The 55974-nt window shown below is 49.6% G+C and carries 58 protein-coding genes (2 of these 58 running past the window's edge); 31 read left to right on the plus strand and 27 right to left on the minus strand.

Annotated features, from left to right (window positions below; translation table 11 throughout):
* The 10 genes from ACFQ2T_RS13510 to ACFQ2T_RS13555 form a co-directional block, all read left to right on the plus strand.
* Window positions 1-344, plus strand: the 3' end of a protein-coding gene (locus ACFQ2T_RS13510; RefSeq protein WP_379035313.1) for a vWA domain-containing protein. 691 nt of this gene lie to the left of the window's left edge; only the last 344 of its 1035 coding nucleotides appear in the window; the start codon falls outside the window, past its left edge; the stop codon is at window positions 342-344.
* On the plus strand, window positions 341-943 hold the full coding sequence (locus tag ACFQ2T_RS13515) for a hypothetical protein (RefSeq protein WP_379035315.1): 603 nt from the start codon (window positions 341-343) through the stop codon (window positions 941-943). The genes ACFQ2T_RS13510 and ACFQ2T_RS13515 overlap by 4 nt, the downstream gene beginning before the upstream one ends.
* Before the next feature lie 119 nt (window positions 944-1062).
* Window positions 1063-2055: a vWA domain-containing protein gene (locus ACFQ2T_RS13520; protein WP_379035317.1), complete on the plus strand. Its 993-nt coding sequence runs from the start codon at window positions 1063-1065 to the stop codon at window positions 2053-2055.
* Between the two features lie 21 nt (window positions 2056-2076).
* Window positions 2077-2673: an SRPBCC family protein gene (locus tag ACFQ2T_RS13525; RefSeq protein ID WP_379035319.1), complete on the plus strand. Its 597-nt coding sequence runs from the start codon at window positions 2077-2079 to the stop codon at window positions 2671-2673.
* Between the two features lie 9 nt (window positions 2674-2682).
* Window positions 2683-3057: a hypothetical protein gene (locus tag ACFQ2T_RS13530; RefSeq protein WP_379035321.1), complete on the plus strand. Its 375-nt coding sequence runs from the start codon at window positions 2683-2685 to the stop codon at window positions 3055-3057.
* Window positions 3054-3446 (plus strand): thioredoxin family protein, encoded by a 393-nt coding sequence (locus tag ACFQ2T_RS13535; RefSeq protein WP_379035322.1) that lies wholly within the window; start codon window positions 3054-3056, stop codon window positions 3444-3446. The genes ACFQ2T_RS13530 and ACFQ2T_RS13535 overlap by 4 nt, the downstream gene beginning before the upstream one ends.
* 138 nt (window positions 3447-3584) lie before the next feature.
* Window positions 3585-4538: a YVTN family beta-propeller repeat protein gene (locus ACFQ2T_RS13540; RefSeq protein WP_379035323.1), complete on the plus strand. Its 954-nt coding sequence runs from the start codon at window positions 3585-3587 to the stop codon at window positions 4536-4538.
* Window positions 4539-4776: 238 nt separating this feature from the next.
* Complete coding sequence (locus ACFQ2T_RS13545; RefSeq protein ID WP_379035324.1) at window positions 4777-5739, plus strand: beta-propeller fold lactonase family protein; 963 nt, start codon at window positions 4777-4779, stop codon at window positions 5737-5739.
* A gap of 181 nt (window positions 5740-5920) precedes the next feature.
* Window positions 5921-7315 carry an ATP-binding protein gene (locus ACFQ2T_RS13550; protein ID WP_379035326.1) on the plus strand — a complete coding sequence of 465 codons (1395 nt, stop codon included), beginning with the start codon at window positions 5921-5923 and terminating at the stop codon, window positions 7313-7315.
* Window positions 7312-7950, plus strand: a complete 639-nt coding sequence (locus tag ACFQ2T_RS13555) for a response regulator (protein WP_379035328.1) — start codon at window positions 7312-7314, stop codon at window positions 7948-7950. Before ACFQ2T_RS13550 ends, ACFQ2T_RS13555 begins: the two co-directional genes overlap by 4 nt.
* A gap of 25 nt (window positions 7951-7975) precedes the next feature.
* Here the strand turns inward: ACFQ2T_RS13555 and ACFQ2T_RS13560 are convergent, their stop codons facing one another.
* Complete coding sequence (locus tag ACFQ2T_RS13560; protein ID WP_379035330.1) at window positions 7976-8872, minus strand: LysR substrate-binding domain-containing protein; 897 nt, start codon at window positions 8870-8872, stop codon at window positions 7976-7978.
* A 124-nt stretch (window positions 8873-8996) separates the two neighbouring features.
* On the opposite strand from ACFQ2T_RS13560, the gene ACFQ2T_RS13565 reads away from it, so the two are divergent.
* On the plus strand, window positions 8997-9689 hold the full coding sequence (locus tag ACFQ2T_RS13565) for a type 1 glutamine amidotransferase domain-containing protein (RefSeq protein WP_379035332.1): 693 nt from the start codon (window positions 8997-8999) through the stop codon (window positions 9687-9689).
* Window positions 9686-9979, plus strand: coding sequence for a DUF1330 domain-containing protein (locus ACFQ2T_RS13570; protein WP_379035334.1), 294 nt, complete (start codon window positions 9686-9688; stop codon window positions 9977-9979). Before ACFQ2T_RS13565 ends, ACFQ2T_RS13570 begins: the two co-directional genes overlap by 4 nt.
* 55 nt (window positions 9980-10034) lie before the next feature.
* Here the strand turns inward: ACFQ2T_RS13570 and ACFQ2T_RS13575 are convergent, their stop codons facing one another.
* Window positions 10035-11402 carry a Y-family DNA polymerase gene (locus ACFQ2T_RS13575; protein ID WP_379035337.1) on the minus strand — a complete coding sequence of 456 codons (1368 nt, stop codon included), beginning with the start codon at window positions 11400-11402 and terminating at the stop codon, window positions 10035-10037.
* 117 nt (window positions 11403-11519) lie between these two features.
* Here ACFQ2T_RS13575 and pqqA (ACFQ2T_RS13580) point away from each other — a divergent pair, with 117 nt between their 5' ends.
* Window positions 11520-11591, plus strand: a complete 72-nt coding sequence (gene pqqA / locus ACFQ2T_RS13580) for a pyrroloquinoline quinone precursor peptide PqqA (RefSeq protein ID WP_012777389.1) — start codon at window positions 11520-11522, stop codon at window positions 11589-11591.
* 56 nt (window positions 11592-11647) lie between these two features.
* Here pqqA (ACFQ2T_RS13580) and ACFQ2T_RS13585 read toward each other — a convergent pair whose 3' ends face one another.
* The gene (locus ACFQ2T_RS13585; protein ID WP_379035340.1) at window positions 11648-12277 is read right to left on the minus strand and encodes a LexA family protein; all 630 of its coding nucleotides are present in this window, start codon (window positions 12275-12277) and stop codon (window positions 11648-11650) included.
* A 168-nt stretch (window positions 12278-12445) separates the two neighbouring features.
* Between ACFQ2T_RS13585 and ACFQ2T_RS13590 the strand changes: the two genes are divergently transcribed.
* Entirely contained in the window at window positions 12446-13261 is an 816-nt protein-coding gene (locus tag ACFQ2T_RS13590) for a sulfite exporter TauE/SafE family protein (RefSeq protein ID WP_379035342.1), read from the plus strand.
* A 99-nt stretch (window positions 13262-13360) separates the two neighbouring features.
* On the opposite strand, the gene pqqA (ACFQ2T_RS13595) is transcribed toward ACFQ2T_RS13590, so the two are convergent.
* Window positions 13361-13432 (minus strand): pyrroloquinoline quinone precursor peptide PqqA, encoded by a 72-nt coding sequence (pqqA, locus tag ACFQ2T_RS13595; RefSeq protein ID WP_081624291.1) that lies wholly within the window; start codon window positions 13430-13432, stop codon window positions 13361-13363.
* 241 nt (window positions 13433-13673) lie between these two features.
* Between pqqA (ACFQ2T_RS13595) and ACFQ2T_RS13600 the strand changes: the two genes are divergently transcribed.
* The 3 genes from ACFQ2T_RS13600 (at window position 13674) to ACFQ2T_RS13610 (ending at window position 17436) form a co-directional block, all read left to right on the plus strand.
* The gene (locus ACFQ2T_RS13600) at window positions 13674-15308 is read left to right on the plus strand and encodes an alpha-D-glucose phosphate-specific phosphoglucomutase (protein ID WP_379035344.1); all 1635 of its coding nucleotides are present in this window, start codon (window positions 13674-13676) and stop codon (window positions 15306-15308) included.
* Window positions 15309-15491: 183 nt separating this feature from the next.
* Window positions 15492-17045: a M48 family metalloprotease gene (locus ACFQ2T_RS13605; protein ID WP_379035346.1), complete on the plus strand. Its 1554-nt coding sequence runs from the start codon at window positions 15492-15494 to the stop codon at window positions 17043-17045.
* A gap of 25 nt (window positions 17046-17070) precedes the next feature.
* Window positions 17071-17436, plus strand: coding sequence for a putative quinol monooxygenase (locus ACFQ2T_RS13610; protein WP_379035348.1), 366 nt, complete (start codon window positions 17071-17073; stop codon window positions 17434-17436).
* On the opposite strand, the gene ACFQ2T_RS13615 is transcribed toward ACFQ2T_RS13610, so the two are convergent.
* From ACFQ2T_RS13615 to iscX, 3 genes are read right to left on the minus strand one after another with little or no spacing between them, the layout of a single operon-like run.
* Window positions 17433-17963: a retropepsin-like aspartic protease family protein gene (locus tag ACFQ2T_RS13615; protein WP_379035350.1), complete on the minus strand. Its 531-nt coding sequence runs from the start codon at window positions 17961-17963 to the stop codon at window positions 17433-17435. The two genes, ACFQ2T_RS13610 and ACFQ2T_RS13615, sit on opposite strands and share 4 nt — an antisense overlap.
* 35 nt (window positions 17964-17998) lie before the next feature.
* Entirely contained in the window at window positions 17999-19408 is a 1410-nt protein-coding gene (locus ACFQ2T_RS13620) for a phosphomannomutase/phosphoglucomutase (RefSeq protein WP_379035352.1), read from the minus strand.
* Window positions 19409-19603, minus strand: a complete 195-nt coding sequence (iscX, locus tag ACFQ2T_RS13625; RefSeq protein ID WP_379035354.1) for a Fe-S cluster assembly protein IscX — start codon at window positions 19601-19603, stop codon at window positions 19409-19411. It abuts the gene before it with no gap.
* A 153-nt stretch (window positions 19604-19756) separates the two neighbouring features.
* On the opposite strand from iscX, the gene ACFQ2T_RS13630 reads away from it, so the two are divergent.
* The 4 genes from ACFQ2T_RS13630 (at window position 19757) to ACFQ2T_RS13645 (ending at window position 24380) form a co-directional block, all read left to right on the plus strand.
* Window positions 19757-21835 carry an AsmA family protein gene (locus ACFQ2T_RS13630; protein WP_379035356.1) on the plus strand — a complete coding sequence of 693 codons (2079 nt, stop codon included), beginning with the start codon at window positions 19757-19759 and terminating at the stop codon, window positions 21833-21835.
* 417 nt (window positions 21836-22252) lie between these two features.
* Entirely contained in the window at window positions 22253-23500 is a 1248-nt protein-coding gene (gene glyA, locus ACFQ2T_RS13635) for a serine hydroxymethyltransferase (RefSeq protein ID WP_379035358.1), read from the plus strand.
* 21 nt (window positions 23501-23521) lie between these two features.
* Window positions 23522-23971, plus strand: coding sequence for a transcriptional regulator NrdR (gene nrdR / locus ACFQ2T_RS13640; RefSeq protein WP_055870676.1), 450 nt, complete (start codon window positions 23522-23524; stop codon window positions 23969-23971).
* Window positions 23972-24002: 31 nt separating this feature from the next.
* Window positions 24003-24380 carry a hypothetical protein gene (locus ACFQ2T_RS13645; RefSeq protein WP_379035361.1) on the plus strand — a complete coding sequence of 126 codons (378 nt, stop codon included), beginning with the start codon at window positions 24003-24005 and terminating at the stop codon, window positions 24378-24380.
* Between the two features lie 280 nt (window positions 24381-24660).
* On the opposite strand, the gene ACFQ2T_RS13650 is transcribed toward ACFQ2T_RS13645, so the two are convergent.
* Window positions 24661-24819 carry a hypothetical protein gene (locus ACFQ2T_RS13650; RefSeq protein WP_379035362.1) on the minus strand — a complete coding sequence of 53 codons (159 nt, stop codon included), beginning with the start codon at window positions 24817-24819 and terminating at the stop codon, window positions 24661-24663.
* Between the two features lie 693 nt (window positions 24820-25512).
* Between ACFQ2T_RS13650 and ribD the strand changes: the two genes are divergently transcribed.
* The 4 genes from ribD (at window position 25513) to ACFQ2T_RS13670 (ending at window position 29415) form a co-directional block, all read left to right on the plus strand.
* Window positions 25513-26613 carry a bifunctional diaminohydroxyphosphoribosylaminopyrimidine deaminase/5-amino-6-(5-phosphoribosylamino)uracil reductase RibD gene (ribD, locus tag ACFQ2T_RS13655; RefSeq protein WP_379035364.1) on the plus strand — a complete coding sequence of 367 codons (1101 nt, stop codon included), beginning with the start codon at window positions 25513-25515 and terminating at the stop codon, window positions 26611-26613.
* Between the two features lie 16 nt (window positions 26614-26629).
* A complete protein-coding gene (locus ACFQ2T_RS13660) occupies window positions 26630-27430 on the plus strand; it encodes a TatD family hydrolase (RefSeq protein WP_379035754.1) in 801 nt (266 codons plus the stop codon).
* Between the two features lie 273 nt (window positions 27431-27703).
* Window positions 27704-28777, plus strand: a complete 1074-nt coding sequence (gene mtnA / locus ACFQ2T_RS13665; RefSeq protein ID WP_379035366.1) for an S-methyl-5-thioribose-1-phosphate isomerase — start codon at window positions 27704-27706, stop codon at window positions 28775-28777.
* Window positions 28774-29415: a class II aldolase/adducin family protein gene (locus ACFQ2T_RS13670; protein ID WP_379035368.1), complete on the plus strand. Its 642-nt coding sequence runs from the start codon at window positions 28774-28776 to the stop codon at window positions 29413-29415. Before mtnA ends, ACFQ2T_RS13670 begins: the two co-directional genes overlap by 4 nt.
* Window positions 29416-29433: 18 nt before the next feature.
* Here ACFQ2T_RS13670 and ACFQ2T_RS13675 read toward each other — a convergent pair whose 3' ends face one another.
* From ACFQ2T_RS13675 to ACFQ2T_RS13695, 5 genes are all read right to left on the minus strand, one after another.
* Window positions 29434-29943: a hypothetical protein gene (locus ACFQ2T_RS13675; protein ID WP_379035370.1), complete on the minus strand. Its 510-nt coding sequence runs from the start codon at window positions 29941-29943 to the stop codon at window positions 29434-29436.
* A 120-nt stretch (window positions 29944-30063) separates the two neighbouring features.
* On the minus strand, window positions 30064-30627 hold the full coding sequence (locus ACFQ2T_RS13680) for a GNAT family N-acetyltransferase (RefSeq protein ID WP_379035371.1): 564 nt from the start codon (window positions 30625-30627) through the stop codon (window positions 30064-30066).
* Complete coding sequence (locus ACFQ2T_RS13685; RefSeq protein ID WP_379035372.1) at window positions 30612-31343, minus strand: arginyltransferase; 732 nt, start codon at window positions 31341-31343, stop codon at window positions 30612-30614. Before ACFQ2T_RS13685 ends, ACFQ2T_RS13680 begins: the two co-directional genes overlap by 16 nt.
* Window positions 31340-32071: a leucyl/phenylalanyl-tRNA--protein transferase gene (gene aat, locus ACFQ2T_RS13690; protein WP_379035373.1), complete on the minus strand. Its 732-nt coding sequence runs from the start codon at window positions 32069-32071 to the stop codon at window positions 31340-31342. Before aat ends, ACFQ2T_RS13685 begins: the two co-directional genes overlap by 4 nt.
* 5 nt (window positions 32072-32076) lie before the next feature.
* Window positions 32077-34860: a bifunctional diguanylate cyclase/phosphodiesterase gene (locus tag ACFQ2T_RS13695; protein WP_379035374.1), complete on the minus strand. Its 2784-nt coding sequence runs from the start codon at window positions 34858-34860 to the stop codon at window positions 32077-32079.
* 208 nt (window positions 34861-35068) lie between these two features.
* Between ACFQ2T_RS13695 and ACFQ2T_RS13700 the strand changes: the two genes are divergently transcribed.
* The gene (locus tag ACFQ2T_RS13700; RefSeq protein ID WP_379035375.1) at window positions 35069-37300 is read left to right on the plus strand and encodes a YgiQ family radical SAM protein; all 2232 of its coding nucleotides are present in this window, start codon (window positions 35069-35071) and stop codon (window positions 37298-37300) included.
* Between the two features lie 126 nt (window positions 37301-37426).
* On the opposite strand, the gene ACFQ2T_RS13705 is transcribed toward ACFQ2T_RS13700, so the two are convergent.
* From ACFQ2T_RS13705 to ACFQ2T_RS13730, 6 genes are all read right to left on the minus strand, one after another.
* Complete coding sequence (locus ACFQ2T_RS13705; protein WP_379035376.1) at window positions 37427-38236, minus strand: N-acetylmuramidase domain-containing protein; 810 nt, start codon at window positions 38234-38236, stop codon at window positions 37427-37429.
* A gap of 149 nt (window positions 38237-38385) precedes the next feature.
* The gene (locus tag ACFQ2T_RS13710) at window positions 38386-39273 is read right to left on the minus strand and encodes an SGNH/GDSL hydrolase family protein (RefSeq protein WP_379035378.1); all 888 of its coding nucleotides are present in this window, start codon (window positions 39271-39273) and stop codon (window positions 38386-38388) included.
* A 16-nt stretch (window positions 39274-39289) separates the two neighbouring features.
* The gene (locus ACFQ2T_RS13715) at window positions 39290-41104 is read right to left on the minus strand and encodes a di-heme-cytochrome C peroxidase (RefSeq protein ID WP_379035381.1); all 1815 of its coding nucleotides are present in this window, start codon (window positions 41102-41104) and stop codon (window positions 39290-39292) included.
* Entirely contained in the window at window positions 41079-43229 is a 2151-nt protein-coding gene (locus tag ACFQ2T_RS13720; protein WP_379035383.1) for a patatin-like phospholipase family protein, read from the minus strand. Before ACFQ2T_RS13720 ends, ACFQ2T_RS13715 begins: the two co-directional genes overlap by 26 nt.
* Before the next feature lie 45 nt (window positions 43230-43274).
* On the minus strand, window positions 43275-45134 hold the full coding sequence (locus tag ACFQ2T_RS13725) for a GMC family oxidoreductase (protein WP_379035386.1): 1860 nt from the start codon (window positions 45132-45134) through the stop codon (window positions 43275-43277).
* 22 nt (window positions 45135-45156) lie between these two features.
* Window positions 45157-47307, minus strand: a complete 2151-nt coding sequence (locus ACFQ2T_RS13730; protein ID WP_379035388.1) for a hypothetical protein — start codon at window positions 47305-47307, stop codon at window positions 45157-45159.
* Window positions 47308-47772: 465 nt separating this feature from the next.
* Here ACFQ2T_RS13730 and ACFQ2T_RS13735 point away from each other — a divergent pair, with 465 nt between their 5' ends.
* Window positions 47773-48621, plus strand: a complete 849-nt coding sequence (locus ACFQ2T_RS13735) for a TraB/GumN family protein (protein ID WP_379035390.1) — start codon at window positions 47773-47775, stop codon at window positions 48619-48621.
* Here ACFQ2T_RS13735 and ACFQ2T_RS13740 read toward each other — a convergent pair whose 3' ends face one another.
* From ACFQ2T_RS13740 to ACFQ2T_RS13760, 5 genes are all read right to left on the minus strand, one after another.
* A complete protein-coding gene (locus ACFQ2T_RS13740) occupies window positions 48622-49116 on the minus strand; it encodes a hypothetical protein (RefSeq protein WP_379035392.1) in 495 nt (164 codons plus the stop codon).
* 47 nt (window positions 49117-49163) lie between these two features.
* Window positions 49164-49544, minus strand: coding sequence for a response regulator (locus ACFQ2T_RS13745; RefSeq protein WP_379035394.1), 381 nt, complete (start codon window positions 49542-49544; stop codon window positions 49164-49166).
* Window positions 49545-49661: 117 nt separating this feature from the next.
* The gene (locus tag ACFQ2T_RS13750; RefSeq protein ID WP_325238889.1) at window positions 49662-50294 is read right to left on the minus strand and encodes a response regulator transcription factor; all 633 of its coding nucleotides are present in this window, start codon (window positions 50292-50294) and stop codon (window positions 49662-49664) included.
* A gap of 13 nt (window positions 50295-50307) precedes the next feature.
* Window positions 50308-50739 carry a hypothetical protein gene (locus tag ACFQ2T_RS13755; RefSeq protein WP_379035396.1) on the minus strand — a complete coding sequence of 144 codons (432 nt, stop codon included), beginning with the start codon at window positions 50737-50739 and terminating at the stop codon, window positions 50308-50310.
* A 75-nt stretch (window positions 50740-50814) separates the two neighbouring features.
* Window positions 50815-51231, minus strand: coding sequence for a glycine zipper domain-containing protein (locus ACFQ2T_RS13760; RefSeq protein ID WP_379035398.1), 417 nt, complete (start codon window positions 51229-51231; stop codon window positions 50815-50817).
* Between the two features lie 381 nt (window positions 51232-51612).
* Between ACFQ2T_RS13760 and ACFQ2T_RS13765 the strand changes: the two genes are divergently transcribed.
* The 3 genes from ACFQ2T_RS13765 to ACFQ2T_RS13775 all read left to right on the plus strand — a co-directional run bounded on the left by ACFQ2T_RS13765 (window position 51613) and on the right by ACFQ2T_RS13775 (window position 54246).
* Window positions 51613-53040 (plus strand): CHASE3 domain-containing protein, encoded by a 1428-nt coding sequence (locus tag ACFQ2T_RS13765; protein ID WP_379035400.1) that lies wholly within the window; start codon window positions 51613-51615, stop codon window positions 53038-53040.
* Between the two features lie 151 nt (window positions 53041-53191).
* Window positions 53192-53707, plus strand: a complete 516-nt coding sequence (locus tag ACFQ2T_RS13770; RefSeq protein WP_379035401.1) for a BON domain-containing protein — start codon at window positions 53192-53194, stop codon at window positions 53705-53707.
* Window positions 53708-53847: 140 nt separating this feature from the next.
* Window positions 53848-54246: a BON domain-containing protein gene (locus tag ACFQ2T_RS13775; RefSeq protein ID WP_379035402.1), complete on the plus strand. Its 399-nt coding sequence runs from the start codon at window positions 53848-53850 to the stop codon at window positions 54244-54246.
* A gap of 54 nt (window positions 54247-54300) precedes the next feature.
* Here ACFQ2T_RS13775 and ACFQ2T_RS13780 read toward each other — a convergent pair whose 3' ends face one another.
* On the minus strand, window positions 54301-54819 hold the full coding sequence (locus ACFQ2T_RS13780; RefSeq protein WP_379035756.1) for a lipocalin family protein: 519 nt from the start codon (window positions 54817-54819) through the stop codon (window positions 54301-54303).
* 148 nt (window positions 54820-54967) lie between these two features.
* On the opposite strand from ACFQ2T_RS13780, the gene ACFQ2T_RS13785 reads away from it, so the two are divergent.
* Entirely contained in the window at window positions 54968-55408 is a 441-nt protein-coding gene (locus ACFQ2T_RS13785) for a glycine zipper domain-containing protein (protein WP_379035403.1), read from the plus strand.
* A gap of 55 nt (window positions 55409-55463) precedes the next feature.
* Here the strand turns inward: ACFQ2T_RS13785 and sugE are convergent, their stop codons facing one another.
* Together sugE and ACFQ2T_RS13795 are read right to left on the minus strand one after the other, a co-directional pair.
* Complete coding sequence (sugE, locus tag ACFQ2T_RS13790; protein ID WP_379035405.1) at window positions 55464-55778, minus strand: quaternary ammonium compound efflux SMR transporter SugE; 315 nt, start codon at window positions 55776-55778, stop codon at window positions 55464-55466.
* A gap of 45 nt (window positions 55779-55823) precedes the next feature.
* A protein-coding gene (locus ACFQ2T_RS13795; RefSeq protein ID WP_379035407.1) for a pseudouridine synthase crosses the window boundary here: on the minus strand, window positions 55824-55974 show its 3' portion. It continues 563 nt past the right edge of the window; the window shows 151 of its 714 coding nt (coding positions 564-714); the start codon falls outside the window, past its right edge; its stop codon occupies window positions 55824-55826.

Consider the following 55974-nt stretch of genomic DNA (forward strand, 5'->3'; position numbering starts at 1 on the left):
TGCGCCAGAAGGCGTCTCTGTACTGGATTTACCTGCGCTCTGAAAGCGGTGTCAGCCTCAAGGAAAGCCTGGCTGAAGGTGAAAATATCGATGTATACCCTGAGTATGCCCTGCATGAATATTTCCAGACCCTGAATGTGCCATACCGCGTGTATGAAGCTGAAAACCCGGAGGCGGTGATGGCGGCGGTGCGCGATATCTCCACACTGAAAAATAAACCGACCAGATACCTGGAGCCCGTGTCGCGGCAGGATCTGAGCCAGTATGCCTATGCCCTGGCCTGGCTGGCGGTTGTGTGTTTGATGTGTTTGTATGCATTGGAATTGAAACGGTGGCAGGCATGAATAAAAAACTGGCGGGCATCCTACGGCGTGGCGTGTTATGGGCCGGGCTATTGATATTGATTTCAGTGGTGATGCTGATCAGGCAAGCGATAGATATCTATCAGGCTGAAGTCTACCGTCGCAGCCTGCAACCGCATGTATTGATTGAAAACATGTTGCTTGGTGCTAACCAGACGCCGCAGGCCTTGTTTGCCAATGCCGTGTTTTACGATAACCAGCTTCAGCCCGAGCAGGCATTATCAGCCTATGCCGACCTGATCAGCAAGCTGCCTGAGGGAGATTTACTACGGCAACAAGCCTATTTTAATTCCGGCAATATTTACCTGCGCACAGCGATCCGCTTGCTGGAACAACGCGGCTTGCCGGCCTGGGACGAAGCGGGCCCACTGGTGGCCCTGGCCAAGGAAAGTTACCAGAAAGCACTACGGGCGGAGCCGGACTGGTCTGAGGTGAAATATAACTATCACCTGGCTTTGCGCCTGGCACCCACCACGCACGGCATGTCCGGCCCACAGCAATATGAGGACGAGCAGATCAAGGCCGAAGAAGAGCCCAGTGGCTGGCCAGCCATGCCGGGTAACCCGAGAGGCATGCCCTGATGCGTCTGCGGTTTTCTGAGGCATGGCGAGCAGTCGCAAATGGTCTGGCGGGAGCCTGGTCTGGGCAAGGGTCCAGGCTGCATGCCTGGCGCAAAATATGCCTTATCGCAGCATTTTTATTGCTTACTATTATCTTGTTCCGGCCACACCTGATGCTGCCCAACCGCGTCTATGACTGGTATTTCGTGGTCGATATCACGCAAAGCATGAATGTGCCGGACTACCAGGTGACTGGCAAAAGTATCAGCCGCTTACAGATGGCCAAGCAAAGCATACGCAAAACCTTGTCTGCTTTGCCTTGCGGTTCGCAGGTGGCGCTAGGTATGTTTACCGAGCGCAACGTGGTGAATGTGGTGGAGCCGGTAGAAGTCTGTGCCCATTATGCCGCGCTGGACCAGACCGTTGCCAGCATGGACTGGCGCATGGCCTGGGCCGCTGACTCGTTTATTGCGCATGGCCTGTACAACGCCCTGGAACAGGCGCCGGAATTAGGCAAACAGATACGCGTGATGTTTTTCACTGATGGCCAGCAGGCACCGCCTGCCAACCCCAAATACATGCCCGGCTATGCCGGTAAGCCGGGCGATGTGCAGGGTTACCTGGTCGGTATGGGTAAGCCGGTCGCCAGAAAAATCCCCAAACTGGATGAAAAAAATGGGGTTTCCGGCTATTGGGAACAGGAAGAAGTACAGCGATTTGGCAATTTCGGCATGGCCGAGACTTTGTCAGTCCTGGCGATGGAACAAGGCCAGCATGACCGCAATGCCGGTCACGGTCCGGGGACTAATTTGCTGAACAACGCCCACCTCTCGGCACTGGATGAACAAAACCTGCAACGCCTGGCGGATACCACCGGCCTGAATTACGTGCGACTGGAGCAATCAGGGCAAAGCAGTGGCTGGGCGACCGGCTTGGGCATGACGGCCTGGCGCTGGGCCGATACCGATCTCAGGCCATGGCTGGCCGTGCCCGCCATTGTGTGCTGGCTGGCATACCTGCTGCTGACATTTGCCGGTAGTCGCTGGGTCAAGTGGCTGGCGCGACGCTGGTCTGGCTTGCGGTCACTAAAACTTTTAAGTAAGCAACAGATTTTAAGTAAACAACAGGTTTAGTTTTTTTGAGAAGGAGCAACAATGAAGTGGTCTTTATTACTGATCGGATTAATGAGTGCCAATGCCTGGGCGCATGGCCCGACACCGCAGAAAACCGATGAATCCATTCAGGTGAATGCAGCAGCAGACGCGGTGTGGAAACGTGTCAGCGCCGCTTGTGGTATCGCACAGTGGCACCCGCAAGTGACGGCATGTGTAGCGGTGAATGAAAAGCAGCAAAAAATCACGCTTAAAAATGGCAAACAGCTGCTGCAAGAGATTGATGAAGTCTCAGCCGCCGATATGACGGTGTCTTACCGTTTGTCTGGTGATATCGACCTGGAAGCACTGCCGGTCAGTTCGCTGAATGGCAAGATCAAAGTCGCCGCAGATGGGGCCAATGCCAAAGTCACCTGGACCGCGCGTTACTACCGCGCGTTTACCGGCAATGAGCCACCAGCCGGCCAGGATGATGAGTCTGCCAAAAGTGCGGTGGATACGTTTGTCAAAGAAGGCCTGCAAGGCCTGAAAGACGGCCGCCAGAATGCAGCTGCGGCGGGCAACACCGGCTGGCGCAATAAGATTTGCGTCGCCATGCGGCCAGTGTTCAAGACCCTGGGCATGTCTGTGTGTGCCTAAAGGATTCGCATGCGTGTGAGTAAGCACTTTCTGTTTGTTCTGCTGCTGACCTGTCAATCCTGCCTAGCAGAGTCCCTTGAACAAGGACCGGCCAGGCTGGTTGAAACCGATGATTCGCTATGCCTAGCGCATGGCGGAAAATTGGTTTCAGTGCAGCTGACAGATGCTGCCACCATCTTGCAGGAGGGGCCGGTAGAGGTATGGGTAGACCGCTGGTTTATGCAGGTGCAAACGGCGGACCATACCAGGCACATACTCACCGCTGAGGAACCTGAAAAAGAGCTGGGTTGCTCGCACAGTCTTGCCGGGCCACAACACTGGACCCTGAGTACCATCAAACGCCTGCCGGTGGCGGGCGCACCATTTCGCAAGGAGTCGCCATGAGCATTACAGCTAAAGCGGTCATGCCAGTGACCATAGACAGTCAGGTACAGTTTAATCAATGCGTGACCAGTCATGACTTTCTGATCATCCTGTTTACGGCAAAGTGGTGTGAACCATGCCAGCCTTTTGCGGCGGTATTTGCCGGGGTCGCCGCACAATATCCGCACATCGTGTTTGCTGTTGCGGATATTGATGTAGCCACCGATCTGGTGGCCAATTTCAGGGTTGCTCAGGTGCCTGCCCTGATGGTGATTCGTGACCGCGTGGTGGTGGATATGGTGACCGGTGCCATGCAAGTGCATGAATTTGATCATCATGTGCATATGTGGCAATCGCTGGATATGACAGAGGTGAACACGCACTTTTCACAAAAACCCGCAGCCGGTTAATGCCGGTCTTCAACAGTATTCACCATCAGTTCCCGATTTCAGGATGAAAGATTCCTGACCTGTTGCAGGACGCCGTCTCAAGTCCCGTCTCCAATAAAAGCCTATCATTTGCCTATACAACGATTGTCAGCGAAGTCATTGACGCAGCCATTTATTGCCCTGTTATGTAGTGTGCTGTGCCTGCCGGTGTGCGGCAAGGCGGCAGACTATGCCTATATCACTAACCAGGGTGCGCATACAGTGTCTGTCGTCGATTTGCAGCAGCATAAGGTAGTGAACACCATTGCAGTAGGCAAGGCACCGGTAGGCGTCGCCGTGGATAACCGCAATCAACTGGTCTATGTCAGCAATGTGGAAGGGCACTCGCTATCGGTGATTGATATGCAGCGCCAGCAAGTCACCAACACGATTGCTTTGCCGATGGCGCCGGTGGGACTCACGGTGAACAACGCAGGCGATCAGGTGTATGTCGCTGACTGGTATCACGATCACTTGCTGGTGCTTGCCAGAAGCGGGCAGGTAGTAGTGCAAATACAGGTCGGCCGTGCACCAGGCGGCATGCGGCTGGCGCACGACGATGCCACTCTGTATGTGGCTAATCGGGATAGCAATGATGTCAGTGTGATTGATACGCGCTCGCGCAAGGAATTACAGCGTATCAAAGTCGGGCAGCATCCGTTCGGACTGAGTTTAAGTCCCGATGGTAAGCAGTTGTTTGTAGTAAATGTGTATTCAAATAATGTCAGTGTCATAGACACGGCCAGCCACAAGGTAGTGAATATGCTGGCAGTTGGCGAGCATCCTTATTGCGCGACCACAGATAGTACCGGACGGTATTTGTATGTGACTAATACCGGTGAAGATAGCGTGACTGTGATTGACCTGACTAGCCAGCAGATGCTGCGCAAGATACGCGTGCCGGGGACACCGGAAGGCCTCGCCTACGACGCTGCGCGGCAGCAAGTACTGGTGGCCAGCTGGATGGATAATGTGCTGGCGGTGATCGATAGCCGCAGCCTGACGTTAAAGCCATCCATTGAAGTTGGCTCGCAGCCGCGGGCATTTGGCCAGTTCACAGGCCGTGTGCCTTAGCTGGCACTGCGGTAAATGTGAGTAACTAGATTAACAGGCAGGATGGAAACGGTGAGTGGCCGGATATCGGGAAACTTTCCCGGATAAATCGGGAAGCATGACGCTGTTGGTTGGAAACCTGAACGCATAAGATGCAACTATCAATTTAAATTCTGAATTTGATTGATTTGCATAAAGTATATCTCCATGTTCAGGCCGGTTGTTGCAGCAACCGGCCGATTTTTTTTAAGGATGCTCTATGCAAAAAAAATTACAGCACACACTCATCGCCAGTGTATTCGCCTGCTTCTGTTTCCCGGTATTTTCCCAACCATTTGCGTATGTGCCTAATGAAAAGGATGGCACAGTGACTGTCATTGATACGCAGACTGATGAAGTGGTGAAACTGTTGCCAGCCAAAGGCAGGCTGGGTAAAAAAGTCCAGGCAGCGGCCATTCATTCCACCAATCAAAAACTGTATGTAGTGGTGCGCGATAAAAATGCCGTCTCGGTAGTGGATACGCAAAAAAACAAACAAACCGCCTTGATCAAAGTGGGCGATGAGCCTGAGGGCATAGACATTTCACCGGATGGCAAACTGCTCGCAGCCTGCCTGGAGGAAGAGAATGCTGTCGCTTTGGTCGACCTGCAAACTAACAAGGTAAAACACACCATTGCCACCCAGGGCAAAAATCCCGAACATTGCGTGTTTTCACCTGACCAGCAATGGCTGCTGGCGAGTAATGAAGAAAGTAATGATGTCGATGTGATTAATTTAAAATCTCTCAAATCCGAACATTTGATTGCAGCCACCAAACATCCGCGTGGCATTGGCTTTAGTCCGGATGGCCAATGGGCTTATGTCGCTAACGAAGCTGCCAGTTTGCTGGAAATCGTTTCAACAACAGACTGGAAAGTGCAAGCTAATATCAAAGTAGGGCTGCGCTCTAACGGCGTCAAGGTCAATGCCGATGGCAACCGTATCTATGTCAGCAATGGCGGCGACCATAATGTGAGTGTGATTGATACCCCCGGCCGCGAGGTGATTGCGACAGTGCCTGTCGGTCAACGGCCATGGAATATGGCGCTGACGCCGGACGGCAAAAAACTGTATGTCGCTAATGGCCGCAGTAATAACGTCTCGGTGATTGATACTCAAACCAATACCAAGATTAAGGATATCCCGGTGGGTAATCTGCCCTGGGGTGTGGTCATACATTAGAGTTTCCATGCATTAGTCTTCACTGTCAGCGGGGTTCAGGCCAGTTGCCTGCACTCGCCTGTCTTGCTTACAGTTCTGGTCCGACCATCCTATAATAGAGTGGTTTTCTCACTATGCCCGCGCATGAGTAGGGAAAAATTCCCGAAAGTTTTTGGTGAATACACCTTACAATCCTTTGAGCATGATGAAATCCTTCAGTTTACAGTTCAAACTCAACCTGACTATTACCCTGTTACTGATTGGGTTGTTGCTCACCTGGGCAGTTTCAGTAGTAAAAAATGCGCGTGAAGATGTGCTGGCAGAAGTGGAGTCCACAACCAATCTGGTGATCCATTTGCTCGATGCCGAAATCGCACATTACATGACCGATTTTGGCTGGCTTAACCGTGGCGAAAAAGGCGAAATCAATATTTTTCGCCTGGATGAGCTGACGAATATCCGGCATCTGAAAGTGGATTTTTTCGATCCTGCCGGTCATTTGCGCGAGTCTAACCGTTCTATGCGCGAGGAGCATGATGGCGAAGATCCGCCTCGCTGGTTTGTGAGCCTGCTGGATATTTCCAGCGTGCTGAATGAGCCCAAGCGCAAGAATATTATTTTGAATGGGCGGTTTATCGGTGAGCTGGTGATTACGCCAGACCCCAGTTTTGAACTGCGTGAAATCTGGGAAGATACTTCCGGCCTGCTGGCGATTGTGGGCTTGTTCGGGTTAAGTGTGCTGCTATTTGTCTACTGGACGGTGAGGGCCACCTTCAAGCCGGTCAAGCAGATTATTCAAGGCCTGAACCAGATTGAGCATGGTGAATACCAGAGCCGGTTGCCGGGTTTTGAACAGATTGAACTCAGTGAAATCAGTGACAAGTTCAACCGCATGGCAAGCACGCTGGAGCAGAGCATACGTAATAACCACCGGCTGACCCAACAGATTATTCACCTGCAGGAAGAAGAACGTAAAAAGCTTGCGCGTGACCTGCATGATGAAATCGGGCAGTATTTAACGGCAGTGCATATCGATGCCAGTGCCATGGTGGCAGCCAAGAAACTCACTGTCGCGCGTGAGAGTGCGACAGCGATTGCGCAGATCACCCGGCAGATGATGTTCACCATTCAGGATTTACTGGCCCGCTTGCGTCCGCGCGTGCTGGATGAACTGGGGCTGAGCCTGGCGCTGGCGGAGTTGATACACCACTGGCATGACAGGAACCGCAATATCATGGTGGTGAACGAGATATCCAATCATCTTTCGCAACCGGATGAGTCGGTAGCGGTGACGGTCTACCGCATATTGCAGGAGTGCCTGACCAATATCAGCAAGCATGCGGCGGCCAGCCGGGTGTCGATAGTGGTGACAGATGCGGAGGATGGTTTATACATGCGTGTAGAGGATGATGGCCGCGGCTTTGATACCTCTCTCCCCAGCCGCGGTTACGGCCTGGCTGGTATGCAGGAGCGGGTGGAGGGACTCATGGGGTCCATGAATATCACCAGTGCACCCGGACAAGGGACACGGATAGAAGTACGCTTTCATAACACAGAGAAATTTAAAGAAGAGAGACTTAGAGGCACCGCACCATGACTGTTAAAGTTGTTTTAGTCGATGATCACACTGTCGTGCGTTCAGGCTTGCGTCGGCTACTGGAAAGCCACAAATCCATAGAAATCGTGGCCGAGACGGATACCGGCGAGATGGCCTACCAGATTTATGGCGAAGTATCGCCAGATGTCGTACTGATGGATATTTCCATGCCGGGCATGGGTGGGCTGGAAGCGGCCAAGCGTATCTTGCAGCGCTACCCGCATGCCAAAATCGTGATCTTTTCCATGCATGAGGCAGTCTCTTTTGCCGCACAGGCGCTCAAGGCCGGTGTCAAAGGCTATGTCACTAAAACCGGTGTCGCTGATGACCTGTTGCAAGCCGTGCTGGATGTCTCCAAAGGCCGTACTTTCCTCAGTCAGGATGTAGCACAAAAGGTCGCGCTGCAAACATTGATAGGCGAGAGTAACCCGTTACAGCAGCTGACCTCGCGCGAGTTCGAAGTATTCCGCTTGCTGGCTGAAGGTAAACGGGTCGAGGAAGTAGCTGATATGCTGAAAATCAGCCAGAAAACTGTCGCCAACTACTACACGCTGATCAAGCAAAAGTTGTCGGTCAACAGTCCGGTGGAAATGGTGCGCCTGGCGATGAAACACGGCTTGATTGATGCAGAGTAACTTCAGCCTGTTTTATCCCACATCACTAAACTGATCTGGCCACTTCTTCTATCATAGTCCGTAGCCAGCGATGCGCCGGGTCATGCCGGTATCGCACATGCCAGGCCATATCAATCGGGAAAGTACCCAGATCCACGGGCGTAGGCAGAATCTTCAGGCGTGTGTCACCCAGCAGGCGACGACATATGTGGCTGGGCAGGGTAGTGCAGTAATCTGTAGTCGCGATGACTTCCGGCACCGAAAGAAAATGTGTGACTGACACCGCGACTTCACGTTTCAGTCCATGGCGGTCCAGGGCCTGGAATAAGCCTGCGCGCATTTTGCCGGGCGGCATCACATTCACATGTTTCATCGTTTCGTATTGCGCCTTTGTGATGGTATCGCCAATGTCCGGATGATCGGCCCTGACAACACAGGCCAGGCTATCATCCATCAAATGCTGCACCACCAGGTTGTCAGGCGGGTCCACAAACCTGCCCATGACCAGTGAAGTTGTCCCCGAGATCACGCCTGTTTCGGCAAGATCGTTTCCATAAGGCATTATTCGTAATTTGATTCCCGGTGCCAGTGCCTGCAACCTGGCGACCACGGCCGGAATCAGCACGTATTCCACATAACTGTTTGGTGCAATGGTGACCAACATATTTGATTGTGTGGGGTCAAACGCCTGCTGACCGAAAACCAGGCCATCCAGCTGACCAATCGCTTCCATGATGACAGGCGCCAGTTCTTCCGCTTTTGGGGTGGGTTGCATGCCATAGCGTTCACGGATGAACAAGGGGTCGTGCAGGATATCCCGCAGTCGGTTCAGCGAATTAGATAAAGCGGGTTGGGTGATGCCCAACCGGTCAGCAGCGCGGGTGACGCTGCGCTCTTCCATCAGTGCCAGAAACACGCGTAATAAGTTCAGGTCGTAACGCATTAAGTTATTCACAATATGAATAACTTAAATATACATAATAAATTTCATAAATGGAATCAAAGCGTTCATTATTCCATCACCAACACACGTAAATAAATTTATTAATCAAGACTGGAGCACTCATATGAATATATTGATCGTACTCACCTCGCATGACACCCTGGGTAATACCGGCCTTAAAACCGGATTCTGGCTGGAAGAGCTTGCCGCGCCTTATTACGCTTTCAAACAAGCCGGTGCGCAACTGACACTGGCTTCACCTAAAGGCGGGCAACCACCATTGGACCCCAAAAGTAACGAGGCTGCGTTTCAAACTGACGATACCAGGCGTTTCGAAAATGATGCAGAAGCTACCCAGGCTTTGGCGAATACTGTGCCTTTGCATTCAGTCTCGCATCAGGCATTTGATGCAGTGTTTTATCCGGGCGGTCACGGTCCGTTATGGGATCTGGCCGAAAGCCAGGATTCTATTGGCCTGATTGAGGCTACGCTGGCAGCAGGTAAACCAGTTGCCCTCGTTTGCCATGCGCCAGGCGTATTACGTCATGCCAAAAATCCCGATGGTCGCCCACTGGTGGCAGGCAAAAAAGTCACCGGTTTCACTAATTCTGAAGAGGCTGCTGTGGAGTTGACCGATGTGGTACCTTTCCTGGTGGAAGATGAATTAACCGCAAAAGGCGGCCATTACTCTAAAACCTCGGACTGGCAGCCGTATGTAGTACAGGATGGTTTGCTGATCACCGGGCAAAACCCGGCTTCTTCAGCGCTTGCAGCCGAAACGCTGGTTCACTTTTTAAAAGAAGCACAGTCAGCATGAGTGCCTATGTGGTCATGCTGCGTGAACAAACCACGGATCAGGCAGAAATGGATATCTATGCCAGCCAGGCCCCTCTCGCCCGAGAGGGGCATTCGGTGACTCCGCTGGCAAGATATGGCGCCCTGGATATTCTGGAAGGTCAGTCATTTGAAGGCTGCTTGATTCACCGGTTCACTAATGCCGAAGCAGCCAAAGCCTGGTACAACAGCCCCAAATATCAAGCCGCAGTCAAACATCGACATCAAGGAGCGCAATACCGGGTATTTATCGTAGAAGGAATTGATACCTGACATGACTGCAGGTGGCCATGCCTGAGTCTGTAAATGGAAGTTACTTTCATCAGATTTAGTTGACTTTCAGCAACTCGTCCCAGTGCGTGGTGTAGCGAGGGCTCATCATTTCCTGCTTCATCCGCCAGTGCTGTTTAATGACTGCCTGTTTGTGTTTTTGCACGCCTTCACTGGCGAGTTTAATGGTGGCCCTGCCCATTTTTTGATTGATGCTATCTATGGTCTGCATCAGCCGCACTGACTTGTCAGGCGTACTGGAAGTATCAAACATATCCTGTTGCTGTGCCTGCGCCGTCGCCAGCTCCCCTAATGAAACACCGGCTTTCATATAATCATAGCCAGGCCGGTAAATCTGTCTCAATGCTTTAAATGCCGCTTCAACCAGTCGCATGGTGCTGTTGGTCGGAGTATGCAAGGGAATGCTTAATCCATTATCGTATTGCTGCTTGCTGTCACGGAACGGACTGGTGCGGATATAGACATACACACTTCCGGCAAACATCTGGCGCTGGCGTAGCTTCTCGCCTGCGCGTGTGGTCAACAGGGTGACTGCTTCCTGCAAGGTTTGCAGGTCACGCACAGTCTGGCCAAAACTGCGTGTACTGAGGATTTGCTGATGTGGGCCGCGTATCTGCTCCAGTTCCAGGCAGGTAGTGCCATTCAGTTCACGCACGGTTTTTTCCATGACGACACTAAATTTCTTGCGCATAACGGCAGGGTTACTCATTTTTAAATCATAAGCCGTGTGAATAGGCCTCTTTTGCATAAAATCCTCATCCTGCATATGCTTGGCTAGACCCCGGCCTATGCCCCAGACACTGGCGACTGAAATCTCGCGCAAGCAAGCGTCTACATCAACCTCAGTCATCGCATTGAAGTTACATACACCGTTGAAGGCGGTATCTTGTTTGGCACAGTGGCTAGCCATTTTTGCCAGTGTTTTGCTTTTGCCTATGCCTACACTCACAGGTAAATCAGTGCCTTGCAGCACAGTTTGCCGCAGTGTTAGCGCATATTCAGTCAGGTCAACATGCGTGAATCCAGTCAAATCCAGAAATGATTCATCTATCGAATACACTTCTTGTACCGGGCTGAATCGTCGTAAGATTGACATCAAACGACTGCTCATATCGGCATACAGGGCATAGTTTGAGGATAGAACAAACACGTTTTCCTGTTCAAGAAATTTGCGAATCTGAAACCATGGTGCGCCCATGGCGATGCCTAATGCTTTTGCTTCAGCACTGCGGGATATCACACAACCATCATTGTTACTTAACACAACCACAGGACGGTTGCGTAATTTGGGGTTGAACACACACTCACAGCTGACATAAAAATTTTTGACATCCACCAGTGCGATTGCGCGCTTGTCAGGCTGCTTGAATGGTGTGGTGTGCATTGACAATGAGGGAGAGTTCATGGATTTCTCTAAATGGTGTTCATGATCTGCAATAGCAGGTATTTGAGTTCGCCGGTCGATAATACTTACACGAACCAGACACGGTGTCGGTTCGAAAATTGAATCAAGGAGATCAACATGTGGACTACACCAGCTGCTACAGAAATGCGTTTTGGCTTTGAAGTAACAATGTACGTAATGAACAAATAATCAGTACTATTGTTAGAAAAAGCCGGTTGCCCATGTTTTGCATGGCGCCGGTTTTTTTATTGCCGGAAACGCCTGAACGAACCAGTCACCACTCCCCATATTTGAAACTGCATAGGCTCCTGGATAAGAATGGGCATATACTTTCCGGAGGAATTGGCCGGTAGTAACTTGGGGTTGCCATCTTTCTGTTTTGCCAGGGTTTTGATGGTGAATCCGCCATCAATCATGACCAGCACAATATCGCCTACCACTGCCATTTTGCCTTTATCAACCACCGCTTTATCGCCCGGCATCAATCCCGCTTCAATCATGGAGTCGCCCTGTATGGTCACAAAAAAAGTGGTATCGGCCTGGTCAATCAGGTATTCATTCGGATCCAGCCGGCCTTCCATATGGTCATCTGCCGGCGAAGGGAAACCTGCCGGGACTTTGGATTCAAACAGCGGCAGGCTGATACGCTGTAAATACTCCACTGGCTGATTAAACACTTCCACCGGATCCAGGTTTTCTTTTAACTGGTTAAAACGCTGTTTTTTTGCATAAGCTTCCATCAGGTTGCTGACCACGGGCTTCTGGCTGGCAGGAATACGGATAACGACTGTTTCCTCCAGGCGTGTGGTAGACCCCGGCTTGCGTCCTGCGCCTGGCCTTTTACCACCTTTTAGTTTTTGAAGTTGATCTCTCATTGATTGATTGTAACAAACAATCAAATGTGAGTAAGTGATTTGTTTGGCATTTACTTAAACTTAATTATTTTTAATTTTCAAGGTCCGTTGGTATAGCGGCTTTGAATCACATGGAGTTGCATCAGGCCAGCAGTTATACTGTCCTGCTTTGTCATGGCTGGTGCGGGTATGGAGTGGTTACAACTTTTTATTGAGCAATATGCGCTGTTTTGCCTGATCGGTGTAGTGGTCGGCGTATTATCCGGCTTGCTTGGCATAGGCGGCGGCATTGTGCTGGTGCCCATGTTGCATGCTATTCTGGTCGCAAAAGGATTTTCGGCGGATGTCGCTTTTCATATGGCGCTGGCGACTTCGATGGCCTGCATTGTGTTTACCTCGCTTTCCAGCATTACTGCGCATCATAAAAACCAGAATATTGTCTGGCCGTATGTATGGGCCATGGTGCCTATGGCATTTGTCGGTTCTTTGCTGGCTACGCTGGTGGCGATACACCTGAACGCTCTCTATCTAACGCTGTTCTTTGCCGTATTCACTTTTTATGCGGCGATCCAGTTATTTCTAGACCGTAAACCTACCCGGCACAAAGTCCCCAGCAACGTGGAGATCAGCCTGGTGGCATTATTGATAGGCGTGATTTCCGCCCTGGTATCGATTGGTGGCGGCACGTTGACGGTGCCTTATCTTGCCATGCGTCATGTGTCTGTGAAGCAAGCGATCGGTACTTCTGCGGTGCTGGGTTTCCCCATCGCGCTGGCGAGTACGGTCAGCTATGTGCAAGATGCCATTCGCCAGTCTGCTCATGCGCCGGATACCTTTGGCTTGCTTTACCTGCCAGCCATTATGCTGATTGCACCGTTCAGTGTCTTGTTTGCTCCGGCAGGTGTGGCGCTGACCAAACGATTGCCGGTAAAGGTATTGAAACGCACCTTTGCCATTTTCCTGATGGGTGTGAGCGTCAATTTGCTCTGGTCGCAGGTTGGCTAAATGCGCAGGCACCTATACGCAAGCAATTTGCAACAAAAAACCCGCTGTTAAGCGGGTTTTCTTTATTCAGCCCAAACTTGTCATTGAGACAAGCGCTGATTATTTGTTCATAACGTACATTGTTACTTCAAAGCCAAAACGCATTTCAGTAGCAGCTGGTTTAGTCCACATGATAGTCTCCTTTTGGTCGTTAACTCAGTACATCTATGTGATGTGCTTGTATGACTCCCACTATACGCCGGTGTTTCAAAATGACACTGAGGTGATCACGTAAAAGCGGCTCATGATTTTACGTAGTTTGTGCGATGAGGGAATCGCAAAAAAGTCATGCAGAATCGCTGCTATGGCAAAAAAACTGTCATCAATCTGTAATACAATCAAGGCAACCCATTAATCACCTGAGTGTATGTGCATGCTGATTCAAACTGTAGCGACCCAACCATTTCCCGACCAGAAGCCAGGCACCTCCGGCTTGCGTAAAAAAGTACGTGTATTTCAACAGGCGCATTATCTGGAGAATTTTGTACAGAGTATTTTTGATACGCTGGAGATACCCGCCGACGCTATCTTAACGGTGGGGGGCGATGGCCGCTTCTATAATAAGGAAGCGATACAGGTGATTATCAAAATGGCCGCGGCCAATGGCTTTGCTAAAGTACTGGTCGGTCAGAACGGTATTCTTTCCACGCCTGCTGCGTCCAATATCATCCGCAAATATGGGACCTTCGGCGGCATTATTTTATCCGCGAGCCATAACCCTGGCGGGCCAGACGATGACTTTGGCATCAAATACAACACCGGCAATGGTGGCCCGGCACCGGAAAAGATTACCGATGCGATTTTTGCCAATAGCAGGCAGATTAGCCAGTACAAGATAGTGGACGAACTACCGGAGGTGGACTTGTCTTCTATAGGCATCACTACACTGGATGGCTTTGAGGTGGAAGTGATTGACTCAGTCAGTGACTATGCCGATTTAATGCAAAGCATGTTTGACTTTGCCGCAATCAAGCGCTGGCTGGCCGCCGGACATACCATCAAGTTTGATGCGATGCATGCGGTGACCGGCCCTTACGCCAAGGAAGTCTTCGTCAACCGACTGGGCGCGCCGGTGGATAGCCTGATGAACTGCGAAGTCTCCGAGAATTTTGGTGGCGGACATCCTGACCCTAACCTGACTTATGCCGAAGACCTGGTAAAAGTGGCCTATGGCGCGCAAGCTCCTGATTTCTCAGCCGCCTCGGATGGCGATGGTGACCGCAATATGATTCTGGGTAGCCGTTTTTTCGTAACTCCTTCTGACAGTCTGGCGCTGATTGCCGCGAATGCCAAGTTGATTCCTGCTTATGCCCAGGGTTTGTCAGGTGTGGCGCGCTCCATGCCGACCAGCGGTGCGGTTGACCGTGTTGCAGCCAAGCTCGGCATAGCTTGTTATGAAACGCCCACCGGCTGGAAATTTTTCGGCAATCTGATGGATGCCGGAAAAGTCACCTTATGCGGTGAAGAAAGTTTTGGTACCGGCAGCGACCACGTGCGTGAAAAAGACGGTTTATGGGCTGTGCTGTGCTGGCTCAATTTGCTGGCCGCCACCGGAGAGAGCGTGGAGTCACTGGTCCGCAAACACTGGCAGCAATATGGCCGCAATGTGTATTCCCGCCATGATTATGAAACCGTGCCTACCGCGCATGCGCAGGCAGTGATCAACCATATCAAACAACAGTTTGCCAGCTTGCCAGGGCAGGTATTTGGCAGCTACACCGTCAACACTGTCGATGATTTCAGTTACACAGATCCCATTGATGCCTCTGTCAGTTCCGGCCAGGGCCTGCGTATCCTGTTTGTTTGCGGCTCGCGCGTGGTGATCCGTTTGTCCGGTACCGGCACGGAAGGCGCGACGATTCGCGTTTATCTCGAAGCCTACACTGAAGACCCTGCCCAGCAGCATCTGGATGCCCAGGACGCCTTGGCTGAACTGATTACTGTATCAAACCAGATATCACAGTTGCCGCAACTGACCGGCAGGCAGCAGCCGACTGTCATTACTTAATAGCAATGGTTGCGCGGAAAATGCTGTGTCGATCAGGCTTTTATTTTCGTCATGACTTGCATGGAAACTTCGTTTCCGAAATCCTCATGGACTCAATGTATCTTGCGGTGTCTAAATGCTGCCCGCCTTGCAATTTAATCCTGCTCGCCCATTGTGATGGCTCATCGTTAGGGGGTAATCAAAATGATTAAAAAAAGCATTCTTTGCCCGGTTTTATTGTCTGCGGCTTTGCTGTCCTGCGGCATCAATCCAGTGACCAAACAGCGCGAATTCCAGTTTGTTTCGCAGGACAAGGAAATCCAGATCGGCCAGCAGAATTACAGTCCTGCGCGTCAGTCCCAGGGCGGTGATTACATTCTGGATGCAGAATTGACCCGCTATGTGCAGCAGGTTGGGCAGAAGCTGGCAGCGGCATCTGATCGCCCGGATTTGCCATATGAGTTTGTCGTCTTGAATGACTCTGTGCCCAATGCATGGGCCATGCCCGGCGGCAAGATTGCTTTTAACCGTGGCCTGCTTTATGAGCTGCATAGTGAAGCTGAGCTGGCAGCAGTGCTGGGTCACGAGATCGTACATGCGGCTGCCCGTCATGGCGCCCAAGGCATGGAACGCGGCATGTTCATGCAAGGTGCGATGCTGGCGGTAGGCCTGGCGACCCGCGATTCCAATTATGCCAACCTGGTGGTTGGCGGCGCGCAGCTGGGCGGCCAGCTGATTACCAGCAAATATGGCCGCGATGCCGAGTCGGAGGCCGATACTTATGGCATGAAGTATATGAAACAGGCCGGGTATGATCCTGCTGCGGCAGTGACTTTGCAGGAAACTTTTGTCCGCTTGAGCGAAGGCAAGCGGCAGGACTTTATCAGCGGCCTGTTTGCCAGCCACCCGCCCTCACAGGAACGGGTCGATGAGAACAAGAAAACGCTGGCTGAACTGGGCGCTGGCGGCGAAATGGGCAGGGAGGTCTATAACGAGAAAGTCACCAAGTTGATGGCGACGCGTGAAGCTTATAAAGCCTATGATGAAGGCAAAGCGGCCCTGCAAAAAGGCGATGCCGACAAAGCAAAGTCCCTAGCCAAAAAAGCCATCAGCATAGAACCCAAGGAAGCCAGGTTCCAGGAGCTATTGGGCGACATTGCGCTGACGCAGAAAAACACCACAGAAGCGCTGACCTTGTATGACAAAGCCATCAAGTTGCAACCTGATTATTTCAAGCCCTATGTGCAAAGCGGCATTGCCCTGTTTAATGCCGGTAAAAAAGAGCAGGCTGAGCCGTTTCTGAAAAAAGCCAATGTATTGCTGCCAACCGCACCCGGCTATGCCTTGCTGGGGCAAATAGCCGAAGGCCGTGGTGAAACCGGCCTGGCCTTGCAACATTACCAGTTAGCTGCCAGTTCTGATTCTGACATAGGCAAGGATTCTGCCGCCCGCGCCATGCGCATTGACCTGCCGCGTAATCCGGCCCGTTATCTGCCTTCCGGGCCGATTGCCGATGATACCGGCCTGGTCTATGCCGCAGTCCAGAACAATAGCAATGTCACGGTAGGGCGCGTACAAGTCAGGATGTTGCAATACGATAACCGTGGCCGCCTGGTGAACCAGAGCCGCTCCATGCTGATTACCGGCGGCATTCCACCAGGCAATCGTGGTTCTGTGGCGACCGGTGTCCGCATCCAGGACCAGGCTGCCTTACAGTTTTTCCGGGTGGTGGTCGAAGGTGCTGAGCTGGCGCGATAGTAGCTGCTGACTTGAGAGATTAATCATGGCGACACAAGATACCTGTTGTTCTGTAGGCCCTTATTTTCAAATTCATGCGGGTCAGGCGGAGGCTTTCCGTGTGATTGCGGAAAAATATGTGCAGTGGTCATCACGTGAGCCAGGCTGTTTGTATTATGGCTTCAGTTTTGATGAAGGGCTGGCGCATTGTCGCGAAGGTTTTCAGGATGCCGATGCCTTGCTGGCGCATATTGAAAACCTGAGGCCCATCCTGCATGAGATGGGTGAGATTTCTACATTATTGAAAATTGAAATTCATGGCCCGGAACAGCAGCTAGCTAAGTTGCGGACACCTTTAGCGGCGATGAACCCGCAATATTTTGTGCTGGAGTTTGGTTACCGGCGAAGCTAGTTTCTTGCTTCAGTTTCTGAAGAAAGTGTTGCGCTACCTTCACCATCACGAATGGTCATGACGCCACGATATAACCTGACATCCATACGCCCTAGAAAGCTCATTCCCAGAAGTACATCCCCCTCCAGCCCCGGCGTAATCGTTGCCGCAACATCGTTAGCCACTATGCCGCCCAGCTGCACCGTTTTTAGCCTGACCAGATAAGAAACTGCATTGCCATTAGCTGTGTGTGTATTGATCGCATCCGTACTGACCAGCCCCAGACGATCAGCCACATGTTGGGAAATGGCCACGCCGGTGGCACCGGTATCCACCAGCACGCGCACGCGTTCGCCGTTGATCAGGGCTTCCGCACTGTAATGTCCATCCGGTCCGCGTTTCAGGGTGGCGACATTGAGTTTGCCGACTTGCTCCAGCGTATTGGGATGCTGAACGCGATCTACCAACAACCAGACCAGTGCTGCCAGGCCTAGCCAAAGCACCATATATAGCAGGCTCTGGCCTTTTGAGAAGATTCGTTGGGACATGCGCTCTGGATTAGACATGCTCATTTAATGGAGGCTCAAAAAGGGATTTTCAAGTCAGGCTGGGCAGTCAGTAATATTTCTTTAAAGATGTGTTGTATGCGCAGTAATGCACTTTCGTTATCTGCTTCAAAACGCAGCACCAGTACCGGTGTGGTGTTTGAAGCGCGCATCAGGCCAAAGCCATCGTCATATTCAACGCGCAAACCATCAATGGCGATCACGTCATTGGCGCCCGGGAATTGTACTGATTGCTGCAGTTGCGCAATCAATGCATGCGGCTCACCTTCACGCATGGCTATCTGTAATTCAGGCGTGTTGACACTGTCAGGCAAGGCTTCCAGTAGCGCGCTGGCATCTGCCACGCGACTCACGATTTCGAGTAAACGTGCGGCACTGTACAAGCCATCGTCAAAGCCGAACCAGCGTTGCCTGCCTTCTTTCTGATCATTGAAAAACAGGTGCCCTGATAACTCGCCACCGATGGCAGCACCGGTTTCGCGTATCTTGGCCTTCATCAAAGAATGACCTGTTTTCCAGATCACCGGTTTGCCGCCATGCTTGCGTGTCCACAGGCTTAAGTAGCGCGTGGATTTCACATCAAACACCACGCTGCTGCCGGGTTGATGCTTCAATATGTCTTCAATAAACATCATCAGCTGGCGGTCGCTGCGGATGATCTGTCCGGTTTTAGTGACCACGCCTAAGCGGTCACCATCGCCATCAAATGCCAGGCCTAGTTCGGCGTCTCCGGTTTGCAACTTTTTAATAACATCCTGCAAGTTTTTTGCTTCTACCGGGTCAGGGTGATGGTTGGGGAAATTGCCATCTACCTCGCAAAACAAAGGGTCCACGCTGCAACCTAATGCTTCAAATAAAGATTGCGCATAAGCGCCCGCTACGCCATTACCGCAATCAACCACCACGCGCATTGGCCGCGCCAGTTTGATATCTGCAACAATGGTTTGCTGGTATGCGGGGTAAATGTCGAGTATAGAAAGCTGACCTGGATGGACGCTATGATAAAACTGTTGCTGCTCTATCTGCTGCCTGAGCGCCTGTATGGCTTCGCTGCTCAGGGTTTCTCCGCCAATGACTATTTTCAGGCCGTTATATTGTGGCGGGTTATGGCTGCCAGTGATCATGACGCCGCTGGGGTTGTGCGGTAAATGGTGAGTCGCAAAATACACCATGGGCGTGGTGACCATGTATAGCGAAATAACGTTAACACCTGTTTTCAAGATGCCTTCAGTCAAGGCTGCGGCCAGGTCAGGGCTGGATAAACGCCCATCATAACCAACGCAAATGGATTGCTCGCCACGAGTGTGTACCTGGGTACCAAGCGCCAGGCCTATCTGGTAAACAATGTCGTTAGTCAGCGTTTCATCAACAATGCCGCGGATATCATAGGCTTTAAAAATGGAACCTGGCAATGTTATCGCAGCCATTTATTCGGCTTCTTCTATCCAGGCCAGTTGAATGCCTTCCAGCACTTTTTCTCCGCAACGGGAAACATCATCATCAAAACCATCTAATGCCATGACCCATTGCATCAAATCGGTAAAGCGGATGGTTTTAGGGTCAATATCGGGGTATTTGTCATACAGTTCTTCGGCAATACGCTGGCTGTCAGTCCATTTCATTTGATTCTCGTCTTTCTGGGATACATATGCCTCAAATTATAACCGACTGCTGACGTTGTGACTGGCTTAAGAGCTGCGATTGACAGAATCCTCCTACACCCTTGTCAGACTGGCTTGACTGGTCATGCTGGTTCAGCGTGGCAAGATGTTGCTATGAATGATGAATCAACAAACAACACCTCCCCAAACCAGTCATCCCCCCTCAAAACAGGTGTCAAAATACTGCGTTGGGTAGGTGGCATTTTATTAGCACTCTTCGTGATTATTGTGTGCTGTGAACTCGCTGGCTGGCCATTTTTGCGCCAGCCCTTGCAAGATTTCACCACCAAGACACTCAAGCGGGATGTCATTATCGAACGCCCTTTTCATCTGCAATTGCTGGGTGGGCTGCGTCTGCAAGTCGGGCATCTCAGTATTTCAGCGCCGGCAGAGTTCAAGGTGCCATATCTGGTAGATGCGCATGGGCTGGACCTCAAATTGCGCTATCGCGATTTGTTAGAGTTAAAAGAAGGGCAGCCGTATCGCATCAAAACCATACGCGCAGAACAGCTCGATGCCTACATGAAACGCGATAACAAAAAACATGCGACCTGGGATTTTGAACTGGATGATTCCGGTCCCTCACGTCCTTTCCCGTTTATTGAGGAATTATCCGTGAACAAGGGCCAGGCGCGCATTGATGATGCCGTGACCAAGGCGGACCTAACCACTACTTTTTATACTGAAGAAGGCGCGCATCTCAAAACGCCTGAATCCAGTCTGAAAGTCAAAGGCGAATTCGGAAAACGCCCATTGCAGGGCGAACTGGTTACCCAGGGTTTCCTGCCAGTGGCTACCCAGGGTAAGGACTCCCCTCCAATTAATTCAAAAGGCTGGTTGAAATATGGTGCGGTCAATCTCAAGTTTGATGGTGCTGTGTATGACTTGTTCGGCACCCAGCGCGTAAAGGGCAAGCTACATGTGGATGGCCCGTCTTTGGCCGATGTCGGCGATCTGCTGGACCTGGCTTTCCCGCGCACACCGCCATTCAGGATTGCAGCGGAAGTAGAAAAAAACACCAATCAATGGAAAGTGAATGTTTCAGACGCGAAAGTAGGCCAAAGCCGCCTGGCGGGCCAATTCATTTATGATTATGGCGATTTAAAACCCAGGCTCACCGGCGACGTCAAAGGTCCATTGCTGGTATTGGCCGACCTGGCGCCGGCATTTGGTGCACCTGTGCCTACCGCGACAGGCGCCAGCAATAAGAAACCAGGAAAAATATTTCCGGATGAGACGCTGGATTTTGCAACTTATGACCGCATGAATGCGGATATCAAGATTCATTTTGATGCAGTAGAGCTGGGAAGCGTGTTCAAGGAGCGCATTGCACCGCTGGATTTCCAGTTGACCTTGCAGGATCGCAAGCTGACCGTCGCCAAGCTGTATGCCGGTACTGCGCAGGGTAGTTTATCCGGCGCACTGCTGATTGATGCACCAGAAGCCAACAATGAAGCAGAGTCTGTCAATACTCCAGTGCCGAAGTGGGATATCCAGTTAGGATTGAAAAATATCCAGTTAGAGCAATGGCTTAAAGTTAAACCAGAAGACCGGCCTGCCAAAGATAAAATCGAGAAAAAAGAGGCAGCTAAAGATGCGCCTGCCTATATTACTGGTGAATTAAATGCGAGGGCGAAGCTCACTGGGCATGGCCGCTCTACGGCCGCGTTACTCAAATCACTGGATGGTCAATTGGCATTGATGGTGCGTGATGGTGAAATCTCGCATCTGGTGGTTGAAGCAGCGGGCCTGGATATTGCGCAAAGTGTAGGGTTGTTATTAAGAGGCGATCACGCTATCCCCATGCAATGTGCCGCGATGGGCTGGCATGCCAAACAAGGCGTGTTGACACCTGAAGCAGCATTGATAGATACCCCGGTGACCACGGTATATATTCACGGCAATATGGATCTGGGAGAAGAGCAGTTTAATCTCAAACTGCAGGCTAACCCGAAAAACTTCTCACCATTTACAGTGCGCTCGCCCATCATGGTGACCGGACCATTCGTAAACCCTAACGTATCTATCAGTCCAGGCCCAATCGCAGCACGTGTTGCTGGGGGTGTGTTGCTGGCACTGGTGACGCCGTTTGCCGCCATTCTGCCTTTCCTGGATCCAGGCAGCGGTGATCAACCTGCAAATGAGGGCTGCCAGCAAACCTTGCAAAAACTGAAATCGCAGGGCAAGCGTTAATCACTACTTCTTCAATCCGTTTTAGATATCCGCAAAAAGGCTCAGGCCAAAAAAAGAGCCCAACCGAAGTTGGGCTTAGGGAGCGATTTTGGAGATACGCTTACGGATTATATTTAGCATAAGTTGTGCCAGATTTATTAATGCTATTTAAATCAGGTAGATAGCGTAATTTTTGATTATTTTCATTGCTGTCAATTCAACAACTGTTTTGGAATGCGCACATCTTTGGTGCGTAATGAGCAATGCTGGCGCGCTATTTGTTTATCCGGTTTGATTATCTAGGCCATGGTAGTGGTGAAATCACGTTTACCTCACCGACTATCTCACACTTGAGGTACCTCACCGGAAAAGTGCAAGCCATGGGCGCATCATGGTAAAATCCCGCTTTATTTTTATGTCAACGGAAACTTGATCGTCATGTTTAGCTTTTCAAGAAACTTAAATGTTGCCGACCCGGCGTTAGCCAAAATGATCTCGCAAGAGGTTGAGCGTCAGCACCAGCACATTGAATTGATTGCTTCAGAAAACTACACCAGCCCGGCAGTGATGGAGGCGCAAGGTTCGCAACTGACCAACAAATACGCCGAGGGTTATCCTGGCAAGCGTTTCTATGGTGGCTGTGAATTTGTCGATCAAGTAGAACAGATCGCGATAGATCGTCTGAAAGCCTTGTACGGTGCTGAGTATGCCAACGTGCAACCGCATTCAGGTTCACAGGCTAACCAGGCAGTATATTTCTCTATCCTGAAACCAGGTGATACCGTGATGGGGATGAACCTGGGCCATGGTGGTCACCTGACGCACGGTTCTCCGGCCAACCTGTCCGGTAAGTTATTTAATATCGTGCCTTATGGCCTCAACGATAAAGAAGAGATCGACTATGACGAGATGGAGCGCATAGCCATTGAATGCAAACCTAAACTGCTGATTGGCGGCGCATCCGCTTATGCGTTACGTTTTGACTGGGCACGCATGGCTGAAATCGCCAAAAAAGTCGGTGCTTATTTCATGGTCGACATGGCGCATTACTCCGGCCTGATCGCGGCAGGTGTTTACCCTAACCCTGTGCCACATGCTGATTTCGTCACCTCTACTACACACAAAACACTGCGTGGCCCACGCGGCGGTATCATCATGGCCAAAGCTGAGTTCGAGAAATCTATTAACTCCAACGTGTTCCCAAGCCTGCAAGGCGGCCCGCTGATGCATGTGATTGCCGGTAAAGCGACTGCTTTCCTGGAAGCGGCACAGCCTGAATTCAAGGTCTATCAGGAGCAGGTATTGAAAAATGCCAGCGCCATGGCGAAAACACTGGCAGAGCGTGGCTTGCGTATCATCTCCGGCCGTACCGAGTCACACGTTTTCCTTGTTGATTTACGTCCTAAAAATCTGACTGGTAAGGCTGCCGATGCTTACCTTGGCCAGGCGCATATCACAGTGAACAAGAACGCGATCCCGAATGATCCGGAAAGCCCGTTCGTCACTTCCGGTATCCGTATCGGTTCGCCAGCAATCACCACGCGTGGTTTTAAAGAAGCTGAAGCCGAGCAGGTTGCGCACCTGATCGCTGATGTGCTGGATAATCCTGAAAGTGCCGATGTGATTGCGGCGACCAAGGCAAAAGTACATGCCCTGGCGGATAAATTCCCGGTTTACGGCAAGTAAACACAGCCTGACGATCACGATATGAAGTGTCCGTTTTGCGGTGCTGACGATACACAGGTGGTGGATTCCCGTCTGAATGAGGAGGGGAACTCCATCCGCAGGCGCAGGCGTTGCCAGGTGTGCGACAAGCGCTTTACCACTTACGAAACGGCAGAACTGCACCTGCCGCAGGTGGTGAAACAAAACGGCACGCGTGAAGAGTTCAAGCGCGAAAAGTTACGGGTGTCATTCACCCGTGCTTTGCATAAACGCCCGGTGCCGACCGAGTATGTGGATAAGGCGCTGGACAGGATAGTGCAGAAAATACTCGGCCTGGGTGCGCGCGAAGTGCCTGCGCGCCTGCTGGGTGAAACAGTGATGCAAGAATTGAAACAGATGGACCAGGTCGCGTATATCCGCTTTGCTTCAGTCTACCGGAGCTTTTCGGATGTGGATGATTTCCATAATGCCATCCGCGACCTGGACAATTAATCAGTCGTAAAAATTAGCCTAAAGGTGGCGTATGAAACTGATCAAGATCTCCGCGATTGTGCTGTCGGTGTTTACGCTTATCCTGACCATCGTGTTTTTTACCTGGTGGGCTTTTAAAGACCAGGCAGTGTTTGGCAGCGAGAAGTTTGACCAGACGCGCTGGATAGAACTTTCGAACACCGTGCAAAAGGACTGCAGACGTGGAGACATGGCCTATGACCTCAAAAATCACATCCTTATCCGTGGCGCGCAAAAAGAGGCGGTGATGGCGTTGCTGGGACGTCCTAGCCTTGAGGATGCCAATGCGCTGGAGTATGACCTGGGTAAATGCATGCATGTGTATCATGCTTTGAGGATTTATTTTGATCAGGATAGCCGGCTGACGCATAGCCAGATTTCCTCGCATTAAACTATCTACCTTTAAGAAGTTTTGCTGGAAAGTTTAATAGGTGTTTATTTAGATAATCACTCTTCTTTTTCTGCCTAACTTGCCCGAAAGTGGGTTTTTATTAGTATGGTTTTGAGTAGCGGTATGGTTATGCGCTAATGGTTAGTTCTACACCATCTCGTCATTCTGGCGTAGGCCAGAATCCAGGTAAGGCCCATGTTTAGCTTGGTAACAATAGTTGCACTTAGTCTGAAGTTATAATCGGTATTTCTTCAGATAATCCCCATTCCTTTTCGCTTTCTCAGCGAGTTCCTTTTCTTTGCTTGCCCAAAGAAGAAGTAACCAAAAGAAAAGGCACCCTAGCTTCCGCTTTTTTCCTGCGTTGCTCATCAAAATAAGCGGTCACGAAACTCATCCTAGCGGCCTGCACACTACGCAGGCCACCGCGGGATTCAGACATTCGCTCTCTTGTTTCTTATTTTGCCTGCGCTACTCGGCGCGTCAGATAGGGGGCCATTTAAAACCACCACGATGAGAAGTTGGTTTAACGGTTTTGCATTGAGAGCGCTTAGTCGCTTTATTTAACTTCCAAAACTAACTTCAAATGTTTGTTTGTTTGTTTGTTTGTTTGTTTGTTTGTTTGTTTGGTTGGTTGGTTGGTTGGTTTTGTTTCATTTCATTTTTTGGTTAGGTTTATTTCACTGGTAGCGCGGGAATAAATGCGGCGAGTCTCAGCTTAACTGAGAGCGTGTGATTTTAATGGGCCCCTATCTGACGCGCCGAGTAGCGCAGTCAGCGTGGGAGCTTTCGGTCAGCGTCTGTCTGAGTTCCGCGGTGGCTTGCGTTCTTTGCAAGCCGCTAGGGCGAGTTTCGTTGGCCGCCCACGTTGATGAGCAACGCAGGGAACCAGCGGAAGCTAGGGTGCCCTTTCTTTTGGTTACTTATTCTTTGGGCAAGCAAAGAAAAGTAACTCGCCTACAGGCGAAAAAATCTTCAATCGAAGAACATACTTTCATTAGAACAAAGCTCTTTACTCTCAAGGGTTGTGACATGCATATCTTTGTGAGCTTATACCTTCTTCAATCACTCACTTATCAACTATTACAACAAACAAAAGCCCGCCTGTGCGGGTTTTTTTGTATCATCTGAGACTATGCAATGGACAACACAAGACTTTGAATGGATGACGCAGGCGCTGAGACAGGCCGGGCGCGGTTTGTATACCACTTCACCAAACCCGCATGTCGGCTGCGTGATTGTAAAAAACGGCCAGCTAATCGGCGAAGGCGCCCACCTCAGGGCTGGTGAGCCCCACGCGGAAGTGCATGCATTGCGTCATGCAGGCATCAATGCCAAAGGCGCGACTGCTTACGTCACGCTGGAACCTTGCAGCCATTACGGGCGCACGCCGCCGTGTGCGCATGCGCTGGTGGAAGCCGGGGTCGGCCGTGTTGTGATTGCTATGCAAGACCCCAATCCCCAGGTGGCTGGTAAAGGCATCGCTTATCTGCAAGCGCACGGCATAGCGGTGAGTGCCGGTTTACTGGAAGCACAGGCGCTGGCACTTAACCCCGGCTTTGTCTTGCGCATGACGCAGCAACGGCCTTATGTACGGGTAAAGGTAGCCGCCAGCCTGGATGGTAAAACCGCATTGGCAAATGGTGTCAGCCAATGGATCACTTCACCGGCTGCCCGCCGCGATGTGCATCACTGGCGCGCCCGCAGTTGCGCCATGCTGACCGGTATAGGGACGGTATTGCACGATGACCCCTCACTGACGGTGAGGGAGGTAGAGAGCCATCGGCAGCCTTTGCGCGTGATAGTGGATAGCCAGTTGCGCATCCCCTTGACGGCGAAAGTATTGCAGCAAGGGCATGCCCTCATAGCGTATGCGACAGCCTCTACAAATGCGCTGGAAGATAAACTGGCACGATTACACACGATGGGTGTCCAAACACTGGCGTTGCCGAATGGTGCCGGGCAAGTAGATTTGTCTGCCTTGCTGCAAAAGCTGGCAGAAAAGCAAATCAATGAAGTCATGGTGGAGGCGGGGGCGGTCATGAATGGTGCGCTGCTGCAAACCGGCTTGGTGGATGAGTTGCTGCTTTATTATGCCCCCAAACTGATGGGCGCGGCTGGTGCAGGTATGTTTGCGCTGCCTGAATACACGACCATGTCGCAATCACTGGCGTTGAATATTGTGGATGTCCGTCATTTTGACCAAGATATCCGCATTCAGGCCACACTACGTTGATACTCAATTTAACCCTATGCTGATTGATACCCACTGCCATCTGGATGCGCCTGACTTTGATGCTGACCGCGAGGCAGTCTGGCAAGCATCACTGCAGGCTGGATTGCGAGCGGTGGTGATTCCAGGCGTAACAGCTGAGACTTTTGAGCCTATCATGAACTGGTGTGCAGGCCATCCACAAGCAGTGTTCGCACTTGGCTGGCATCCTCTATTTGTTGATCAGGCGCCTGAGCGCGCGCTACAAGACTTGGAAAAGAGTATAGAGCAGGTGCTGGCCGGGCCGCAGGCGCATCAGTTAGTCGCCATTGGTGAAATCGGTCTTGATTTCTACATCAGGCGGGATAATGAAGCACACCAGATTGCCATGCTTGAAGGCCAGCTGCAGCTAGCCAAACAATTCGAGTTGCCGGTGATCCTGCATGTGCGCAGCTCTATCGATACCATTCTCAAGTATTTACGCAAGCATGATATCCACCAGGGTGTTGCCCATGCATTTAATGGTAGTCGCCAACAGGCCGATGCCATGGCAGCGCAGGGACTAAAAATGGGATTTGGTGGTGCAATGACCTGGCCTCGTGCATTGAAGATAAGAAAACTGGCAGCAGAATTACCTTTGGAACATATTGTTTTGGAGACAGATGCGCCGGATATCCAGCCAGTCTGGATCGGGCACCAGGGTCGAAACAGCCCGGATCAATTAAAATTAATAGCTGAAGAAATGGCATCAATTCGGCGCATTGAAATTTCGCAACTCATTGAAATGACAGGCAAAAATTCTTTGCAAGTTTTTCCGAAATTAGCCCATTTATGCACATGACTTAAAGTGACACATTAAGAATGTGACGAAAGTGTTTCAATTATAGTGGTGCTATTTAAGTTGTTGATTTTAAAGGATAAAAAAATAGATTAAAAAATGAACTTTTGGAAAAAACCCTTATAAATTGGTAAGTTACGCTTTTAAGACACAGCAATCCACAAAGTTATCCACAGTTTTTGTGGATGGAAAATTCGGGCTTAGTCCTACAAAAAAATGCAAGCGCTTTTACACACATTTTTGTAAATAAAAATAAACCATACTGTTTTTGATTTCATGAAAATTCGCAATCATCATTACCGAACCATCTGGCGCGATGCACAGTCCGTATGCATCATAGATCAGACCAAATTACCCTTTGCCTTTGAGGTCGAGCGTCTGCATACGCATACGCAAATGTGTGAAGCCATCCGTAGCATGCAGGTACGTGGTGCGCCACTTATAGGCGCTGCTGCTGCCTATGGCATGGTGCTGGGCTGTCAGCATAATGCAGATGACCAAACACTGCAAAGTGTTGCCAGTCAATTGATCGCTACCCGGCCAACTGCCGTCAACCTGGCCTGGGCGGTGCAGCGCATGCTGCAACAGTTGTTATCTATTGCCGTTGCAGAGCGCGCGCAAGCGGCCTGGGTGTTTGCGCAAGCCATTGCTGATGAGGATGTCGCACAAAATCAGGCGATAGGCCAGCATGGTCAGGAGTTGATTGCCGCTGTAGCGACAGCCAACCCGGAGCAGGTGATCAATATTCTTACCCACTGCAATGCTGGCTGGCTGGCCACTGTGGATGGAGGGACAGCGCTGGCGCCCATTTATGCTGCACACGATGCCGGGCTCAGGGTGCACGTATGGGTGGACGAGACGCGGCCACGTAACCAAGGGGCGAGCTTAACTGCATGGGAACTGGCGCAGCATGCTGTGCCACATACGGTCATCACCGATAATGCCGGTGGGCATTTGATGCAACATGGGCAAGTGGATATGGTGATCGTGGGTGCGGATCGCGTGACTAAAAGTGGCGATGTCTGTAACAAGATAGGTACTTACCTGAAAGCGCTTGCGGCTTACGACCATCAGATTCCTTTCTATGTGGCAGTGCCTACGCCAACCATAGACTGGCAATTAACAGATGGCACGGATATAGAAATCGAAATGCGTGACGCAGATGAGGTCGCCTATATGCAAGGTCAGGATGAGGATGGACAGGTCAGACGTGTGCGGGTGATCCCAAACGAGAGCCAGGCATTGAACCCGGCATTTGATGTCACCCCGGCGCGCCTGGTCACCGGCATCATTACCGAACGCGGTGTATTTCCGCCAGAACAACTGAAGTCACTGGAAACCAGCTTATGACCACACCTGCACCAGCTATACAGCTTCTAGATGCAGCCCGGCATCTGACTAGCCTGGGCTTGAATAAAGGTACTTCCGGTAATGCCAGCATACGGCTGGCAGACGGATTTCTGGTCACCCCTTCAGGCATCCCAGCCGAACAGTTATCAGAAAAAAGCATGGTGTATATGCAATGGGATGGCAGCCCGGAAGCCGGTAAAAAACCTTCCAGTGAATGGCGCATGCACCGCGATATTTTCCAGGCACGGCCTGAGGTGAATGCAGTTGTGCATTGCCATAGCATGTTTGCGACAACCATTGCCTGTCTGGGGCGTGATGTGCCGCCGTTTCATTACATGATTGCTGTGGTTGGTGGCGACAATATCCGCTGTGCGCCGTATGCACTGTTTGGTACGCAAGCCTTGTCGGATACTGCGGTGGCAGCATTGCAGGATCGTAAAGCCTGTCTGCTGGCACATCATGGCATGCTTGCACTTGGCAAGGATTTATCGCAAGCGCTGGCGATAGCCGTGGAAGTGGAAAGCCTGTGTGAACAATACTGGCGCTTATTGCAGATAGGCGAGCCAAACTTGCTGAGTGCAGAACAAATGCAGGAAGTGCATGTACAGTTCAAAGGCTACGGGCAGTGGGGAAAATAACGCACCGAGATGCGCTTACTATAATTTCGGGAAAAGGCCTTGCGTAGTCAGGCGTAATAATTTTCCCGGGTCACAAATATATACTTGAGAAGATGTGCCTGGTTCAGGCGCCGCTAAAATAGCCTCTGCAGGAGCATAACACTTTAACAGCACACCGCCGGATTCCACCGCGTTCAAGCCTTTGGCATACGAGGTAGCGACGTCTTCCGCGCTGGTCCAGCAAAAACCTATCTTATCCTGGTCAAATAAAAACCAGCTCTCGCCGCGATACATAGTCACGCCTTCACCGCGATAACCCGGCAATGCTTTGCGTAACACTTGCAGGATCAATTGGTCATCCCTGATTCTGGCGCGCAGGTCGCCGCCGTAAACCAGCCATAAGGCGTGGATTTTTTCTCTTTGGAAGATAGAGTCGTCATTAACGCTGGCCAGGTAGGCAAATGTTTCCAGCCAAAGGGACGCATCCGTGACGTTAACATAAGTACCGCTGCAAAACTGCCTGGCGAGTGATTGTGGTGTGACTTTCATTCAGTAAAATAATAGGTCATTCATTAATTCAGGCTGATGCGGCGTCCGTCAGTTTCAGTGCGAGCATGCTACGGCTTACAGGATTTTATAAACGATTGACGTTTTAAGGCAACACAGTGGCTAATCTTCAACAGGTTTTTCCGGTGCATCCAGTGTCAGTTGATAAAAGCCCAGATCCAGCCAGCGGCCAAATTTGTATGCGGCTTGTGTGATCGTTCCCGCGTGCACAAAACCAAGTTTCTGATGCAGTTGCACGCTGCCGGTATTGGTAATATCGATGCCGCCAATCAGGACATGTACTTGGTTTTGCCGGGCAGATTCAATTAAATGTTGCATCAGTTGCAAGCCCAGCCCTTTGCCTCTGTGGTTTTTATGCACATAGACAGAATGTTCAACTGTGTATTTATAGGCAGGCCAGGCGCGGAAAGTGCCATAACTGGCAAAGCCCAGCAGCGTACCTTGGTCGTCAATTGCACCTATGACCGGGAAATGATGGTCCTGCTTGGTTTGGAACCAGTTACGCATCGATTCAAATGTACGCGCTTTGTAGTCATAAAGCGCTGTCGAATTGAGGATAGCCTCATTCAGTATGTCTAGAATGGCTTGCGCGTGTTCATCGAAAGTGCAGGGGATGAATTGCACATGAGTTTTCTGAGGCATGGTGGAGATTAAATGTTTATCCATTCACCATCGATCAATTTTTCCTGCGGCTGGAATTGCTGTTTGTAAGTCATTTTTTCGCTGTCGGCAATCCAGTAGCCCAGATATAAATAAGGCAGGCCCAGCTGTCTGGCCCAGTCGATTTGCCAGAGAATACTGTAAGTACCGTAGCTTGCCTTGTCAGTGGTGTCGTAAAAGGTATACACGGCAGAGAGTCCATCCGCCACCAGGTCAATCACACTCACCATTTTGAGTATATGGTGGGCATCCCTGAATTCAATCATGATGCTTTCAACATTGGTCTGGCATAAGAACTGCTGGTATTGCGAGGCCTCCTCTTCCAGTTCACCAATATGATCCGGGCCGTTTCCATGCCTTTGTTTCTGGTAGGCGTGATACAGGGCGAAATGCTCTTCGTGATAGCCTGCTTCAAGAATGGTGGTTTGCAAGTCGGCATGTTTTTTCACAGCACGTTGCTGGCTGCGGGTGGGGCTAAAGGCATTTACCGGCAGGCGTACCGAGATGCAGGCATTACACTGCTCGCAATGCGGGCGGTAAGCAAACTTGCCACTGCGCCTGAAGCCTTGCTGTATCAAACCACTGTAAACGCTGGCATCTACCAGGTTTTGCGGGGTGGCGATCAGGCTTTGCGCCAGTTTTTTCGGCAGGTAGCCGCAGGGATACGCTGTCGTCACATAAAACTGCAATTTCTGCAGCGAGATATCGTTAGGCAGCGTCATTGCGAGTCCAACGGTGTGACCAATGCTGTAGCAGTGTCAGTTGTCTGGTGCAAGTCATTCATTGTTTCTATAAAGCGATCTCTCGGAATTTCATAGGCGCCAAAACTTGCCAGCAAAGGCGTGTGCATCTGGCAATCTATCATACCCACTTGTTTGGAGTTTAGCCATTGCACCAGATGGGCAAACGCCACTTTGGAAGCATTGCTGACATGGTGGAACATGCTTTCACCATAAAACATGCGCCCGATCTTCACGCCATAGCAGCCGCCAACAAGGGTGCCGTTTTGCCATGCCTCAACGCTATGTGCATAGCCTATCTTGTGCAGCTCACTATAAGCTTGTGCCATTTCTTCAGAAATCCAGGTGCCATCCTGGCCGGGGCGCGTTGTATTGGCACACGCTACAATCACGCTTTCAAAGGCAGTGTTGATACGAATCTCGAAAGCTTGCTGCTGTATGACTTTGCGCAGGGAACGGCTGATGGTGATTTCTGCAGGAAACAAGACCATGCGCGGATCAGGACTCCACCATAATATAGGCTCGCCAGGGCTAAACCACGGAAAGATCCCGCGCTGGTAGGCCGTCAGCAGTCTTTTTGCCGTCAGGTCACCACCTATTGCAATCAACCCGTTGGGTTCAGTGAGTGCCTGTTGTAATGGCGGAAAAGGCGTTTGCTCGTCCAGGATTAATACTGGCCCGCCAGGTAACGGGTAATAGCTATCTTGCATAGAGCCTAATCAAATTGATACGGAGAGTGCTTGCTCACCCATTCTACAACCTTGTCGCTAGACATGGCACGGGCAATGCCATAGCCTTGCGCAAAGTCACAGCCCAGCGCACGTAAGATACGCGCCTGTTCGGCTTTCTCCACTCCTTCGGCAATGACTTTACGGCCAAACTCGCGGCACAGCGTAATCACGCTTCTGATCACCGCCATATCTTCCGGGTTGGTCAGCATATTGTGCACAAACGACTGGTCGATTTTAATAATGTCGACCGGTAAGCGGCGCAAGTAAATCAGAGAAGAATAACCAGTGCCAAAATCATCAATCGAAAATGATACACCTAACGAATGGCATTGCTGGATCACGCGATTAACGCGGGCAAAATCAGTGATGGCGGCACTTTCGGTAATTTCGATATGCAACTGCTGTGGCTGTATCTCCTTGTATTTTTGCAGCAGACTGGTGATATGGTCGGCAAACTGTTTATGCATTAAATGCATGGCTGCAATATTGACGGAGACTTGCGTATGAAAACCTTGCTTTTGCCATATGCTGAGCTGGCGAAGGCCTTCTTCTATCACCCAGTAACCGATATCGATAATCAGGCTGGTATGTTCCACAGAAGCGAGGAAATCGTGTGGATACAGTAAACCGCGCACCGGGTGCTGCCAGCGCAGCAGGGCTTCAAAGCAGAAAATATCCCCGGTTTGCATGCAGGCTTGTGGCTGGTAAACCAGTTTTATATGGTTTTGCTGGATGCTGGTCAGCAGGTCTTTGAGCAAGGTCTGTTGCAGTTGTGACTGCTGCGCCGACGCCAGGTCGAACAGGTGGCACTGATGGCCGCCATGTGTTTTTGCGTGATACATGGCATGGTCGGCATGCCGTAATAATGTATCGGGCGGGTGATGGTCGAACGGGTACAGGGTATAGCCTATGCTGGCAGAGATCGAGAACTTGAATTTATCAATGGAAAATGGTTTTTCAATGGCTGCCAGGAGCTTTTTGAGCAAGCGGCTATATTCGGTTTGCGTGCGGCAGCCACACAACAACATGGCAAACTCATCCCCGCCCAGGCGGGCAATGGTGTCCGAGGGCTTGAGCATATCCGTCAGCCGGCTGGCTAATTGCGTGAGCAACTTGTCACCATATTCATGGCCGTACTGGTCATTCACAATCTTGAAATCATCCAGATCGATATAGCAGATTGCAATCAGTGTTTGTTCTCGTTCTGCTTCAATAAGGGCATGATGAAGGCGTCGGGAAAACAACATGCGGTTTGGCAACTGCGTGAGCACATCATGGTAAGCCAGGTGTTCCAGCATATTTTGCTGTTCCTTGGCGTGCGTAATGTCGGAGAATAGCCCGACATAATGTTCAAATTCGCCGGACTCGTTCATCACCGGTGACAGCTCCAGCTCCGCCAGGTACTCTTCGCCCAGCCGATGCCGGTTCCAGACTTCACCGTGCCATTCCTGCACAGTTTTGGCTTTGTAAAATGATTCAAAAAAATTTGGGTCATGACAGGCTAACCCAAAGGCTTCGGGTGGCTGGCCAATGACTTCCGATTGGCTGTAACCGGTCACTATGCTAAAGGATGGGTTGGATTGCACAATCAGGCCGCGGCTATCAGTAATGAAAATAGCATCATTGGCGTGTTCAAATACACTGGAAGAAATTTTCAGGCGGTTGGCGTTGGCGTGAATCTGGCTCAGCATTTCCCGTAAGCGGCGACGCATTTTTACCATATTGGCAATCAGCGTGCCTGGCGGTGCTGTGGTGCTGTCTTCGGCGAAGTTGCCCCGCTCAATGTGCATCAGCAGTTGCCTGGCAGTTTCCGGTTCTCCACCCAGCGGGTTCAGAACGAAACGTCGCAAGCCGCTGATGAGAGCGATCAACACCACCAGCGCCACGATCAGGGTAATGATCAAGGCCGGGGAAAGCGCGCCAAATGCAGACCAGTAGGCCTCACTGCTGGGGTAAAGGATGTTAATCTGGAAATCCCATTCCGGAACTTCACGTGTGACCTTTTTCCATTGATGGTTGGTGTCATTCAGCGCAGCAGTAGCTTCTGCCTGGCTGACACCTGCAGTCAGGAAGCGTATCTGGCCCTGGAAATCGGTAATGGCAACAAAGCCTTTTTCAAGGAAACCCCACTGCCGGATTGCCTGGTCAATCGCATTGAAGTTAAGTTTATAGCCCACATACCATGCACCGATCAGCGTGCCATGACTGTCATGCATAGGCTCATAACGTGACAGGTATGCTTCACCAAGGATATCTACCACCCCATAAAAAGTCTGGTTATTCAGTAATTGTCTGATCGGTTTGCCCTGCGCATTCAGTTCGGTTGCAAACGCATTGCTACCGTCAGCTTTCTTGACGTTGGTGGCGATACGAAAGAACTGCTGGTCACGTTTGACGAAAATGGTAGCAGTGCCACTGCCTATCCTGGTGACTGAGTCCACCAATTCAGTCTTGCCTGTTTGCGGGGTATTGCCGAACAAGAGGTTGGGCACGGCGGTGTCCAGCAATTTAGTGGTTCCGCGAATGGATGGCTGCCCTTGAGTGTAGGCATATTGCTGTAGCAGTGCCATACTGGATAGAACATGCTCACTGACCAGGGTCTTGGCGGTGATCAGCAGGTTTGAAAGTTTTTGTGTTTCTTCATTTGCCTTGGTTTCAATATTGATCAGGTGCTGGTTAAAAATATAGGCAAATGAAATCAGTCCGACTGACAGGCCTAACGCTGCGAGCGGCAACAGAATTTTTTTGAATAATGCGTAGTGTTTCATTGTATATTTATGTAATTATTATTTAAGCTTTCCCCTTGTTTCACAGTTTATACAGGGCTTTCCGGCTGGCTGCAATACAAATATAAGTGCGCTGACAGGTATCACTATCCGGTTGTTGGATTGTATCCCTGACTGCAGTAGTGCCAGCAGCAGTATCGATTGATTATTTTTGAAAAATTTATTTCAAATCAATCGATTAACGCGTAAAATGCGCAATCCTCAAGCATCACCGGTCACTCGCGTGGAAACCTATACTTCCCTTACAGCCAAACCTGTCAGCAGCTATCGCCCTTATTGGGCCAAACGCTTTGGCACAGCAGCCATGCTGCCTATGAGCCGCGCCGAAATGGATGCGCTGGGTTGGGACAGTTGCGACATTATTCTGGTCAGTGGCGATGCATACATTGACCACCCAAGTTTTGGTGTGGCTTTAATCGGACGCTTGCTGGAGGCACAAGGCTTTCGTGTCGGCATCATCGCCCAGCCAGACTGGCAATCGGCCGCGGCATTCAAGGCTTTAGGTGAGCCCAATCTGTATTTTGGGGTGACGGCAGGCAATATGGATAGTATGGTCAACCGCTATACCGCTGACCGTAAAATCCGCTCTGACGATGCCTATACGCCAAATGCCGCCTCCGACAAACGCCCTGATCGCGCCGTGCTTGTGTATTCACAGCGCTGCAAAGAAGCTTACCCTTCTGCGCCATTGGTGATTGGCAGCATTGAAGCAAGCCTGCGCCGCATCGCGCATTACGATTACTGGTCGGACAAAGTACGCCGTTCCATCCTGATTGATTCCAAAGCAGACATTTTGCTGTACGGCAATGCCGAACGCGCCATTATTGAACTCACGCATCGCCTGGCGCGTGGGGAAGATATCAGTGAGGTGCAGGATATCCGCGGCACGGCATTTATACGCAAGTTTGTACCGGATGAATTTGTAGAGGTGCCATCCACGCGCCTTGATCGGCCCGGTGTGGTAGACAAGCATGAAGACCCGTACGCCATGAAAATGGGTAAAGGTGATGCGAGTTGTGCCACCGATGAAAAAGTCGATGATGCAGCAAACGCTGCACCTGTCATCAATCTGCCGCTGCCACTCAAGGCCGCCAAAGTGCCGCGTGACCGCCAGGTCATCCGTATGCCGTCTTATGAAGAAGTGGCCAGCGACCCGGTGATGTACGCGCATGCTTCGCGCGTGCTGCATCTGGAGGCGAATCCAGGCAATGCGCGCTCACTGGTACAAAGGCACGGCAACCGCGAAGTCTGGCTAAACCCGCCACCGATTCCGCTGAGCACCAAAGAGATGGATTACGTGTATGACTTGCCATATGCACGCAAACCACACCCGGCTTATCAGGGCGCCAATATCCCTGCCTGGGAGATGATACGCTTCTCGGTGAACATCATGCGTGGCTGCTTTGGCGGCTGTACGTTCTGTTCCATCACCGAGCACGAAGGCCGCATTATCCAGAGTCGTTCTGAAGAATCAATCTTGCGTGAGATTGAAGAAATCCGCGACAAGGTGGACGGCTTTACTGGCGTGATTTCTGACCTGGGCGGCCCGACCGCCAATATGTACCGGCTCTCGTGTAAATCTGAAGAGATTGAGAAAAACTGCCGCAAGTTATCCTGCGTCTACCCTGGTATTTGTGAAAACCTGAATACCGATCATTCGTCCCTGATCCAGTTATACCGCAAGGCGCGTAACCTGCGCGGTGTGAAGAAGATCCTGATCGGTTCCGGCTTGCGTTATGACCTGGCGGTGAAATCGCCTGAATATGTGAAAGAGCTGGTACAGCACCACGTCGGTGGCTACCTCAAAATTGCGCCTGAGCACTCCGAAGAAAATGTACTCAGCAAAATGATGAAACCAGGCATGGGTGCTTATGACGAATTCAAACGCATGTTTGAAAAATTCAGTGCCGAAGCCGGTAAAAAACAATACCTGATCCCGTACTTTATTGCGGCGCATCCTGGCTCTACTGACGAGGATGTACTGAATCTCGCGCTGTGGCTGAAACGCAATGATTTCAGGCTGGACCAGGTGCAGACATTTACGCCAACACCAATGGCAATGGCTACCGCCATGTACCACAGCGGCAAGAATCCGTTACGCAAGGTGACGCAGGATTCAGAAGCAGTGCCGGTGCCTAAAGCAGGCAATGTGCGTAAGCTGCACAAAGCATTTATCCGTTACCACGATCCGCAAAACTGGCCGATGCTGCGCGAGGCATTGAAGAAGATGGGCAGGGCAGACCTGATCGGTAACGGTAAAAAGCACCTGATTCCTGCCTATCAGCCAGCTGTGTTGACCAAGATTGTGCAGTCCGACGGCAGCCGGTTTGTACCCAAGGCCATGCCTAAAGGATTTAATCAGATGAAAAACGGGGCAAGCCCGGTGCGGAATAGTAGAAAGAAAACTTCTACTTCACGCTAGTCTTATAGCTGGTTAATGGCAAAATACCCGGTAATTTTTAAATCTGGTAGGGTCATTTTTCTTGCTCCTGGCTAAGTGAGTTAGCGTGTTGAGTTACTCACTTTAGTAAGTACGCCTGGAATAGCATCATAAAAATGCTGTTGCCGTAATCTGTTGATAAGTGACTGAATCGAGTTCGCCGGTTGCTGGCAGACCCTGGGAAATCTGGAAGTTTTTGAGCATTGCATGTGTCCTTGGGCCGGGCACCCCATCAATTTTTCCTGGTGGATAACCCAACACCAGCAAAGCTGCTTGTACTGTCCTGATTTCAAGGTTGGGCATGGAGCCGGATGAAAAACGTGCGTAGTTCTCAGCCAGTTTGACATCGTAATGATTCGCGGCATAGCTGGGCCCGTTATAACCTTTGGCAAATGCGGTCCAGTTTTGTGACCTTAGATGTTTTGCCAGACCCGTGCTGTCCAGGAAGTTCACCATCGCCCATAATTGATCGTCTTCACTGAGGATCATTGCCTGAACCATTTTCGTGGCAGAAGCATACCCCGCCAGTGCGTGATTAAAGCCCATTACTTGCCCTATGCCCCATGAGCAGGCTTTTAATGCAGGCTCAGCTCCCAGTTGATGTTGATGGCATAAGGTAAGTGCGCGATCAAGCTTCTCGTATTGCAGGCTGAGTGCACCATAGTTGCCTTGCGGCCCGGACAAATCCGGGTATGCCTTGCTAAATTGCTGATCGGTATATTTACGGAAAATATGACGCTCAAAAAGAATCTGTGGCCGTTTGTCCGGCCGGAAGCCAAAACCTTGTGTGGTGCCCGAGGTTTCCACCTCGAAAACTGACCATAAGGCAGCGGTTTGAGCAGGGCTCATCTGCAATTTTTCAAGTGCACGGCTTAAGCCTTGCTGGGAAATGGGTTTCGCATTCGCTTTAAACTGCATTCAAACCTCTCCTTACAATTTGCAATCAGTTATCGCCATACCTGAGCAACCAATGTCAGTTGCTGTAGCCAATTTATTTTTTCCGATAATGGAGTACAGGATTTAAAGGGATTTTTACCTGTTATCAGGGCGGCTGATTTTTATCTGATTCAGATTAACGTGGTGATTTTTTTGGATAACTTTTCCCCGATTTTTTCAAGTCCGGCTGCATTCGGGTGAATCTCATTCAGCCAGTCGTTGGTATTGCCTGTCTGATGGATTGCCGCCCGCTTCAGGGTGTCGCAGGTATTAAGGACGTTGAAACTGCTATCGATGATGGCAGGCAGCTCAAGCAGGGTGTCTCTCAGGCTTAGAAACAAAAAGTCAGAAATCTGATACCAATATGTTTCAGGGATATTTTGATATTTGAGCGCTTTATAAAGCCAGGCCCCGAGTCTGACGACACATCTTGCTTTTGCATCGTTTGGGGTAGGGTAATCGTAGGTATGAATGAGTACAGGCGTAGTCTTGTTACTTGTTTTTATTTTGTACTGATGAAACCGTTGGTAAGATGCAACAAGATGTTGCTTGAGGCTGCTTAAATCTTGCTGGTTGATAAAGCTTTGATAATTTTGTGTTGTAGCATGATTTTGAAGAATGGATAAATACTTTCCTTCGACAAGATATTGCCCCTGATTAGTGAGTGCATCGATGAGGTCATTGCCACCCGCACTCAACAGAATTAAATCCCATTTTCTGTGCTTGAGGGCTTCTTCCAGCGTGCCATCATGCAGTGCTTGCGAAATATGGGTGACCGTGTCACCACTTCTCGCCAGATTGACCAGGGCCGTGGGCCGTCGCTTAAACGTCAGGGTATCGAGGACATTTCTGGGTTTGAAAGCGCCGGTATTGCCGACAATATTAAACCAGGAATCTCCTTCTGCGAGTACATGATAGTCAGGCTTTGGCGATAGTTGCCCCAGGCCGCCGGGGTCTACCACTTGTTTATAGCCTCTAAAGTCAAAGTGTGCAACATTGCGCGTGTTGTACTGCCCCATTGCGTAACTCCTAAATTTACAAGGTTTTCAGATATTCAAGCAATTGCCAACGTTGCGCCTCAGTGAGCTTGGGCCCTATAGTCCCCTGGTCATGATTGTCATCAAATACATGGCCAGTGTTATGGTTGCCGCTGATAGTGGTGTCGAACAAGTAGCCTCCAGCCTGTTCGGTACTCAGATAGCCGAGATGTAGCGGGTCATAGTTATGCGTACCTAAATAAAAATGTTCAGGACGCTCGCTCAGAGGCGATAGCAAGGCGTAAAGCGTAGGAATTGAACCGTTGTGCAAAAACGGCGGAGTCGCCCACACACCTGTGAGGGGACGGGCTTTGTAATGGCGCTCGGCCACTGGCGGCTCACTGCCGACCTTGTGCCCATTGCCCATGATGATTTGCTGATCAGGCGGAATATTGTTTTCTTTAAAATAACGCTCTGCGACTAGCCTGGTTATAGTGTCCAGCGCTACACCAGCGTTCATCTCCCCTAACCCCAAATGTTTGGTATTTACAGTCCGCTCTACAAAACCGCTGGCCTGATTTGGGTCGGTACCGATCTGATCGAGTGGCACCATCGGAGTATCTAACAAGCGTTGACCCAAAGTATTTTGCTTGGTCCAGAATCTGGGCTGCTCCTCATGCAGGTCCTGCATAAGTTCTGTATGTGGTGGCAGGTGGCAGCTGGCACAATGCTGGGTATACAGCACTTTCCCGGCTTGTGCTTTGCCTTGGTCTATTTTTCCGAGATACTGCTCTGGCCATTGTGGCGCTCTCAAGCCTTGATAAGGGGCATTGCCCGCCAGCCATTGTTCAAGCACTACCAGGTTATCAATATGAGAAGCCGTTTTATACCAGTTAGATGCGTCGCCGGTGAGCACAATAGGCGTCTTCACTCCCAGCGACTCACCAATGTTACGTAGCAAAGGGTTGGGCACCGAGCCATTGTATTGCACATGAGAAAACCAGCTGGTTTCCCAAATGTGCGGATAAGCCACCGGTGCATCGGCTGTATGCATATTGTCTTCATCCAGCTGTAAGCCAAACACCTGGTTGTTAATGCGGTTGAGTGCGTCAACGCGACCAAACCCCGGTGCATGCGGATATATCTTTTTGAAGGTATTTAATTTAAGTTCTCTGAAGCCTGCTTTAAGAAAGACTTTCAGTTCCTGATGCAGGTTTTCTGCAGCCTCCGGCGTATAGTCTTCACCAAGCACACGTTTGGCAAACCTTTCAAAGCGGAAAGGTACTTTGTCGGTGAAAATCAAGGCTTTTGCCAGGTCTGTTTCGAAAGTCTGCAAATCTATCATTGCAGGACCACCATCAATCCGCAATCCAACCCTTAATTGTTGCGCTGTAGTGATATTGAGTTGTCCGGTATGGCACGTTGCGCAGGTAAAACCAAGCATGGTTTGCTGCTTGCCGGAGTATGGGTTCCTGAATGCGGTATCCTTGACAAAGCCCACCGGCAGGCCATCCGGGTTATTACTGGCATTCGCTGCGTCTGGTAAGAAACCATATCTGCCCAAATTGGATATGTCTTTTACCAGGGGCACTTCACCATGCAGCTTGATCACTGGCTCTTCCAAAGCAAGAAACCACTTGTAAGGCATGATTTCTGTGCCTTGGGCAACATGGTAAAACTGGTTCCACATATCGGGTGACCAGTTCTGGTCCAGCCAGTGGGTTTCATCCACGGCGTGATATTCAGGGAGTTTAGAACATGCGGTGATGGCAAGCGCCACTAACAAAGTGGCTGTGACCTGTGATTTTATTCTTTTCATCATGGCTCTCGAAAATAGCTGGCTAGGGTCAAATGAAATGTTTTCGCCAGGCATGACTATTGCATTCCTTCACCATGTTTTTTGTGATCTGGTAGCCTAATTCACGGTAGGCCTCGAATTGAATTTCATTAAAAAACTGGTCTGAAGTAGGCTCATGCGGGAAGTCCGGATGCGAGGCTTTGAAGTTAAGCACATCTACCGGCAGTTCAGAAACCATGGTGGCTTTGATGTAAATCAAGGTGCCGTATACAGGCGTTTGATTTTCATCATCAAGAGGCGGGTATTCAATAGTGGCAATGGCAAATCCATTCTTTGCCAGGCCATATTTCAATATTTCGCGCTGGCTTGCCCCGGCGCTGCCAGGTTGTAAATTATCAAGTGTGAATAGCGGGTCGTTAAAGCGGATATTCACATTAAAATCCACGCGTACTTTTTCTATGCAATTACCAAGGTCATCAAATACAAAGTGCTTGTCTGCACCCGCATCTGAAGCGACGATGATATTCACCCTGCGGCGGATTAACTCATAAATTGCCAGGTTGTCGAAATGTCCTCCATCGCTGAGTTCAATCTGGGCCTCGTTTTCGTTGAAGGATTTGATCAACGTTGTAAGAAAAGCAGGCTTACTGAGTTTTCTTTCATAAAAACGTGGGTTAGTCGCCCAGATGCCCAGTCGTACATTCAAGAGGGAAAGTACGGCAGAAATAAAAGGTGTTCTTGCCATTCCCCGGCTATTGTTGCCGGCATTGGGATTCACTGATGCACCGGATGCAGCCATAGCCGTGGCCAGTGTCATACCGCTACTGCTTGGGGTATCTTTTAACCAGGACGCAGTGCGCACCCAGCCTGTGGCAGTAGATCCGCACAACAGTGGCGACAGGATAAAGCTATCGCCGCCTCTTGACTGATATTGCACTTTCTTTGAAGTCGATAGCACCAGGTTGGTATTGATAATATGATAGGGACGTTGGTTAGGGCCTTGGCACATCTGGTCCAGCCCGGTTTGATCTGCAACGGAGGCATAGCCCCAGATATTTTTTCTGATGTTCTCCAGGTTGGGTAAATAACATTCCATCAGCCTGTCGCGATACATGCGGTGCAGGCTGATGTAATTGGTGTTGATATACAAGCCGGACACGCCTGCCGCTATAAATAAGACTATCATCAGCAAAATGGGCCGCTCATGGTTGATGATAGCCAGATCTAATAAATAAGCAGAAAAGAACAGGCCGTAAATGAGTAAGGTCGCTGCGCCGAAAATAAGCAGCTGGCTTCGCTTGTCATTGACACAACCTTTTCTCAAGCGGAAAAACTGTATGACGCCCATGACAAACCCCAGGAATGTACTTAACCCGGCAAAGCCTTTTTCTGTGTACAGACTACCCAGGTGAGTGAGTAGCGCATGCAATAGCGGAATGCTTGCCAGTATCAGTGCGATCACGCCGCCATAAATGAGGTTGCCAAAAAAAGTCTGTAATCTGGTGCGGGGTTGATAAAGCGATTCTGAAGCCAGAATACGGGTGAAAACGGCATAAATAAAAGAGCCGGATGCGAATACAAATACCATCAGCGCCGCCAGCAGCAAAAACCAGTTATAGGTCAAAACCTCCGGTAACCAGTCCGTAACGCAAGTAACAACAGGCTCAAACGCACCCAGGCTAACAAAAATAAACAGCAAAGCTGAAATCGCCAGAAAATAAGTGGTGATTGAGACGAAACTGGAGCGCAGTATGACGGCTAACAGGGAGATGTAATTTAAGGCTTTGGTTGGCGTGAGATAGCTGCTGTGATGCCTGATAAAGTCGAGCTCAGCATTGCCGTCAGGCGCATTATTGTTACCGTTGCCAGCCTTTATTCTGCCCAGGGGGAAGTGGCCTGCTTCAACACTCGCAGGCTGTTGTGGCTGAGATGCATTTATCTGGTTAAGCAGCCAGGTCAGTGTTGAACCTATATAGCCACCGCCTGATGCTGTAGACAGGTAGTCTACATTTTTCATGATATCGGCAGATACCAGGCCTTGCATGACGCCCAGTGCAAAAGAGGCAGAGCGCACACCGCCGCCAGAAATCGCCAGAGCGCTATATTGCTTGCTATCACCTAAACCATAGCGTTGCCTGTGCTCTTCAATATGCTGGTGTTCCAGATGAATATCAAACTGGTGATCATGGATCAGGCTCATTATGTTTCTCCATCAATGCGTAGACTGTTATATGCCGTGGATACCTCAGGATTGATGTGATTTAGCATCCTCGAGAATCACATCAGCAGCTTTCTCACCTATCATGTAAACGCAAGACACAATAAAAAATCCCGGTATTTTAGGAAAAGCAGATGCGTCTACCACGCGCAGATTTTTTGTTCCGCGTACCCTGAAACGGCTGTCCAGGACGGCCATAGTGTCATTATCTGCGCCAATTTTGCAGGTACATGAAGCATGATGCCCCCAGGCATTATCTCGGACAAAGTCTGCTATTTTTTCCCGGTTATCTATGTGTGCACCGGGAACGACTTCATGTTTAATCAAATGGTCGACTTGTTTTGTCATCCGCCGCACAAATTCAACGCCACTCACTACGGCAGCCAGGTCTTCCCCTTTTGTATCTGTTCCTTCATCAAAATAGTGGAAATTGATATTCGGCACGTCTTGAGGATTGCTGGAATTGAGGGTCACTCTGCCACCGGTATTGTTGGTGTGGGCTTTCAGGATCGCCCATGTAAAGTGTTTGTGCCCTTCGGTAATAATGTCGGAATAGCCAGGGAAATATCCGTAAAATTTTCCAGCCAGACCAAAAATAATGAGATCGGGCTCAGTCTTATCCGGGCTGGATTTGATAACGACAGCCAGGACTGCGCCATTGGTGGTATAGACGCCCTTGCCTTTTAACCAGTCAACAAACTGAGGGTCTGGTGTTTCGCCCGGGGCAGGGCCTTTAAAGGTAGAACCGTCCAGCAGTGAAAAAGGTGCATGCATTTCGCTGACGACGCCGACTTCATAGCGGTCCTGCAGGTTTCTGCCGACACCAGGCAAAGCTAGCCTGACCGGAATATGATGTTTGGCCAGTTCTTCTGCCGGTCCTATGCCTGACAGCATCAGCAGTTGTGGGGTGTTAAAAGCACCCCCGCAAAGAATGACTTCCTTTTTGATAAAGACTTTTTTGAGGATGCCTGTGTTGGCGGCAATTTTGGAGCGTGGATCCGCCGCGTATAAATGCTTGCCTTCCTGATAGGCCACACCTATGGCGGTGTTGTTTTCATCAAACAATACTTCCGTCACCAAAGCATGCGTACGTACCACTAATCGGTCAGGATATTGGCTCTGGATGGCCCGGATAAAGTCTCTTGTGCCAGTGCGCTTGCCATCTTTTGTGGCCAGAGGTGTGTAGCACAAGCCTTGCGCGCTTTTTTTAACCTGACGCCAGTCATTCGGGTCCAGCAGGGCATTGAGTCCGGCTTTTAATACTTTGAGGGGGGTATCGATCTGCTTTAAAGCGTTAACAGCTGAGTATTTGAGTAGCTGTAACAATGCAGCATCTTTAAGGATATCGATGCCTGGTCTTGGCATGCTGGTTTGCAACCAGCCATTAAATCCAAAACGGCCGGGGTTGAAGCCGGTCAGTTTGGCAAAAAACCGTTGTACCGGATGCGAGCGGTTGTTTTCCAAGCGCTGAAAATAGCTGCGCATGTTGTCGGCACTCCAGGAGTCATCTCCGGTGATGTGCCTGATATGCTCCCAGTCACTGTTATGCGGACAAACGGTGATCATGGCGTTATGGGCAGTACATCCGCCCAGCGTGCCCGATCTCGGGTATAGCACGCCATTTTGTTCGGTGCTTAGTTTGCCGTCGCGTTTTTGCTGGTCATCGTTGGCATAATGGCGTACAAAAAAATCCCAGCGTAAGCTTTCATCCTCCGAAGCATTAGGATGAAAGACGGGTACCTGATAATTCCAGGGTTCATCGTCGCCACCCGCTTCCAGCAGCAACACGCGGTAACCAGCTTTGGCCAGGTTGGGTGCTACTGTGCCGCCGCCAGCACCAGAACCCACGACTACATAATCGAATTCGGCTTCATTGTCCTGTGCCATGATCGAGCTCCCACGTTGGTTTTTATAAGTATTTTACGTATTCAATCAGTGCTTTTTTATCTTCGTCACTAAGCTTGGTGCCGTAGTAGTGGCCCTTGTCTGTAATGAAATCCGGACATTTGCTGATGGAAATCAATGGGTCTATTAATGGCAGTAACACAGCCGTGGCGTCGTCACCTTTCAAGTTTTTCTGGTGAATAAGGATCAGCGCCTTTTTCACTTTGATTAATACCTTCAGGGTTTTTTTGAGCTGGTCTTTATCCTCCAGAGAGAAGTTAATATTCGCCAGTAAATTCACCGGAGTGCCTTTGGGAATCGGGCCGATGGCAATATTGCCAGTGTCATCTTCCAGCTCTTTAAGAAAGGGCGATAATACTGCCGGTATGAAAGTAGGATGTATTTTGATCCAGCTCTCTTCGGTGGTGCGATAGATAGATCCGAATCCATCGCGTTTTTCCGGCCATAGTAGTTTTTGCATGGCATCCTCATAATCCACCAGCCTGCCTGCAATTGAAGGGTCCTGATGGTAGCTGCCTAAAGCATTATTGTGTAGAAACGGTGCGCTTGCCCAGGCTGAAATGAGCGAAGGTACTCTCTGGTAACCCGGCCCTCCAGACGGCGCCATGAATTTAAATGGTTTGCCGGTGACAGGGTGTTCCATGACAATTTCGCCTACAGAAGGTAACGTTTTGTAGGTTTCTGAGGAGAAGTTATCCCATACATGGTTGCGAGTACTATTGGTTGCCAGGGCGCTGCAGGCATTGGTTTGCAATTTTGTAATGGGGATGCGCGCATCGGTAGACAGGTAATTATCTTTAAGAAAATCATCAGACATGACTATCGCTGACAGCTGCGTCTTGTATTCCTCGCTGCCGGGCACGGCGGTTGGTTGTTTACTTGAGTGGCAGCTTGCGCATTGCTGCGCAAACGCCTCTTTGCCCCTATGAAGGACGTTCTTGTCCTGGCTGAGGTAACGGACGCCTTCAGGTGTGCTTAGCAAAGCGGTGGGTTGTGCAGCCTGAATAAAGAAATCTGCTAAGGGCCCCACGCGCTCAGCGGTGGATTGCCAATATACCGAGTTATGCATCGCGTTTTTGATTTCAAATGGTGATTGCGGCAAGCCACCCAGAATCGGGTTGTGATTCTTGATCCATTGCTGGTGGAATTGCCCGATATTCACATAAACACGACTCAGCGCGCCGTAAATACCAACCGAATCTGCTCCGTCTTTTAAAATGTGAGGAACCACCATCTCGGCTTGCTGATTCGGCAAGTCAAGATTGCCACCCGCCTGTTTTTCTTTATGTCCCGTTGCCAGCCTTGCCGCCACACTGTAAATGGCATTCATGGTTCTTGGATTGTTAATATTATCTGTTGCAATGAATGAGGTATCCAGTGCGCCCGGAGGGCTGGTTCTGAACAGTTGCCAAATAAAATTATCCGGTTTCAAATCATAGCCAAACACACGGTTAATCCACAGGTATTGTGCGCCAATATTGTTGGACAGGTTTTTCCAGTCAGGTTCTGCCGTGTTCGTCGGCGCATTTAAAGGATGAAATGACACATGGCAGAACGCACAGGTCATGCCCACGCGGTAGGGGCGAACAAGTTTTGAGCTGTAGTAATAGCCCTGGTCTTGATAGTAACGCGCACCATCCCATTTGGCTTTGGCCTTTTCATCAAAGGCAGGATTAGGGTAAAGCCGTAAACCTACTATGCCGGAAGGTTTGCCATAAACCTTTTCATCGACATCTGATGCCAGTTTATCTTTAGGTGTGTCCAGCCACAGGCCGTATTGATCTGCCGATTTGGCTTGTTGCATATCGGGGTCGTTGATGATGCCAAACCATTTAAAACGGTCGCGGCGGTTACGGCTATCCATGATCTTGAGTAAATCCACAGTGCCGAAACTATGCCCTGCCATGTAATCCCAAAAATCCTGATTACCGCCAGACCACAACAGCCAGGTATTGCGGCCCTTTCTTTGTTCATCATTTAGGGGCACGCCATTGTCCATGGCGTCAAACCATGCACTGGCCGTTTGGGGAAAGTCTGCGACCGTCTTGCCTTCAGACAGGGCAGAATCAACGATTTTTTTCTGGGTTAGTGTGTAGATGCTTGCACCTCCCAAAATGACAAGTAATACAGCCCATCCCAATTTGCTATTGATCACGGTAACTCCCTTTTTTTAGTATGACGTGATGCTATTTTTACGTGCTTCATGACTGAAGCCGGAATCCCAAAGCTAACAAGTGCTTGCTAATATTGATGAAATGCTCAGGTATGACGGATTGATTCAGATGCTTTCAATCACTGACTGAGTTGCAGCGCTAACGACTTGATGGGACACTTATAAATGGAGTGCATGTCCTTATCTATATTTAGCTGGCGACGCCTTCTGATTCGGATGTTGTCAGGTTGAATCATCTTTAAGCTTTATGCATTCGCACGCTAAATTTTTGTAAGCTCGTTTTATCAGATATTAATAATATCTGGCCTCATAAAGCAATCAATTTGTAATTAAATGTAATTGGATTGTTTTTAAGTGTTAAAAAAGCAACAAAGCCATTTGGATTGTCACCTTCTACGGAAATGGTTTTGTAGCACTCATTGGCAACTTCTTCAGCGGGAATCAAGCATGCATGCAATAGTAGGTTGGATACTGATAGGACTTTTGTGGAGCCTGCCTGGTGCGGCAGCCGAAAAAAGTCTTTTCTGGCAGCTGGAATCTCCTGCAGGACAGGTGAGTTATTTATTCGGCACCATGCACACTGATGATAACCGGGTGACCGATTTTCCGCCTGTGGTGATCAACGCATTAAAAAATGTTGATACGTTTATGCTGGAGGTGGCTGAAACGCCCAAGGCCGAATTATTGCGGATGCCGCAAGGTGATTTAAAGCAAGTGCTGTCCGAGACTGAGCTGGACCAGGTTACTTTGCTGGCAGATAAACATGTGATGCCATTGTCTACGGTCTTGCAAATGAAGCCATGGTTGCTTGCGGTAATATTTGACTTACCCAAGCCGCAAACGCCGTTTGCGCAGGACTTTTTGCTGAAGGCGAAAGCGGAAGAACTGGATAAAAATATCCTGGGCCTGGAAACACCGCAAGCGCATTTTGCAGTGATGGATAGCCTGACCATGGATGAGCAGTTGCTAATGTTGCGTGGTGTGTTGAAACGTAGCGAAGCGCAAAAAGAAAAAGATTTTGAACGGCTCATGCGTGCTTATCTGTCGGGGGATGCAGAACGGGTGGCGCATATTGATGAAACACTCACTGGAGGTATTTTGCCGCCAGCGCTATGGCAGCGTCTGCGCGTGAAATTACTCGATGAACGCAATGTCGGCATGGCTGCACGCGGTATTGCACAGGCACAGCAGGAAAAGGTTTTTATTGCAGTGGGCGCGGCACATCTGGCCGGGCCGACGGGATTGATTCAGGCATTTAAACAGGCCGGTTTTAAACTGACACCGATTAAGAAATAATCAAGCATTTGCTTGTGAATGTGCTTCTTTAGACTCAAGCTCAAGTGAGATTTTGCTGATATGCGCCACAAAGTCGGCATCTTCGCCGACCAGCAATCTGGGCAGGTGCTGGCGGAAGTCTTTGCGCCCGCACCATTCGCGCATATAGTCTTCCCATGACATCCAGCGGCGTAAGGCTTTGCCACGCATATCTTCGTCATAGGCTAAAAGATAAGCACGCTCAAACAGGGAAATAAGGATCTCGAACAAGACCAGTTTTCGCTCTTCCTGTTCATCTGTCATTTCTTTGGATTGTGACAATGAACGCAATTGCAGGTCTGGATTTGCCATCACAAGTTTAAGGAAATCGGTGTAGTTGTCGGCCAGTAGCTGGTATACCTCTTCATCTTCATTTTCACGTTCTTTACGCTGTTCCAGCATAAAAGTGAGAATCGCCAGCGGTAAACCGACTACCGTGACAATGTAGCTGAGCATTTCCCAGGTTTGAATATTCATAAGCGCCACACAGGCGTTAAAGAATCGGATTAGTGAGGTTCAATGATTCAGCTCGGAACACCAGCACGTTGCTGGATCACTTCCATGCACTCATCAAACTGTAATGATTTATCAAAGAAGTATTCCACACCCATATCGCGGGCCAGGTTGCGGTAGTAACCATTACCATGATTGGTTAGCATGACAATGTCGGGTATCTTGAATGGGAAATTCTGTTGCTGGGTATGGCGTACCACATCAAAACCGGTGCCTTTAGCTAATTCGATATCCAGTACCACCATATCGTATTCGCCAGTATTGAGGAAATTGATAGCTTCGTCACTGGTGGTGGCAATATTTTCAATCGCCAGTTGCTCACAGTCGTGCAGCATCTCGACTATCACATCGCGAATCAAAGCAGAATCTTCAACTAACAATAATTTGTACATGAGCATTTGCCAATCACAACCCTGTGAACATTGTATGAAATTTTATTCTGTTTGGATGTAAGTCCGGTGCCTACAGGTTCCGACGTGATAAGGTTGTTGTTTGAAGGAGCGCCGCCCTTAATTAAGTAAGCCATACTTGATCGCATAATAAGTAAGATCAGCGTTCGATTTCATCGCCATTTTTTCCAGGATACGGCTGCGATAAGTGCTGACCGTTTTGATGCTGATAAACAATTCATCGGCAATCGCAGTTGGTGTCTGGCCTGCTGCCAGCTTCACAAACACTTGGAATTCGCGGTCAGATAAAGTCTCGTGCAGTTGTTTTTCTGATGGGTGGCTGAGTTCATTGGTCATCAGTTCAGCCAGTTCGGCTGAAATATAGCGTTTGCCGGCCGCAACAGTACGGATTGCCTGGATAATTTCGTCGGAATCCGCATTCTTCGAAAGGTAACCTTTACAGCCGTTACGCATCAGGTTCAGCGCATACTGGTCTTCGGCATAACCGCTCAATACCAGCACGGGTAAGGTTGGTGACACATGTTTGAGTTCATGAAGGGTATCAACGCCATTTTTGTCCGGCATGGAAATATCCAGCACCATGGCATCAAATTCTTTTTCACGTACCAGTTGTATTGCCTCTGCACCTGAGCTGGCTTCGCCAGTCACTTGCAAATCAGATTCCAGTTCAATCAGATTGCGCAGACCATCGCGCACGATACTGTGGTCATCCACCAGAAGAATTCTTTTCATTATAATTTTCTCGTTATCGGGTTGCAGAACGTACAGCATCAGCATCATTTGCTGGTGCAGGTTGATCCACTTCTGGCTTTTCATCCGCCAGTTCAGTTCTAAACAAATTCCAGTCACTGCTAATCAAAGCTATTGAGCTCGCGAACAATGTTTTTTTCTGCCACACCCTACGCACGGCAAAATAAGCAAGTACACCAATCAGTGCCGGGATAGACATGGCTACTGCCAAAATCAGGGTGCGGTTTGGATGCTCCCATAATAGCGAAAATAACCACATCAGTCCCAACAATCCGGTGAAGATGAACATGGAGAATACCACCAGTATGCCGATCAGACTGGTGGCAAGTCGCTCGGTTTCCCCCTGAAAGTCCTGCTTGATCTGTTTTGCACGCTCTTCGGTGTAGTCTGCAACATGATGGCGCAGGTGCAACAAGTTATCTGTCATGGAAGTTATTTTCCGGTTGAAAAATAACATGGTTGCAAATTTAAGGAGGTTAACCCACATACTTTTCCTTCTTATTTAATCACGACGTTTGTTACCCAACAGATAGCCAAGCAACAAACCTACGCCTGCGGCTGCCAGTACTGTGCCCAGTGGATGTTCATACACTGTATCAGCTGTTCTGTCTTTCAGGTTATTGTATTTCTCGTTGAACTCATCCTGCACTTGATCTTTTACACGACTTGCGCCAGCGCTCAGTTTAGAAGCAATTGAAGAAGCACTTTCTTCATTGGTCAAACGATCAATGTTTGTTTTCAATGTGCGGATCAACTCTTTCGCTTTGTCCTGGGTCGTATCTGCAGTATCTTGCACTGCCTCTAGCAAATCATTGGCAGTAGTCTTCACTTGCGCTGCTATATCTTCAATCGCCTGGTCAGATTGTTGAGCCAAACGGTCAGTTGTCTGTTCTACATTGTCTTTTGAAAAATTAAACATATATGCACTCCTATTTAAATGGTGATTACAAATCAAAGAAAACACAAGGTTCATCTGTAAAGCGTTTGCAAAACCTTATAACGCTGCAAAGTTAAGAAAGCTGAGCTGGCACAAGGTTTCAGATGTGAGCGATTAATTTGCCCGCTGTGTTTTCAACATGTAGCCATGGTACGCATTGCCTTTGCCATGCCGTATCAGATGGTCACCGATATGCGAGTCAGAATCGTCTGACAAAGCGCATCCATCCTTGCGGCGTGCATCTATGCATTGCTGATAAAGGCTAACACCGTTATGATGCACTCAGTGCTTTATTAACCAGTGCAACATAAAAAACAGGTGTCAGTATTGCTGATTTAAAACATCCAGCAACAAATCATTGCCATGCAAAATATTAGAGTTTATCTTCTCGCGCTGCTTGATCGGATGGAAAAGGTTGGTGAGACCTTTGGCGGGAACACTGTGGCATTATTAACCGTCAGTCTGGTACTCGCTGCCGCCATGCTGGTATTCAATGACCGCTTGATTGTAAACACCAGTGAAAAAACAGATGCGGTCTCCACGCTGGATCGGTTGATCATGGAAACCTGGCAGACACGTGCTCACCTGGCGATTGCAGAGAGTGCGCAACGCGGCTATCTGCTAACACGTTCAGATTCTTATTTTCAGCCTTATGATGAAGCGACCGGTCAAATCACCGCGCATATTCACACAATTAATAAACTACTGGATCGTACCAACCTGACCAGGCATCCAGCTATTCAGACCAATATGACTGAGCTGGTGAACAGCATTGCCAAAAAGTCGGCCGAGATGAGCGTGACCATTGATCTGGCGAAAAAGCGGCAGTTTGACAAGGCGCTGGCGGTAGTCAAGCTGGATTCAGGCATGAAGGAGAGCCGCAATATACAGATGCTGTCGCGTCAGTTCGAGAAACAGGTCACAGACTACCGGGCTGAACTGGCAGATACGCGTAACAACACGCGCCGCATGATGCGCTGGTTTGTCATGGCTTGCCCGCTTATTTTTGTGTCACTGGTGGTATTGGTGATTAAGCGTCTGCTGCGCGAGCTGGCTGAAAAAGCCAAGCTGCACGAGCGGCTCACCAATGAAAATACAGAATACGAAAGCAATATACAAAGCCTGCGCACCAAGCTGCAGGGCGAAGCATTGCTGGCGCAAACCAATGTTGAGCGCGAGCGCTTTCAATTATCCAGGGAATTGCATGATGAGCTGGGCTCCCTGTTGACCGCTATCAAGATGGATATTTCCTGGGCCATCAAGCATCTCAAGGATGAGCTACCGCAAGTCACGGAAAAGCTCAAAAAGACCAACCAGTATCTGGACCGCAGTATCAATTTCAAAAGAGAAATCGTACAGAACCTGCATCCGTCCATGATCAAGACATTTGGCCTGAATGCTTCACTGCAAAACCTGCTGGATGAAGCAAGCGGGCGCAATCAGTGGCAGATGGATGTCATCATGCCTGAGCGTGAGCTATTGATTAATGAAACCCTGAGCCTGATTATTTACAGGGTAGTGCAAGAGAGCCTGAATAATTGCAGCAAATATGCCCAGGCGACCAAGGTTGCCGTTCATCTTTTGCACGATGATCAATATATCAAGGTTGAAATTGTTGATAACGGCGTTGGCTTTGACACCAGTCATTTGAACAATACTTCTACCGGTATTAACGGCCTACGTAACCGCGTCGAATCCATTGGTGGTCATTACGAAATTTTCAGTTCACCGCAACAGGGCGCAAGCACCCGCGTGCTATTGCCCTACCTCAAAGAAGAAGCTTCTTTCTAGTATATTCCTTGCTCCAGCGTAATGTAGTCGTATTCTGACAATCAATTCAGTCATTGGACGACTGACCGGCTTTCTGCTCCTCTTTATCATTGCTCCACATGAAACCACATGTGTATGTGGACAATTAATAAAAGTAAAAAAGGAGACAGGCATGTCAATCAATACATTCAAACAAGCGACTATTTTTGGTGGCTTATTAGCAGCAACAATTACCTTAAACGCATTCGCATTTGATCTTAATGAAGTTCAAAACGGCGATAAACCATACTTGGAGCAATTCAACTCACTGGACAAAAACGCCAATGAAACATTGAACTGGTCTGAAGCAAAGGCTGACAAAGGCGTCAAGCAAAAAGACTTCAAAACGTTTGATGGTGACAATGACGGTAGCCTAACTTATGAAGAATACGCCGAGTTGAAAACAAAAACCGGCCAAAAGGCGATCAAAGTAGCCATGTCTGACAGCTGGATCACTACTAAAGTGAAAGCGCGCCTGTTGGAAGAAGAAGCCTTGAAATCACTGAAGATCAGTGTTGAAACACATAAAGGTCAAGTATTGCTAAGTGGCTTTGTGTCAGATTCAACCCTTAAATCCAAGGCTGAAGAACTGGTTTCCAGCGTTGAAGGTGTGAAATCTGTTAAAAACGCGATCGTAGTTAAAGGTTAACGAAACACCCTTTGCAAGCTACGTACCTCTCCCAAAGAAGTAGCTTGCTCTTTTTTTTCGGTGGGCTGTCCAAAGAAACATGTGTTGACGATTCATCCTCGACGACGTGGGCAGTTCGCCTTCTAACCAAAGGAAGCATCATGAAAAATACTAAATTTTATATGACGGCTGGCGTACTTGTTTCAATGTTAATGAGTGCCAACGTACATGCAGTACCTGCCGCTGAACCTATGTATAAGTTTTTACCTAGCGACACTGTGGTCGAGAATGTGAAAACCAGTTTGCAAAGCCATGGCATTGACACTTCAAACCTGCAAGTGGATTCTGATGCCAAAGGTGTGGTGCAATTGTCCGGCTTGGTGGCGTCAAAACAGGATGCTGAAGTGGCTACACAAATTGCCAAACAGTCTGATGGTGTGTATGCGGTGCTGGGCCAGTGGCGCTATGAGCTGGCAGCTGTGCCAGTAGATTCTGATGCTGCCCAGGAAAAAACAGCGCCTGCCAGCAGTGGCGAGGCAGTACAATCTGAAACGCAATGAACAGATCGGGAGGGTCAACCCTCCCGAAGTTCGTCCAAGCAGGAGTTAATGTTGCTAGGGCATCACATGTCGACCGGATTCGTACTCGACCTGGTTGGCTTGTCGGATGAACAATAGTTTTTCAGTTGCAAATCCAAGCTCTTTTGCCCTGGCTATTAAATCTTGCTTGATAGGGTAAGTGAGTTGGGGTGTGCGAGACAATATCCATAGATAGTCACTGCCGCTACTTACCAGTGCGTAGTTGTAATATGGCTTATCTACTATAAGAATATTGTAATCGCCATAAAATGGCCCAAAAAAAGATACTTTCAATCGGCCAGTTCGGCTGCCATCTGCATTGACAGGATCAATAAATTTGGCTTTGCCAACTGCTTCGCGCCAGTCTTTCTTTTGCGGGTCAAACCCACGATTTACTACTTTAATTGAGCCGTCAGCCTGCAAGGTGTAATTTGCCGTGACCTGTTCGAGGCCCTTTTCGAATCTGTTATCCAGTCTCGCAATTTCAAACCAAGTTCCCAAATATTGCGCAGGGTCAAAGCTGCGAACAATAGTTTGTTCCGCTTGCGGCGGCATCGGTTCTGAGCAACTGCTCAAATTGATCAGTATAAATAAACCAGCCAAAAAATGATTAACAGTCATAAAGCATTATAAAAACCAATAATTGAAAATAAGCTTACAGTTTAAAATAACACACATTGAAACAGTCGATAAGGGATTAAAAATGAAACTTACAACGGTGTGCATGATGGCAACTTTTATGGCATTGGTTTCATCAACCGCAATAGCTGGTAACGTGGAAACAGGGCTTGGTGGCGGATTGGGTGCGGCCGGGGGAACCGCAATAGGCAGTGTACTTGGTGGTAGCACCGGTGAGATTGTTGGTGGTGCGGTTGGTGGTGGATTAGGTGGAGCAGTGACTACAGGCCGCGGGGGTAAAACCGGCGCTATCATTGGCGGTGCAGCAGGTGGCGCAACCGGCGCTGCGGTTGGGCGTACAGTGAGTGGTACAACCGCAGGCGCAGTGGTGGGCGCAGGTTTAGGCGGTGCCGGCGGTGCGGTGATTGGTAAAGAGATCGATGAGCCTGAACCATATGGGAAACGCTATCGTGGTAAAAAAGGCAAGAGACACGGACATCATGGCCGTGGCCACAGACACGATTAAGATTTAATTTGCGCGAGCAAGGCCGCCAGATAGGCGGTCAATCAATCAAATCTAATCAACTAGCCAGCTTAAGACCTATCATCCCGGCAATAATCAACAGCAAGCTGATGATCCGCAATGCAGACACCGGCTCGTTAAATAACAAAATACCTAAAATAACCGTGCCGACGGCACCGATACCTACCCAGATAGCGTAAGCAGTGCCTACCGGTAAAGTTTTAACACACAGCCCCAATAACCAGACGCTAATGACCATCGCCACGATGGTCCAGAACGATGGCCAGAAACGTGAAAAGCCATCGGTATATTTCAATCCAATCGCCCAGGCGGTTTCAAACAAACCGGCAATTACCAATATTAACCAGGTCATAAAGCGCTTTCTTATTACTCATTAGTTTGCTGAATTTTTTGTAGATTAAGGTTTAAGGGCGGCCAGGTCTTGTTCAGTTAACCAGCGCCATTCTCCCGGCTGTAAATCCTGTGGTAATTCAAGGCGTCCAATTTTGATACGCTTCAGGTAGTCAACGCGATTACCAATCGCAGCAATCATACGTTTAACCTGGTGA

The organism is Methylophilus flavus (genome assembly GCF_042678905.1).
Taxonomy (GTDB): domain Bacteria; phylum Pseudomonadota; class Gammaproteobacteria; order Burkholderiales; family Methylophilaceae; genus Methylophilus; species Methylophilus flavus.

Excerpts from the sequence above, each read along its gene's own strand:
- ACFQ2T_RS13650 (WP_379035362.1), bottom strand. The coding sequence starts at position 24,819 with ATGTCTGAATCCCGCGGTGGCCTGCGTAGTGTGCAGGCCGCTAGGATG.
- ACFQ2T_RS13555 (WP_379035328.1), top strand. The coding sequence starts at position 7,312 with ATGACTGTTAAAGTTGTTTTAGTCGATGATCACACTGTCGTGCGTTCA.
- ACFQ2T_RS13610 (WP_379035348.1), top strand. The coding sequence starts at position 17,071 with ATGGCGACACAAGATACCTGTTGTTCTGTAGGCCCTTATTTTCAAATT.
- ACFQ2T_RS13515 (WP_379035315.1), top strand. The coding sequence starts at position 341 with ATGAATAAAAAACTGGCGGGCATCCTACGGCGTGGCGTGTTATGGGCC.
- ACFQ2T_RS13530 (WP_379035321.1), top strand. The coding sequence starts at position 2,683 with ATGCGTGTGAGTAAGCACTTTCTGTTTGTTCTGCTGCTGACCTGTCAA.
- sugE (WP_379035405.1), bottom strand. The coding sequence starts at position 55,778 with ATGACCTGGTTAATATTGGTAATTGCCGGTTTGTTTGAAACCGCCTGG.
- ACFQ2T_RS13590 (WP_379035342.1), top strand. The coding sequence starts at position 12,446 with ATGGAGTGGTTACAACTTTTTATTGAGCAATATGCGCTGTTTTGCCTG.
- ACFQ2T_RS13565 (WP_379035332.1), top strand. The coding sequence starts at position 8,997 with ATGAATATATTGATCGTACTCACCTCGCATGACACCCTGGGTAATACC.
- glyA (WP_379035358.1), top strand. The coding sequence starts at position 22,253 with ATGTTTAGCTTTTCAAGAAACTTAAATGTTGCCGACCCGGCGTTAGCC.
- iscX (WP_379035354.1), bottom strand. The coding sequence starts at position 19,603 with ATGAAATGGACTGACAGCCAGCGTATTGCCGAAGAACTGTATGACAAA.
- ACFQ2T_RS13735 (WP_379035390.1), top strand. The coding sequence starts at position 47,773 with ATGCATGCAATAGTAGGTTGGATACTGATAGGACTTTTGTGGAGCCTG.
- ACFQ2T_RS13685 (WP_379035372.1), bottom strand. The coding sequence starts at position 31,343 with ATGACGCTGCCTAACGATATCTCGCTGCAGAAATTGCAGTTTTATGTG.
- ACFQ2T_RS13585 (WP_379035340.1), bottom strand. The coding sequence starts at position 12,277 with ATGAGAGATCAACTTCAAAAACTAAAAGGTGGTAAAAGGCCAGGCGCA.
- ACFQ2T_RS13775 (WP_379035402.1), top strand. The coding sequence starts at position 53,848 with ATGAAAAATACTAAATTTTATATGACGGCTGGCGTACTTGTTTCAATG.
- ACFQ2T_RS13660 (WP_379035754.1), top strand. The coding sequence starts at position 26,630 with ATGCTGATTGATACCCACTGCCATCTGGATGCGCCTGACTTTGATGCT.
- aat (WP_379035373.1), bottom strand. The coding sequence starts at position 32,071 with ATGCAAGATAGCTATTACCCGTTACCTGGCGGGCCAGTATTAATCCTG.
- ACFQ2T_RS13760 (WP_379035398.1), bottom strand. The coding sequence starts at position 51,231 with ATGTTTAATTTTTCAAAAGACAATGTAGAACAGACAACTGACCGTTTG.
- ACFQ2T_RS13630 (WP_379035356.1), top strand. The coding sequence starts at position 19,757 with ATGAATGATGAATCAACAAACAACACCTCCCCAAACCAGTCATCCCCC.
- nrdR (WP_055870676.1), top strand. The coding sequence starts at position 23,522 with ATGAAGTGTCCGTTTTGCGGTGCTGACGATACACAGGTGGTGGATTCC.
- ACFQ2T_RS13780 (WP_379035756.1), bottom strand. The coding sequence starts at position 54,819 with ATGCCGCCGCAAGCGGAACAAACTATTGTTCGCAGCTTTGACCCTGCG.
- ACFQ2T_RS13675 (WP_379035370.1), bottom strand. The coding sequence starts at position 29,943 with ATGAAAGTCACACCACAATCACTCGCCAGGCAGTTTTGCAGCGGTACT.
- ribD (WP_379035364.1), top strand. The coding sequence starts at position 25,513 with ATGCAATGGACAACACAAGACTTTGAATGGATGACGCAGGCGCTGAGA.
- ACFQ2T_RS13785 (WP_379035403.1), top strand. The coding sequence starts at position 54,968 with ATGAAACTTACAACGGTGTGCATGATGGCAACTTTTATGGCATTGGTT.
- ACFQ2T_RS13710 (WP_379035378.1), bottom strand. The coding sequence starts at position 39,273 with ATGGGGCAGTACAACACGCGCAATGTTGCACACTTTGACTTTAGAGGC.
- ACFQ2T_RS13770 (WP_379035401.1), top strand. The coding sequence starts at position 53,192 with ATGTCAATCAATACATTCAAACAAGCGACTATTTTTGGTGGCTTATTA.
- ACFQ2T_RS13745 (WP_379035394.1), bottom strand. The coding sequence starts at position 49,544 with ATGTACAAATTATTGTTAGTTGAAGATTCTGCTTTGATTCGCGATGTG.
- ACFQ2T_RS13645 (WP_379035361.1), top strand. The coding sequence starts at position 24,003 with ATGAAACTGATCAAGATCTCCGCGATTGTGCTGTCGGTGTTTACGCTT.
- ACFQ2T_RS13550 (WP_379035326.1), top strand. The coding sequence starts at position 5,921 with ATGATGAAATCCTTCAGTTTACAGTTCAAACTCAACCTGACTATTACC.
- ACFQ2T_RS13620 (WP_379035352.1), bottom strand. The coding sequence starts at position 19,408 with ATGGCTGCGATAACATTGCCAGGTTCCATTTTTAAAGCCTATGATATC.
- ACFQ2T_RS13765 (WP_379035400.1), top strand. The coding sequence starts at position 51,613 with ATGCAAAATATTAGAGTTTATCTTCTCGCGCTGCTTGATCGGATGGAA.
- ACFQ2T_RS13545 (WP_379035324.1), top strand. The coding sequence starts at position 4,777 with ATGCAAAAAAAATTACAGCACACACTCATCGCCAGTGTATTCGCCTGC.
- ACFQ2T_RS13570 (WP_379035334.1), top strand. The coding sequence starts at position 9,686 with ATGAGTGCCTATGTGGTCATGCTGCGTGAACAAACCACGGATCAGGCA.
- ACFQ2T_RS13560 (WP_379035330.1), bottom strand. The coding sequence starts at position 8,872 with ATGCGTTACGACCTGAACTTATTACGCGTGTTTCTGGCACTGATGGAA.
- ACFQ2T_RS13535 (WP_379035322.1), top strand. The coding sequence starts at position 3,054 with ATGAGCATTACAGCTAAAGCGGTCATGCCAGTGACCATAGACAGTCAG.
- ACFQ2T_RS13670 (WP_379035368.1), top strand. The coding sequence starts at position 28,774 with ATGACCACACCTGCACCAGCTATACAGCTTCTAGATGCAGCCCGGCAT.
- ACFQ2T_RS13725 (WP_379035386.1), bottom strand. The coding sequence starts at position 45,134 with ATGGCACAGGACAATGAAGCCGAATTCGATTATGTAGTCGTGGGTTCT.
- ACFQ2T_RS13575 (WP_379035337.1), bottom strand. The coding sequence starts at position 11,402 with ATGAACTCTCCCTCATTGTCAATGCACACCACACCATTCAAGCAGCCT.
- ACFQ2T_RS13615 (WP_379035350.1), bottom strand. The coding sequence starts at position 17,963 with ATGTCCCAACGAATCTTCTCAAAAGGCCAGAGCCTGCTATATATGGTG.
- ACFQ2T_RS13705 (WP_379035376.1), bottom strand. The coding sequence starts at position 38,236 with ATGCAGTTTAAAGCGAATGCGAAACCCATTTCCCAGCAAGGCTTAAGC.
- ACFQ2T_RS13525 (WP_379035319.1), top strand. The coding sequence starts at position 2,077 with ATGAAGTGGTCTTTATTACTGATCGGATTAATGAGTGCCAATGCCTGG.
- ACFQ2T_RS13715 (WP_379035381.1), bottom strand. The coding sequence starts at position 41,104 with ATGCCTGGCGAAAACATTTCATTTGACCCTAGCCAGCTATTTTCGAGA.
- ACFQ2T_RS13755 (WP_379035396.1), bottom strand. The coding sequence starts at position 50,739 with ATGACAGATAACTTGTTGCACCTGCGCCATCATGTTGCAGACTACACC.
- ACFQ2T_RS13740 (WP_379035392.1), bottom strand. The coding sequence starts at position 49,116 with ATGAATATTCAAACCTGGGAAATGCTCAGCTACATTGTCACGGTAGTC.
- ACFQ2T_RS13695 (WP_379035374.1), bottom strand. The coding sequence starts at position 34,860 with ATGAAACACTACGCATTATTCAAAAAAATTCTGTTGCCGCTCGCAGCG.
- mtnA (WP_379035366.1), top strand. The coding sequence starts at position 27,704 with ATGAAAATTCGCAATCATCATTACCGAACCATCTGGCGCGATGCACAG.
- ACFQ2T_RS13750 (WP_325238889.1), bottom strand. The coding sequence starts at position 50,294 with ATGAAAAGAATTCTTCTGGTGGATGACCACAGTATCGTGCGCGATGGT.
- ACFQ2T_RS13700 (WP_379035375.1), top strand. The coding sequence starts at position 35,069 with ATGCGCAATCCTCAAGCATCACCGGTCACTCGCGTGGAAACCTATACT.
- ACFQ2T_RS13605 (WP_379035346.1), top strand. The coding sequence starts at position 15,492 with ATGATTAAAAAAAGCATTCTTTGCCCGGTTTTATTGTCTGCGGCTTTG.
- ACFQ2T_RS13720 (WP_379035383.1), bottom strand. The coding sequence starts at position 43,229 with ATGAGCCTGATCCATGATCACCAGTTTGATATTCATCTGGAACACCAG.
- ACFQ2T_RS13600 (WP_379035344.1), top strand. The coding sequence starts at position 13,674 with ATGCTGATTCAAACTGTAGCGACCCAACCATTTCCCGACCAGAAGCCA.
- ACFQ2T_RS13680 (WP_379035371.1), bottom strand. The coding sequence starts at position 30,627 with ATGGATAAACATTTAATCTCCACCATGCCTCAGAAAACTCATGTGCAA.